The 57254-nt window shown below is 51.1% G+C and carries 57 protein-coding genes, 1 other RNA gene and 1 pseudogene (2 of these 59 cut by a window edge); 23 read left to right on the forward strand and 36 right to left on the reverse strand.

Going from position 1 to position 57254, the window contains the following annotated elements:
• From EFER_RS02145 to EFER_RS02185, 9 genes are all read right to left on the reverse strand, one after another.
• Positions 1-630, reverse strand: partial view of an MFS transporter gene (locus tag EFER_RS02145; protein WP_000165704.1) — the 5' portion only. It extends 555 nt beyond the left edge of the window; the window shows 630 of its 1185 coding nt (coding positions 1-630); its start codon is at positions 628-630; its stop codon lies beyond the left edge, outside the window.
• Positions 631-821: 191 nt separating this feature from the next.
• Positions 822-1814, reverse strand: coding sequence for a glycine betaine/L-proline ABC transporter substrate-binding protein ProX (gene proX, locus EFER_RS02150; RefSeq protein ID WP_001216525.1), 993 nt, complete (start codon positions 1812-1814; stop codon positions 822-824).
• Between the two features lie 57 nt (positions 1815-1871).
• Positions 1872-2936 carry a glycine betaine/L-proline ABC transporter permease ProW gene (gene proW / locus EFER_RS02155; RefSeq protein WP_000774973.1) on the reverse strand — a complete coding sequence of 355 codons (1065 nt, stop codon included), beginning with the start codon at positions 2934-2936 and terminating at the stop codon, positions 1872-1874.
• On the reverse strand, positions 2929-4131 hold the full coding sequence (gene proV, locus EFER_RS02160) for a glycine betaine/L-proline ABC transporter ATP-binding protein ProV (protein WP_000985497.1): 1203 nt from the start codon (positions 4129-4131) through the stop codon (positions 2929-2931). Before proV ends, proW begins: the two co-directional genes overlap by 8 nt.
• A 355-nt stretch (positions 4132-4486) precedes the next feature.
• Entirely contained in the window at positions 4487-5446 is a 960-nt protein-coding gene (nrdF, locus tag EFER_RS02165; protein ID WP_000777915.1) for a class 1b ribonucleoside-diphosphate reductase subunit beta, read from the reverse strand.
• A gap of 9 nt (positions 5447-5455) precedes the next feature.
• The gene (gene nrdE / locus EFER_RS02170; RefSeq protein ID WP_000246571.1) at positions 5456-7600 is read right to left on the reverse strand and encodes a class 1b ribonucleoside-diphosphate reductase subunit alpha; all 2145 of its coding nucleotides are present in this window, start codon (positions 7598-7600) and stop codon (positions 5456-5458) included.
• Positions 7573-7983, reverse strand: a complete 411-nt coding sequence (gene nrdI / locus EFER_RS02175) for a class Ib ribonucleoside-diphosphate reductase assembly flavoprotein NrdI (protein WP_000080947.1) — start codon at positions 7981-7983, stop codon at positions 7573-7575. The genes nrdE and nrdI overlap by 28 nt, the downstream gene beginning before the upstream one ends.
• Complete coding sequence (nrdH, locus tag EFER_RS02180; RefSeq protein ID WP_001223234.1) at positions 7980-8225, reverse strand: glutaredoxin-like protein NrdH; 246 nt, start codon at positions 8223-8225, stop codon at positions 7980-7982. Before nrdH ends, nrdI begins: the two co-directional genes overlap by 4 nt.
• 208 nt (positions 8226-8433) lie before the next feature.
• On the reverse strand, positions 8434-8865 hold the full coding sequence (locus tag EFER_RS02185) for a carboxymuconolactone decarboxylase family protein (RefSeq protein WP_000209820.1): 432 nt from the start codon (positions 8863-8865) through the stop codon (positions 8434-8436).
• 87 nt (positions 8866-8952) lie between these two features.
• Between EFER_RS02185 and pdxR the strand changes: the two genes are divergently transcribed.
• Entirely contained in the window at positions 8953-10287 is a 1335-nt protein-coding gene (pdxR, locus tag EFER_RS02190) for a MocR-like pyridoxine biosynthesis transcription factor PdxR (protein WP_001138424.1), read from the forward strand.
• 55 nt (positions 10288-10342) lie between these two features.
• On the opposite strand, the gene EFER_RS02195 is transcribed toward pdxR, so the two are convergent.
• Positions 10343-10672, reverse strand: a complete 330-nt coding sequence (locus tag EFER_RS02195; RefSeq protein ID WP_002431851.1) for an ElaB/YgaM/YqjD family protein — start codon at positions 10670-10672, stop codon at positions 10343-10345.
• Between the two features lie 151 nt (positions 10673-10823).
• Here EFER_RS02195 and EFER_RS02200 point away from each other — a divergent pair, with 151 nt between their 5' ends.
• Positions 10824-11168, forward strand: a complete 345-nt coding sequence (locus EFER_RS02200) for a DUF2002 family protein (RefSeq protein ID WP_000281320.1) — start codon at positions 10824-10826, stop codon at positions 11166-11168.
• 36 nt (positions 11169-11204) lie between these two features.
• On the opposite strand, the gene EFER_RS02205 is transcribed toward EFER_RS02200, so the two are convergent.
• Positions 11205-11654 carry an L-alanine exporter AlaE gene (locus EFER_RS02205; protein ID WP_000947399.1) on the reverse strand — a complete coding sequence of 150 codons (450 nt, stop codon included), beginning with the start codon at positions 11652-11654 and terminating at the stop codon, positions 11205-11207.
• Positions 11655-12301: 647 nt separating this feature from the next.
• Between EFER_RS02205 and stpA the strand changes: the two genes are divergently transcribed.
• Entirely contained in the window at positions 12302-12703 is a 402-nt protein-coding gene (stpA, locus tag EFER_RS02210; RefSeq protein ID WP_000055597.1) for a DNA-binding protein StpA, read from the forward strand.
• A 46-nt stretch (positions 12704-12749) separates the two neighbouring features.
• On the opposite strand, the gene ygaP is transcribed toward stpA, so the two are convergent.
• Complete coding sequence (gene ygaP / locus EFER_RS02215; RefSeq protein WP_001229451.1) at positions 12750-13274, reverse strand: thiosulfate sulfurtransferase YgaP; 525 nt, start codon at positions 13272-13274, stop codon at positions 12750-12752.
• A 9-nt stretch (positions 13275-13283) separates the two neighbouring features.
• Positions 13284-13583: an ArsR/SmtB family transcription factor gene (locus tag EFER_RS02220; protein WP_000137283.1), complete on the reverse strand. Its 300-nt coding sequence runs from the start codon at positions 13581-13583 to the stop codon at positions 13284-13286.
• A 182-nt stretch (positions 13584-13765) separates the two neighbouring features.
• Here EFER_RS02220 and EFER_RS02225 point away from each other — a divergent pair, with 182 nt between their 5' ends.
• Together EFER_RS02225 and kbp are read left to right on the forward strand one after the other, a co-directional pair.
• Positions 13766-13924, forward strand: a complete 159-nt coding sequence (locus EFER_RS02225; RefSeq protein WP_000508177.1) for a YqaE/Pmp3 family membrane protein — start codon at positions 13766-13768, stop codon at positions 13922-13924.
• 83 nt (positions 13925-14007) lie between these two features.
• Complete coding sequence (gene kbp / locus EFER_RS02230; protein WP_000522415.1) at positions 14008-14457, forward strand: potassium binding protein Kbp; 450 nt, start codon at positions 14008-14010, stop codon at positions 14455-14457.
• On the opposite strand, the gene csiR is transcribed toward kbp, so the two are convergent.
• From csiR to EFER_RS02270, 8 genes are all read right to left on the reverse strand, one after another.
• Entirely contained in the window at positions 14458-15120 is a 663-nt protein-coding gene (gene csiR, locus EFER_RS02235) for a DNA-binding transcriptional regulator CsiR (protein WP_000156811.1), read from the reverse strand.
• 20 nt (positions 15121-15140) lie between these two features.
• Entirely contained in the window at positions 15141-16541 is a 1401-nt protein-coding gene (gene gabP, locus EFER_RS02240) for a GABA permease (RefSeq protein WP_001301367.1), read from the reverse strand.
• A gap of 236 nt (positions 16542-16777) precedes the next feature.
• Positions 16778-18058 (reverse strand): 4-aminobutyrate--2-oxoglutarate transaminase, encoded by a 1281-nt coding sequence (gene gabT / locus EFER_RS02245; RefSeq protein WP_000097654.1) that lies wholly within the window; start codon positions 18056-18058, stop codon positions 16778-16780.
• Positions 18059-18071: 13 nt separating this feature from the next.
• The gene (gabD, locus tag EFER_RS02250) at positions 18072-19520 is read right to left on the reverse strand and encodes an NADP-dependent succinate-semialdehyde dehydrogenase (RefSeq protein WP_000772893.1); all 1449 of its coding nucleotides are present in this window, start codon (positions 19518-19520) and stop codon (positions 18072-18074) included.
• 22 nt (positions 19521-19542) lie between these two features.
• Entirely contained in the window at positions 19543-20811 is a 1269-nt protein-coding gene (lhgO, locus tag EFER_RS02255) for an L-2-hydroxyglutarate oxidase (RefSeq protein ID WP_000271961.1), read from the reverse strand.
• Between the two features lie 19 nt (positions 20812-20830).
• Positions 20831-21808, reverse strand: coding sequence for a glutarate dioxygenase GlaH (gene glaH / locus EFER_RS02260; protein ID WP_000993112.1), 978 nt, complete (start codon positions 21806-21808; stop codon positions 20831-20833).
• Between the two features lie 1038 nt (positions 21809-22846).
• Entirely contained in the window at positions 22847-23779 is a 933-nt protein-coding gene (locus tag EFER_RS02265) for a LysR substrate-binding domain-containing protein (protein ID WP_001084406.1), read from the reverse strand.
• A 91-nt stretch (positions 23780-23870) separates the two neighbouring features.
• Positions 23871-24368 carry a DUF1097 domain-containing protein gene (locus EFER_RS02270; protein ID WP_001013860.1) on the reverse strand — a complete coding sequence of 166 codons (498 nt, stop codon included), beginning with the start codon at positions 24366-24368 and terminating at the stop codon, positions 23871-23873.
• Positions 24369-24625: 257 nt separating this feature from the next.
• Between EFER_RS02270 and EFER_RS02275 the strand changes: the two genes are divergently transcribed.
• From EFER_RS02275 to EFER_RS02300, 6 genes are all read left to right on the forward strand, one after another.
• Positions 24626-25231 (forward strand): ankyrin repeat domain-containing protein, encoded by a 606-nt coding sequence (locus EFER_RS02275; protein WP_000023645.1) that lies wholly within the window; start codon positions 24626-24628, stop codon positions 25229-25231.
• A gap of 39 nt (positions 25232-25270) precedes the next feature.
• A complete protein-coding gene (locus EFER_RS02280; RefSeq protein ID WP_012599901.1) occupies positions 25271-26134 on the forward strand; it encodes an oxamate carbamoyltransferase subunit AllH family protein in 864 nt (287 codons plus the stop codon).
• Positions 26124-27671, forward strand: coding sequence for an acyl-CoA synthetase FdrA (gene fdrA / locus EFER_RS02285; RefSeq protein ID WP_000111789.1), 1548 nt, complete (start codon positions 26124-26126; stop codon positions 27669-27671). Before EFER_RS02280 ends, fdrA begins: the two co-directional genes overlap by 11 nt.
• A complete protein-coding gene (locus tag EFER_RS02290; protein ID WP_000083435.1) occupies positions 27671-29089 on the forward strand; it encodes a YlbE family protein in 1419 nt (472 codons plus the stop codon). The genes fdrA and EFER_RS02290 overlap by 1 nt, the downstream gene beginning before the upstream one ends.
• Positions 29090-29184: 95 nt before the next feature.
• A complete protein-coding gene (locus tag EFER_RS02295) occupies positions 29185-30135 on the forward strand; it encodes a carbamate kinase family protein (protein WP_000661674.1) in 951 nt (316 codons plus the stop codon).
• A 9-nt stretch (positions 30136-30144) separates the two neighbouring features.
• On the forward strand, positions 30145-31536 hold the full coding sequence (locus tag EFER_RS02300; protein WP_000662418.1) for an amidohydrolase family protein: 1392 nt from the start codon (positions 30145-30147) through the stop codon (positions 31534-31536).
• Positions 31537-31616: 80 nt separating this feature from the next.
• Here the strand turns inward: EFER_RS02300 and EFER_RS02305 are convergent, their stop codons facing one another.
• Together EFER_RS02305 and EFER_RS02310 are read right to left on the reverse strand one after the other, a co-directional pair.
• Positions 31617-32363: an SAM-dependent methyltransferase gene (locus EFER_RS02305; protein ID WP_000354243.1), complete on the reverse strand. Its 747-nt coding sequence runs from the start codon at positions 32361-32363 to the stop codon at positions 31617-31619.
• Positions 32364-32372: 9 nt separating this feature from the next.
• Positions 32373-32630 carry a YjhX family toxin gene (locus EFER_RS02310; RefSeq protein WP_024256384.1) on the reverse strand — a complete coding sequence of 86 codons (258 nt, stop codon included), beginning with the start codon at positions 32628-32630 and terminating at the stop codon, positions 32373-32375.
• A 388-nt stretch (positions 32631-33018) separates the two neighbouring features.
• Between EFER_RS02310 and yahK the strand changes: the two are divergent.
• Positions 33019-34066: pseudogene (yahK, locus tag EFER_RS02315) on the forward strand (NADPH-dependent aldehyde reductase YahK).
• Positions 34067-34209: 143 nt separating this feature from the next.
• Here yahK and tal read toward each other — a convergent pair.
• Both tal and rpiB read right to left on the reverse strand, forming a co-directional pair.
• Positions 34210-35193: a transaldolase gene (gene tal / locus EFER_RS02320; protein ID WP_000080385.1), complete on the reverse strand. Its 984-nt coding sequence runs from the start codon at positions 35191-35193 to the stop codon at positions 34210-34212.
• Between the two features lie 27 nt (positions 35194-35220).
• Positions 35221-35679, reverse strand: a complete 459-nt coding sequence (gene rpiB / locus EFER_RS02325; RefSeq protein ID WP_000955483.1) for a ribose 5-phosphate isomerase B — start codon at positions 35677-35679, stop codon at positions 35221-35223.
• A 392-nt stretch (positions 35680-36071) separates the two neighbouring features.
• Between rpiB and EFER_RS02330 the strand changes: the two genes are divergently transcribed.
• From EFER_RS02330 to EFER_RS02360, 7 genes are all read left to right on the forward strand, one after another.
• The gene (locus EFER_RS02330; protein WP_000198849.1) at positions 36072-37427 is read left to right on the forward strand and encodes an MFS transporter; all 1356 of its coding nucleotides are present in this window, start codon (positions 36072-36074) and stop codon (positions 37425-37427) included.
• Between the two features lies 1 nt (position 37428).
• Complete coding sequence (locus EFER_RS02335; RefSeq protein ID WP_000220049.1) at positions 37429-39183, forward strand: dihydroxyacetone kinase family protein; 1755 nt, start codon at positions 37429-37431, stop codon at positions 39181-39183.
• Positions 39174-39965, forward strand: a complete 792-nt coding sequence (locus EFER_RS02340) for a triose-phosphate isomerase family protein (protein ID WP_000290298.1) — start codon at positions 39174-39176, stop codon at positions 39963-39965. Before EFER_RS02335 ends, EFER_RS02340 begins: the two co-directional genes overlap by 10 nt.
• Entirely contained in the window at positions 39962-40810 is an 849-nt protein-coding gene (locus EFER_RS02345; RefSeq protein ID WP_000847808.1) for a sugar phosphate isomerase/epimerase family protein, read from the forward strand. The genes EFER_RS02340 and EFER_RS02345 overlap by 4 nt, the downstream gene beginning before the upstream one ends.
• Entirely contained in the window at positions 40800-41657 is an 858-nt protein-coding gene (locus EFER_RS02350) for a phosphogluconate dehydrogenase C-terminal domain-containing protein (RefSeq protein WP_001271874.1), read from the forward strand. The genes EFER_RS02345 and EFER_RS02350 overlap by 11 nt, the downstream gene beginning before the upstream one ends.
• A gap of 123 nt (positions 41658-41780) precedes the next feature.
• Entirely contained in the window at positions 41781-42743 is a 963-nt protein-coding gene (locus tag EFER_RS02355) for a sugar-binding transcriptional regulator (protein WP_000361627.1), read from the forward strand.
• 280 nt (positions 42744-43023) lie between these two features.
• On the forward strand, positions 43024-43356 hold the full coding sequence (locus EFER_RS02360; RefSeq protein WP_000522235.1) for a heavy metal-binding domain-containing protein: 333 nt from the start codon (positions 43024-43026) through the stop codon (positions 43354-43356).
• A 72-nt stretch (positions 43357-43428) separates the two neighbouring features.
• Here the strand turns inward: EFER_RS02360 and EFER_RS02365 are convergent, their stop codons facing one another.
• The 7 genes from EFER_RS02365 to EFER_RS02395 all read right to left on the reverse strand — a co-directional run bounded on the left by EFER_RS02365 (position 43429) and on the right by EFER_RS02395 (position 49373).
• Positions 43429-43671 (reverse strand): DinI-like family protein, encoded by a 243-nt coding sequence (locus tag EFER_RS02365; protein ID WP_000497434.1) that lies wholly within the window; start codon positions 43669-43671, stop codon positions 43429-43431.
• A gap of 1307 nt (positions 43672-44978) precedes the next feature.
• Positions 44979-47312: a primase-helicase zinc-binding domain-containing protein gene (locus tag EFER_RS02370; protein ID WP_000783677.1), complete on the reverse strand. Its 2334-nt coding sequence runs from the start codon at positions 47310-47312 to the stop codon at positions 44979-44981.
• Positions 47313-47326: 14 nt separating this feature from the next.
• Complete coding sequence (locus tag EFER_RS02375; protein WP_000856727.1) at positions 47327-47647, reverse strand: DUF5375 domain-containing protein; 321 nt, start codon at positions 47645-47647, stop codon at positions 47327-47329.
• 135 nt (positions 47648-47782) lie between these two features.
• Positions 47783-48238, reverse strand: a complete 456-nt coding sequence (locus EFER_RS02380; RefSeq protein WP_000459294.1) for a hypothetical protein — start codon at positions 48236-48238, stop codon at positions 47783-47785.
• On the reverse strand, positions 48231-48518 hold the full coding sequence (locus EFER_RS02385) for a derepression protein (RefSeq protein ID WP_001244665.1): 288 nt from the start codon (positions 48516-48518) through the stop codon (positions 48231-48233). The genes EFER_RS02380 and EFER_RS02385 overlap by 8 nt, the downstream gene beginning before the upstream one ends.
• A complete protein-coding gene (locus tag EFER_RS02390) occupies positions 48511-49110 on the reverse strand; it encodes a host cell division inhibitor Icd-like protein (RefSeq protein WP_000980239.1) in 600 nt (199 codons plus the stop codon). Before EFER_RS02390 ends, EFER_RS02385 begins: the two co-directional genes overlap by 8 nt.
• Positions 49107-49373, reverse strand: a complete 267-nt coding sequence (locus EFER_RS02395; protein ID WP_001149160.1) for a helix-turn-helix transcriptional regulator — start codon at positions 49371-49373, stop codon at positions 49107-49109. The genes EFER_RS02390 and EFER_RS02395 overlap by 4 nt, the downstream gene beginning before the upstream one ends.
• A 553-nt stretch (positions 49374-49926) precedes the next feature.
• Here EFER_RS02395 and EFER_RS02400 point away from each other — a divergent pair.
• The 3 genes from EFER_RS02400 to EFER_RS02410 all read left to right on the forward strand — a co-directional run bounded on the left by EFER_RS02400 (position 49927) and on the right by EFER_RS02410 (position 51804).
• The gene (locus EFER_RS02400; protein ID WP_001283019.1) at positions 49927-50661 is read left to right on the forward strand and encodes a hypothetical protein; all 735 of its coding nucleotides are present in this window, start codon (positions 49927-49929) and stop codon (positions 50659-50661) included.
• Positions 50658-51158 (forward strand): ogr/Delta-like zinc finger family protein, encoded by a 501-nt coding sequence (locus EFER_RS02405; RefSeq protein WP_000638633.1) that lies wholly within the window; start codon positions 50658-50660, stop codon positions 51156-51158. The genes EFER_RS02400 and EFER_RS02405 overlap by 4 nt, the downstream gene beginning before the upstream one ends.
• Positions 51159-51231: 73 nt before the next feature.
• Positions 51232-51804: a phage polarity suppression protein gene (locus EFER_RS02410; protein WP_000446139.1), complete on the forward strand. Its 573-nt coding sequence runs from the start codon at positions 51232-51234 to the stop codon at positions 51802-51804.
• A gap of 199 nt (positions 51805-52003) precedes the next feature.
• On the opposite strand, the gene EFER_RS02415 is transcribed toward EFER_RS02410, so the two are convergent.
• The 4 genes from EFER_RS02415 to smpB form a co-directional block, all read right to left on the reverse strand.
• On the reverse strand, positions 52004-54454 hold the full coding sequence (locus tag EFER_RS02415; RefSeq protein ID WP_000258270.1) for a P-loop NTPase family protein: 2451 nt from the start codon (positions 54452-54454) through the stop codon (positions 52004-52006).
• Between the two features lie 23 nt (positions 54455-54477).
• The gene (locus EFER_RS02420; RefSeq protein ID WP_012599910.1) at positions 54478-55677 is read right to left on the reverse strand and encodes an integrase domain-containing protein; all 1200 of its coding nucleotides are present in this window, start codon (positions 55675-55677) and stop codon (positions 54478-54480) included.
• Between the two features lie 186 nt (positions 55678-55863).
• Positions 55864-56226: a transfer-messenger RNA gene (gene ssrA / locus EFER_RS22485) on the reverse strand.
• A gap of 214 nt (positions 56227-56440) precedes the next feature.
• Positions 56441-56923: an SsrA-binding protein SmpB gene (gene smpB, locus EFER_RS02425; RefSeq protein ID WP_000162574.1), complete on the reverse strand. Its 483-nt coding sequence runs from the start codon at positions 56921-56923 to the stop codon at positions 56441-56443.
• A gap of 170 nt (positions 56924-57093) precedes the next feature.
• Between smpB and ratA the strand changes: the two genes are divergently transcribed.
• Positions 57094-57254, forward strand: partial view of a type II toxin-antitoxin system toxin RatA gene (gene ratA, locus EFER_RS02430; RefSeq protein WP_001300750.1) — the start only. The gene runs 277 nt beyond the window's last position; only the first 161 of its 438 coding nucleotides appear in the window; the start codon lies at positions 57094-57096; the stop codon falls past the right edge of the window.

Genomic DNA, 57254 nt, shown 5'->3' on the forward strand with positions numbered 1-57254 from the left:
ATCGCTGATAAACATGCTGAAAACGGAACCAAGCAACTGTGGGTAGTTGAGGTGGGTTTCTGATTTCATTTGTGGCAGACCACGCCATAATGCCAGCGCCATCAGTGCCATTAACACCGAGGCAACCCAAAAGACGGTGCGCCAGCCGCCGAGGTTTGCCAGCAACCCGGCAACGGTTCGTGCCAGCAAGATCCCCAACAGCAGCCCGCTCATAATGGTGCCGACCACTTTGCCGCGTTTGTCCGGTGAAGCCAGCGTCGCTGCCAGCGGAACCAGAATTTGTGCCACGACCGAGAATAAACCGGTTAATGCCGTACCGAGGATCATCATCGCCAGCGACTGACTGCTGGCGGTAATCAACATACCGCCCGCTGCCAGTAAGGTCATCGAGACAATCAGGCGGCGGCGTTCAAACATATCACCGAGGGGAACAAGAAACAGCAGACCTGCGGCATAGCCCAACTGCGCGGCGGTAACAATAAAGCCTGCCGAACTGGCGGAAAGGGAAAAGTTACGCGCGATGGTGTCGAGTAATGGCTGGGCGTAATAGTTACTGGCTACCGCCAGACCGGTGGCGATAGACATCAGCACGATCAGTGCCGGGCTAAGCTCATGATTAGGTTTAGTCATTATTTTTGTTCATCAGGTGATGATTAAGCTGGAAATCAATAATAGCGGATGTTGATGAATATGGGATGAAAGATAGATTGTTGAAATGTGCGGTGTGGTTTGTAGACATGATAAGACGCGGCCGCGTCGCATCAGGCATTGTGTACAGAGCGGCGGATGAGGCAAAAGCGCCTTATCCGCCCGAATAAAAATTACTTCTGCGCTGCCAGCGCCTCATTCACCCAGCCATCGAACTGCTGCTGGTGGGCTTTGATCCAGCCATCAACGTGTCCCTGAATATCGCCTTCTGAGGCTTTGCCGTCATGCATGATGGCGTTCTGGGCGTTAATGTCTGCCACCGGCAACTGCATAATGGCAAACAGTTTGGCTGCCGCCGGGTTTTTCTCAGCCCAGGCTTTGTTGGCAACGATATGCATGGTGCTGACCGGGAAGCCATAATTCGCACCATTCGGCAGTTTAGTGTCGGCGTTTTTATCACCCGGCAGTGCGGAGAACGGCACCTGCAACCAGACGACATCTTTGCCCGGCTTCAGTTCGTTACTCACCCAGTATGGCGTCCAGGTGTAGTAAAACACCGGTTTGCCCTCTTTGTAACGACTGATGGTGTCAGCCATCATCGCTGCGTAGTTCCCCTGATTATGCGTCACCGTGTTGGTCAGTTCATACGCGGCAAGCTGGTGGTTGATGGCACCTTCGCAGCCCCAGCCTGGGTTACAACCGGTTAAATCCGCTTTACCGTCGCCGTTGGTATCGAACAGTTTGGCGATCTTCGGATCTTTCAGTTGCGCGATGTTGGTGATTTTGTACTGGTCGGCGGTTTTCTTATCGATCAGGTAACCTTGTGCCGCACCGTTAACAAATACCCCTTCACGATAAAATTTCTTATCGCCACCGGCAGCTTCGTACATGTTGTCATGCAGTGGCGTCCAGTTCACCGCGGTAAAGGTCGCATCGCCAGAAGCAAGCGAGGTGTAGCCAACGTTGTAATCCACTTCGCTGGGTTTATTGACGGTATAACCTAATTTCTCCAGTGCACGACTGACCAGCAGCGTCTGGAAGGTTTCTTCAGTGATGGTGCTCTGAACTGGATTAACAGTAATGCCTTTGCCCGGCAGATCGGCAGCAAAAGTTTGTGTAGAGATAAGCGTGGCAAACGCTGTCGCAAAAAGTACGCTATGTCGCATTGTTATTCCTTTTTTTGGCAGGGTGAAAATGCCCGGCGTCACCGGGCAAGTGCAGAGTTACTTAATGAATGGGCGGGTCAGCAGACCGACAGGGCCAGTGGTGTACCAGCGACGGTTGCCGCGACTGCGTGAGTCGCGCCCAACGGCCTGCGTCAGGCGGTCGAGGATAATGGCGAGGATCACAATCCCGACGCCGCCAACGGTGGCAAGGCCCATATCCAGACGACCGATACCGCGAAGTACCATCTGACCCAGCCCGCCGACGGCAATCATCGAGGCGATGACCACCATAGAAAGAGCCAGCATTAGCGTCTGGTTAACGCCCGCCATTATGGTCGGCATCGCCAGCGGTAACTGAACTTTGAACAGCATCTGCCGCGGGCTGGCACCGAATGAGCGCGAGGCTTCAATCAGATCCGCCGGAACTTGGTTAATCCCCAGAATCGTCAGACGGATAATCGGCGGCAGAGCAAAGATGATCGTCACCACTACGCCCGGCACGTTACCGATACCAAACAGCATGACGATTGGCACCAGATAAACAAACGCTGGCGTGGTCTGCATGGCATCAAGCAGTGGACGAATAATTTTCGCCGCTCGTGGACTTCTCGCCAGCCAGATCCCCAACGGCAAACCGATGACGATACAGAACAGCAGGGCGGTTAACACCAGCGCCAGAGTAACCATTGCCTGTGACCAGGCACCGATTGCGCCGATGGCAATCAGCGAAACCAGCGTCGCCACGCCCATTCCGACACCGGAAATTTGCCAGGCGATGAGAGCGAAAACGATAATCGCCATCGGTGCGGGCATACCCAGCAGCAATTGCTGGAAACCGTTGAGGATGTAATCAACCGGAACGCGCACGCCCTGGAAGACGGGACGGAAATGGGTAACGACCCAGTCGATCCCTTCAGTGACCCAACTGTCGAGCGGGATCAGCGTTTTATGGAACGGATCGAGAATATTAAAATGCTCGACGTTTGGTGCAGGCGTACTGGTCAGCCAGTCAGCGCCACCGCCGTCAGTCGGTGCAGTCGCCGGTGTACCCCAGGCGTCTGCGGATTGTGCGGCACTGTCCGCCGCTGGCGTGGTATCCCACGGATTATTTTGATCAGCCATTGTTTACCCCCTCACGATCTAAAGCGCGCAGCAGCATTCCTTTCGAAATAATGCCGACATACTGTTGGTCCTCGTCGACCACGGGCACCGCACAGGGAGCCTGTCCGACATGAGAGAGCAACTCGCTAAGAGGCGTTTGCGCATCGACTGCTAATGGCGCGTCAATCAGCGCCGCATCAAGGCCTTGCTGCTGCGTTAACGCGGTTTTAAGCGAATCGATAGACACTGCACCGACAAATCTATTACCGCGTTCGATAACGTAGCCATATTCGCGGTCTTCATCCTGCAATAATTTCAATGCCGAACGTGGGCCGAAGCCGGGGGTTTTACGAATTAAGCCGTTCGGTGTACGACGGGCAATATCTTTCGCACTGAATACCTGACTAATATCAACACCACGGAAGAAGGTACGGACATAATCATTCGCCGGATTATTGAGAATTTCATCCGGTGTGCCGACTTGTACCACTTCGCCATTTTGCATAATGGCAATTCGGTCGCCAATACGCATAGCTTCATCGAGATCGTGGGAAATAAAGACAATGGTGCGCTGATGTTTCGCCTGTAATTTTACCAGCTCATCCTGCATCTCAGTGCGAATTAATGGATCGAGCGCTGAGAAGGCTTCATCCATTAATAAGATATCCGGATTAATTGCTAATGCGCGTGCTAATCCGACGCGTTGACGCATCCCACCAGAGAGTTCGTCCGGGTAGCTATGGGCATAATTTTCCAGCCCGACCTGACGCAGTGCATCAAGGGCTTTTTCCCGGCGTTCTTCGGCATTAATTCCGGCCAATTCCATACCGAACGCGGTATTGTCCAGCACGGTCATATGCGGCATTAAGGCAAAGGACTGGAAGACCATCGCAATCTTTTTTCTGCGCACCTCACGGAGTTCGGCGTCGGATATTTTTGCAATATCCACACCATCAATCAGCACTTGCCCGCGGGTGGGTTCAATCAGGCGATTGAGAAGGCGTACCATTGTGGATTTACCCGAACCGGATAATCCCATGATGACAAATATCTCGCCTTCTTCAATGGCCAGACTGGCGTCTTTTACGCCAAGCGATAGCCCGGTTTTTTCCAGAATTTGTTCTTTTGAAAGTCCTTGTTCGATATATTTGAAAGCTCGCTGTGGATGCTCGCCAAATATTTTATAAAGATTTTTAATTTCTAATTTAATTGCCATGCAATAGAAAGATTCCTGTTATTTGTTTATGTCGATATATTACCCAATGGAAATAGTCACTTTTTTCTACCCTAACATACTGAGAATCTGAGGCAACCCCTGAGGTCAAATGTGGCATGAATATTGACGCGAGCAAATCGCCGGAATTTCCCGTGATATAAGGGCTGAGAGCAAATCGAGAAAAGTTGATATTTTTTGTCATAGATAGCGAAAAAACGCCTGAATATTGTGGTTTCAGGCGAATAATGCAACAGAGTATCAGTGTAGATCACCACAAAATATTTGCGTGATAAAAAGCTATTTGGCAGAAATTAATTTCCTGCTGTGGTTGGTGATATTTTGAAAAATAGCCCCGTCAGAAATTCCAGTCTTCATCTACTGTTTCGACCGCTTTTCCCATCACGTAAGAGGAGCCTGAACCAGAAAAGAAATCGTGATTTTCATCGGCATTCGGCGAAAGCGCGGCGAGGATTGCCGGATTTACTTCCGCCATTTCTGCGGGAAATAACGGTTCGTAGCCCAGATTCATCAACGCCTTATTGGCGTTGTAACAGAGAAACGCTTTCACATCGTCAGCCCATGTGGTTTCGGCGTACAATTCATCGGTGTATTGCAACTCGTTGTCGTAAAGTTCCAGTAGCAAATCGAAGGCGAAACTCTTCAACTCTTCACGTTGCGCCAGGGAGATCTTTTCAAGGTTTTTCTGATATTTATAGCCGATGTAATAACCGTGCACTGCTTCATCGCGGATAATCAGACGGATCAGGTCTGCGGTATTGGTTAGCTTTCCGCGACTGGAAAAATACATAGGCAGCCAGAAGCCAGAATAGAACAAAAATGATTCAAGAAACACACTGGCGATTTTCTTTTTCAGTGGATTATCACCGCGATAATGTTGCTGAATAATCTGTGCTTTTCGCTGCAACGACGCGTTTTCCTCACTCCAGGTGTAGGCGGCATCGACATCTTTGGTCTGGCAGAGTGTCGAGAAAATCGAACTGTAAGAACGGGCATGAACCGCTTCCATAAAGCTGATATTTGATAATACCGCCTCTTCATGGGGCGTGAGTGCATCGGGCATCAGTGAAGGCGCGCCGATAACATTTTGCAGCGTGTCGAGCAGCGTCAGGCCAGTAAAAACGCGCATCGTCAGTTGTTGTTCTGCGGCACTTAATGTCTGCCACGCAGGAATATCGTTCGACAGCGGCACCTTTTCCGGGAGCCAGAAATTGCTGGTCAGGCGGTTCCACACCTCCAGATCTTTATCGTCAGATATCTTATTCCAGTTGATGGCGCTGATACGTGAGAGTTTCATAGATATTCCTTAAAGCGCGCAGGAGACGCAGCCTTCAATTTCAGTACCTTCCAGCGCCATCTGACGCAGGCGGATGTAGTAGAGCGTTTTGATACCTTTACGCCAGGCATAAATCTGCGCTTTGTTGATATCGCGAGTGGTGGCGGTATCAGGGAAAAACAGCGTCAGCGACAGCCCTTGATCGACATGGCGAGCCGCTTCGGCGTAGGTGTCGATGATCTTTTCTGCGCCGATTTCGTAAGCGTCCTGATACAGCGCCAGATTTTCGTTAGTCATAAACGGGGCAGGGTAGTAAACGCGTCCTGTTTTGCCTTCTTTGCGTATCTCTACTTTCGCCACAATCGGATGAATGCTCGACGTGGCATGGTTGATATAAGAGATGGAGCCAGTTGGCGGCACTGCCTGGAGATTCTGGTTGTAAATGCCATAGCGCATTACGTCATCGCGCAGTTGCGCCCACATTTCGCGGGTAGGTAACGTGATACTGCTACGAGCAAACAACTCGCCAACTTTCGCCGTTTTCGGCTGCCAGTTACCTTGCAGATATTGGCTAAAATATTCACCGCTGGCATAGCGCGACTGTTTGAACCCGGCAAAGGTTTCGCCGCGTTCGCGCGCCAGTAACATCGAGGTACGCAGCGCGTGCCAGGTGATGGTATAGAAATAGAGATTGGTGAAATCGAGTGCTTCCGGCGATCCATAAGCGATGCCTTCTCGCGCCAGATAACCGTGTAAATTCATCTGCCCCAGTCCGATGGCGTGCGAGGCGGCATTTCCGGCTTCGATGGACGGCACGCTGCGGATATGACTTATATCTGATACTGCCGTTAAACCGCGCACGGCGATCTCTACCGTGCGGGCAAAATCGGGGGAATCCATGGTGTGGGCAATATTCAACGAACCTAAATTGCAGGAAATATCATGGCCTGTGCGGGCATAGTCGAGATTCTCGTCATACTCTGAGGCGCTGTTAACCTGCAAAATTTCTGAGCAGAGATTGCTCATATTTATACGCCCGGCAATAGGGTTAGCACGGTTAACCGTGTCTTCATACATGATGTAGGGATAGCCGGATTCAAACTGGATCTCCGCCAGCCGCTGGAAGAAATCACGGGCGTTGATGTATTTTTTGCGGATGCGTTCATCGGCTACCAGTTCGGCATAGTGTTCGCTGATGGCGATATCGGCAAACGGCTTGCCATAAACTCGCTCAACGTCATAGGGCGAAAACAGCGCCATCTGCGCATTCTCTTTTGCCAGATGGAAGGTGATATCCGGGATCACCACCCCCAGCGACAGTGTTTTAATGCGGATTTTCTCGTCGGCATTTTCCCGTTTCGTATCGAGAAAACGCAGAATATCGGGATGATGGGCATGTAAATAGACTGCGCCAGCACCCTGACGAGCGCCGAGCTGGTTGGCATAGGAAAATGCGTCCTCCAGCATTTTCATCACCGGAATCACGCCAGAAGATTGATTTTCAATACGTTTAATTGGCGCGCCCGCTTCCCGCAGATTCGACAGCAAAAATGCCACGCCGCCGCCGCGTTTCGACAGTTGTAGTGCGGAATTTACTGCCCGGCCAATCGACTCCATATTGTCTTCAATACGCAGCAAAAAACAGGAAACCAGTTCGCCGCGCTGCCGCTTACCGCAGTTGAGGAATGTCGGTGTTGCAGGCTGAAAGCGTCCTGACAGCATCTCATCGGTCAGTTGCTTAGCCAGTGTTTTATCGCCTTGTGCCAGCGTCAGCGCCACCATCGTGACTCGATCGGCAAAATCTTCCAGATAACGCTTACCGTCGAATGTCTTCAACGTATAGCTGGTGTAAAACTTCCATGCTCCGAGGAATGTCTGAAAACGAAAACCGCTGGCGTGTGCGTGGGCAAACAGCGTAATGACAAAATCGCGAGAGTAGCGGTTGAGGACGTTTTCATCATAGTAACCTTCGTTGACCAGCCAGTTCAGGCGCTGCTGCTGGCTACTGAAGGTCACACTGTTCGGACGCACATGTGTCGCCATAAAGGCGTCAACGGCCTGGCGATCTTTATCGAACTGAATGCGACCTGCGCTATCGTAAAGGTTAAGCATCGCATTCAGGGCGTGGTAATCCATTGTTTCCTGCGTCAGGCGTTCTGCGGTTGTCGTTGCCAAAATTCGGTTACTCCTTTACGAACGTTTTCGATATCGCTTTGCGTACCCATGAGTTCAAAGCGGTACAGCCACGGCACGCCGCATTTCCGGGCAATCACATCTCCGGCGCGGCCATACGCCTCACCAAAGTTGCGATTACCCGAAGCAATAACGCCGCGAAGCAACGCCCGGTTGTGCTCGTCGTTTAAAAAGCGAATTACCTGTCGTGGCACCGCGCCAGCCGTACCGCCGCCGCCGTAAGAGGGCACGATCAGGATGTAAGGCTCGTCTACCTGAATCCGTTCCCGCTCATTGAGCGGGATGCGCACTGCGGGCAGCCCTAAACGTTCGATAAAACGCTGCGTATTTTCGGAGCTGCTGGAAAAGTAGACAAGCTGGCTCATGCACTGGCCGCGTGTGGTGCTGGATGCAGACGGTTGATCATGTCCGGGCGGAAACCTGACCAGCTAAGATCGCCTGCAATCACGACCGGCAACTGACGAAAGCCCTGAGCACGCAGCGCTTCCGCTGCTTCAGGAACGCTATCGACATTAATCATTTCAAAATCAAAGCCCCGGTTTTCCATCGCCCGTTTGGTGGCGTGGCACTGAACGCAATCGTTACGAGTGTAAATAGTAATGCGCATGATTCGTATTTCCGTTTAAAATGAAGATACGGCGCGATGATACGCGTCGGGTTGTCTCTCTGTTGATACAGAGATACTAGATGTAGTTGAAAAAAGATTCAACCATACAAGATATGGGAATTTTAGATTGATTACACCACCGATGAATGGCTCAACGGGGTAGGGGATTTTGTGTTTTTTTGCCGGGCGATTGCCCGGCATCAGGAAGTTACATCCGCATGGAAACGGCCAGGCGGTTAAAGCAATTCATCAGCCCGATGGCAAATGTTAAGTCGCTGATTTCTGCTGCGCTGAAATGCTCAAGCAAAGGCTGATAAACGTCGTCTTCCGCATGGGTTCGGGCAATATCGGTCACCGATTCCGCCCATGCCAGCGCCGCCCGTTCGCGATCGTCAAAATGATGGCTTACGCGCCAGCCTGCCAGGGCATCCAGCTTATGCTGCGGCACACCGGATTTGCGTAATGCTTTGCTGTGCATCTCCAGACAAAATGCGCAACCATTGATTTGCGAGACGCGCAAATAAACTAACTCCATCAGCGTAGTTTCCAGCGTGCTATTTTCCAGCGCCGTTTTGGCCTGCACCAGCGCGTTATATACCGTTGGGCTAAGTTCGTAGTAAGGCTGACGTAATGTAGTCATACAGTTTCTCCTCTTATTAACGCCCGCAATGTAGCACTATAATGGACTGCTAAAGAGAGCCATAAATTACCTAAAAAAGCAGACCATATGCCGCGCTATCAGGATATCGCCCGTCAGTTAAAAACGGCTATTGAGCAAGGGGAACTGAAACCCGGCGCAAGGCTGCCTTCAAGTCGTACCTGGTCGCAGGAACTGGGGGTGTCTCGATCCACTGTCGAAAATGCGTATGCCGAGCTGGTGGCGCAAGGATGGCTGATCAGGCGGGGACAGGCTGGCACATTTGTCAGTGAGCAGATATATCCGCAACAATCTACTGTACAAGTTGTGGCTTTTGCCGGTGAAAGTCAGCAACCGTTGCCATTTCAAATGGGTTTACCCGCACTCGATCTCTTTCCGCGAGAGCTGTGGGCGCGGGTGATGGGGCGTCGCCTTCGTACCCAGACGCGCTTTGATTTGGCGTTAGGCGATGTCTGCGGTGAGGCGGCGTTGCGTGAGGCAATAGTTGATTACTTACGCGTTTCACGTGGGATTGATTGTCAGCCAGAGCAGGTCTTTATCACTCACGGTTATGCGGCCTCAATGGCTTTAATTCTGCACGCGCTGGCGAAACCGGGAAACGGGATGTGGATGGAAGATCCCGGCTTTCCACTGATTCGCCCGATTGTCACTCGCCACGGTGTGGAAATTTTGCCTGTGCCGGTTGATGACAACGGACTGGATATCACAAGCGGAATACAAAATTATCCTGATGCGTGTTTTGCCCTGATAACACCAGCACACCAAAGCCCGCTGGGTGTGGCGCTCTCTTTAGCGCGCAGGCATCAGATACTGGAATGGGCAGAGCGTAGTCAGGCATGGATTATTGAAGATGATTATGACAGTGAGTTTCGCTATCACGGTAAGCCGTTACCGGCGTTAAAAAGTCTCGATGCACCGCAGCGGGTAATTTATGCCGGAACATTCAGCAAAGCACTATTTCCTGCATTGCGCTGTGCGTGGCTGGTGGTGCCGGTGAAGCAAATTGCACAATTCCGCCACCAGGCGTCACTGGCTCCATGTGCGGTACCTGTTCTATGGCAGAACACACTGGCAGACTTTCTTCGCGAGGGGCATTTCTGGCGGCATCTGAAGAAAATGCGTCAGCATTATGCTCAACGTCGGCAATGGATTGAGCAAGCGTTGACGCAGCAGGGATTTCAGGTTGTGCCGCAGAAAGGTGGTATCCAGATGGTGATCAGAATGATGGGCGATGATATTGCCCATGCGCGTAAAGCCAATGCTGCAGGCCTTGCGGTGCAGGCACTTAGCGACTGGCGTATCCGCTCAAGTGGGGAAGGTGGATTACTTCTCTCTTTTACCAATATCGTTAACGAAGGTATGGCGCGACAGGTAGCACAACAATTACGTAAAGCCTTAAGCTAAAAAACCCCGAAATCAGGTTCCGGGGTCAAGACGCGTATTTATTATCATTGTTGCACTACGATTTGCGCATGCTCAACAGTGCGCCGATAAAAATACCTACCGCAGCTGCTGTACCCACGCTACACCAGGGTCTTTCACGAACAAAAGAATCCGCGCAGCCAACGGCATCGCGCGCGGCTTGCTGGACGCGAGTACGACCATGCATTCGCGCTCTGGTTTCTTTCAGCAATGCCTGAGCTTTATTGCGTGCGGCTTCGGCTTCCCCTTTGGCGTCGCTGCCCCAGGACTTCAATACAGATTCGAGACTGTCAGCCAATTGATTGACATCATTCTGGATATCCTGCACGCCATCATCGACGTCGTTGCGGTTCGGTCGGTTAAACATATGATCCCCCATTAGAATTCGATGTAATTTTCAGTGTAGACCATAATTTTCTTAACTGAGATTCATCGCGGCTTTATGGACTTTTCTGAAAGCGTTGTGAATGCGCAATCAGGTAAGGTAGGCCCGCGGTTGATAATAACGAGGATCAAATATGTATTTACGACCAGACGAGGTGGCGCGCGTACTTGAAAAAGTCGGTTTTACTGTCGATGTGGTAACTCAGAAAGCTTATGGTTACCGCCGTGGGGAAAATTATGTCTATGTTAATCGCGAAGCACGAATGGGACGTACCGCCCTGGTAATTCATCCAACATTAAAAGAACGCAGTTCGACACTGGCTGAACCCGCTTCCGATATTAAAACTTGCGATCATTACCAGCAATTTCCGCTCTATTTAGCGGGGGAACGTCATGAGCATTACGGTATCCCGCATGGCTTTAGTTCGCGTGTTGCGCTTGAACGTTATTTGAATGGTTTATTTGGCGAAGCCAGTTAAAGACGCGACTGGCGATGCCAGTCGCGAAAAGAAGAATCAAGCTTTAAGCTGTTGATAGCTGGTGACTTTAAACAGACGGCGGCAATAGTCAAGAAAATAGCCATATACCGCACCCATCATCATAGAAATCACCATATTTGAGCTGACGGCAGCGACAATCTGATGCCAGTCTGCACCTATTACCCAGAGAATTGCGGCATATACTGGCGACTGAAACGTTACATAAGCCAGTATATCGGCAATTGTTTTCGTCCATCCTTTGTTATTCATTTTACGCGCCTGACGCATAAAGAAATCCCGATAGATCCCATAAGGGCAGGCGATTAGGATATTGACAGGAATCGCCACCAGTCGTGACGAAAGCGACTGCTCAAAGCTCATGCCGGAGAGGAAAATCTCGATAAGCATGTTCACAACAGTGCAATAGACAACCATCGCAAATGTATCAGCCATAGCGTTACGCCAGCGTGACTGTGCTGAAAGCATAGTGTGAGACTCCATTAAGAGGTTAAGGCAGACAGATGATTTACCGCTTCTGTTAATGCATAGGTTATATCGCTGGCTATTTTCTGACAACCAGGTGAATATTTTTATTTAAAATGCTTTTGTAGATAAAATGCTATTTTGAGATTGTTTTTTGAACGTCGGTGGATTTTTTATATAATACTTTTTATATTTATTTGTTTTTCAATAGGTTAATTGTTATTTGTGGTAGTGGCTTCGCCATAGTGTCAGGCTGACATGAGCGGGCATAGCCACTGATGCAGTAACTTGTGTAACTATTGTTCAGGCAACATTTTCTGCTATAAAAAACTTAATTAGGCAGGATAATAAAGCAGTTAAGAAAATCGCCAGTTTATTCTGTTGTATTGCATAAATATGCTGTTGTGGCGCTGCTGTTACCAGTAACAATGATTCGGGATCGCCCGCCAACATTGACATCGCAGCGCAGTATTATGTATTACAGCATGCAATCAAATGAATATATTTATTAAATTGCCAGGATATAAGCCTTTGCTGATTTAGGCAAGAATATGTAAATATATTTAAGAGTATAGAAAAATAATAAATTTTCGAATACACTATGCCGCGAAATAGTTTTTGGTACTTTTCGTTAGAAGGTTTTTAGTATTATGTCTTTAATGTTACAGAATTTAAATAATATCCGCACTCTACGTGCTATGGCTCGCGAATTCTCCATTGACGTTCTTGAAGAAATGCTCGAAAAATTCAGGGTTGTCACTAAAGAAAGACGTGAAGAAGAAGAACTTCTGCAGCGTGAGCAGGCAGAGCGTCAGGAAAAAATTAATACCTGGCTGGAGCTGATGAAAGCCGATGGAATTAACCCTTCTGACTTATTAGGCGGCGAAGGTTCTGCACCTAAAGCAGCTAAAAAACGCCAGCCGCGTCCGGCGAAATATAAATTCACTGATGTTAACGGTGAAACTAAAACCTGGACCGGTCAGGGCCGTACACCGAAGCCAATTGCTCAGGCGCTGGCAGAGGGTAAATCTCTCGACGATTTCCTGATCTAATTACTGAGGCCGGATGCCGCTGCTATGGCGCGTCCGGCGTCGCTTCTCAAGCTTGATGGTTCCACGGCATCTTATCTAACAACCTTGCCATCCCACAAAAACCGCTAATTCCTGCAAACAGTAACCCGGCACCAACAAAGCCGCTTAATAAGAAGAAACCGCTATTTACGGTATAACCCAGTACAACACCGATTAATATTAAACCACCCGCGGCGATCTGCACCTGGCGCATTAACGGCAAGGGTTGAGATTTATTTACCGCTACTGGCAATCCTGCTTTTTTCCAGCCATCAATCCCATCTTCGAGTAAAAAGATTTCTGCGGGGGCGGCAATCGCTGCTAATTTATCGGCGTTATTACTGGTGCGTTTACCTGCCTGGCAGTGGAATATAATTTGCTCGCGACGTAATTTAGCCGGAAGACCTGACTGTTCGAGCACGGATAATGGAGCCAGATCTGCTTCAGGAATATGTTCACGAAGATATTCATCAGCATCACGAATATCGATTAACTTTGCGCCGCGTGCGATTAATTCTTGTGCATCATGCGGCGAAATGGTTGTCAAAGCCATAGTGACTCCTTACGGACAATAGACATTTTTCAGGGTGGCGATAATGGCATTTACCGCCTCATTTTTAATGGAATATAGAATGCGTTGGGCATCCCGTTGGCTGTCGAGAAGCCCTTCGTCTCGCATACGAGCGAGATGCTGTGATGTCGCAGAGGCACTCAATCCGGTAATGCGCGTCAGCTCTCCCGCGCTGGTGCCGGGTGAACCGCTAAGCATGCACAGAATCAGCAACCGTTTGGGGTGGCTCATTGCTTTCAGTAAGGCTGCTGCCTGTTCGGCACTGGCCTGTAATTGCGCGAGTTCAGTCATAGTTATTTAAGTGTTTTCTAAATTAAGAAAACTCTAAACTAAAAATACAACATATGCCAGCATCAGCCGCGTAAATGAGAGTAAAAGCGTAAGCTGAAACTGGCAGGCTCCGCTAAAATTACTACGCTTAAGAGATAAAATCTCTTTTTAAACAATGAGTAATTTTCTTATAGGGAGTACATATGGGTTTCTGGAGAATCGTCATCACCATCATTCTGCCGCCGCTCGGCGTGCTGCTCGGTAAAGGGTTCGGTTGGGCGTTCATTATTAATATTCTGCTGACACTGCTTGGCTATATCCCCGGGTTGATTCACGCATTCTGGGTGCAAACCCGCGATTAAACCTGTCCTCACCCCCGCGGCGTTAACGCGCCGCGTTCCTCTGCTACACTTTCTGAGTGTTTCCGTTAACGAATGAGGTAGCTATGGGTCTGTTCAATTTTGTGAAAGATGCCGGAGAAAAACTCTGGGACGCGGTTACAGGTCAGCACGATAAAGACGATCAGGCGAAAAAGGTGCAGGAGCATCTGAACAAAACCGGTATACCTGATGCCGATAAAGTGAACATTCAAATTGCCGACGGCAAAGCGACGGTCACTGGTGACGGCTTAAGTCAGGAGGCGAAGGAGAAAATCCTTGTTGCGGTGGGGAATATTTCCGGTATTGCCAGTGTCGATGATCAGGTGAAAACGGCGACACCAGCCACTGCCAGCCAGTTTTATACCGTTAAGTCTGGCGACACTCTGAGTGCCATTTCCAAACAGGTCTACGGTAACGCCAATCTGTACAATAAAATCTTCGAAGCGAATAAACCGATGCTGAAAAGCCCGGATAAAATTTATCCGGGGCAGGTGTTACGTATTCCTGAAGAGTAGTTAATTGCCAGCCATCGCCTGCTGGATAATGGGAATTGGCGTCAGTAAATGCTGGCGCATTAACTCACTGGCGCGCGCGGTATCTCGCGCCAGTACCGCCGCAGTCAGGGTCTGGTGCTGATCATGTTTATCTTCCAGCATTTCCACCGAAAGCACTGTTCGTCGTAGCCAGATGAACCGATAACGCGCCGCCAGATCAAACAACCGTTCACGCATTTGCAGCAAATAGTGAGAACCACAGCCCGCCACAATTGCAGTATGAAACGCCTGATGACGCAGATCCCACTCATCAAGCATTTTCTCACTGGCGTCACAGGCCTCAAGCTTACTCAGCAGATGCGCTTTTGCGAGAACGTCTGCCTCCCATTCATCGCCACCGCGGGCAATCGCCAGACTGACCAGCATCGCTTCCATATTGGCGCGGGCGTCGAAAATATCGAGCAGCTCCTGCTCTGACATAGACGCCACCCGATACCCTTTTTGATTCACCACCGTGACCAGTCGTTCTGCTACCAGTTGCGAAAGCGCTTCCCGCAACGGCCCAACGCCAAGTGCATAACGCGATGTCAGCAAACTCATCCGTAATTTTTCATCCGGTTGAAAATTACCGCGAATAATATCGTTCTTCAGCCAGCGATAGCCATCCAGAGACGTAATGGTCATGGTGTGACTCCTGATCATTATTAGCGCGTATTATGAACGGGTGTTTTTTGCCACAATACCAGTTTTTTCCAGCGCGCCATAATCGGCACGGTACAGATTATCCCTATCGCTAATAAACCGGTGGAGATCACTTCTAACTGTTGCGCCGGGCGGAATAGCATCACTACCAACACAAAGGTAATAAAGCCGATTACCAGCCAGGTGAGCCACGGATAAAGCCACATCCGCAGGCGAATTTCGCTTCCTTCTGCTCGCAGAATTTTGCGCATCCGCAATTGTGAAACGGCGATGACTAAATAAACCAGCAGGGCGATAGCGCCGGAGCTGTCGATCAGAAATTTAAACACTTTCGCAGGCGCGTAATAATTCACCACCACCGTTAAAAATGCCGCGCCGGTGGAGAGTAATACCGCCACATACGGGGTTTTACTGCGGTTGATTTTACCCATTACCGCGGGAGCATCACCGCGACGGCTTAAGGAGTAGAGCATTCTGGAAGCGGTATACAGCGCCGAGTTCAGGCAACTGGTTACGGAAAGTAATATCACGCAGTCCATGATTAATTTCGCATGGGGAATATTGAGCAATTCCAGAACCGAGCGATAAGATCCAACGGCTTTCAGCCCCGGCATATTCCACGGTATTAATGCCACGACGACAAAAATAGAGCACAAATAGAAGATAGAAATACGCCAGATAACCGAGTTGGTGGCGCGGACAATATGTTTTTCCGGCGTGTCGGATTCCGCGGCGGCAATGGTGACAATTTCTGCGCCCATAAACGAGAACATGGTGATCAGCATCGCGCTTAATACTGCGCCGAAGCCGTTGGGCATAAAGCCGCCGCTATCCCATAATCTTGAAATACCGCTTACGTCGGCATAAGGATAAAAACCGCTAATTGCGACTGCACCAAGGAAAATAAAGGCCAGAATGGCAATGACTTTGCACAGCGCCAGCCAGAACTCAAATTCGCCGTAGTTTTTAACGCTTAATAAATTACTGCCAGTTAAGGCGAGGGTAATGACGAGGGAAAATAACCAGATGGGAATGCCTGGAACCCACGAGTGCAGGATCATGGCGGCGATGTTGGCTTCCAGCGGGATAACCAGTACCCAAAACCACCAGTACAGCCAGCCGATGGTATAACCCGCCCAACGGCCAATAGCTTTATCGGCATAGGTGGAAAACGAACCCGTGTCGGGCGTGGCAACCGCCATTTCCGCCAACATCCGCATAATCATAACCACCAGTAATCCGGCGAACAGATAGGCCAGTAATACCGCTGGACCCGCTTCGGCGATGGCGACGCTGGAACCGACAAACAGACTTGCGCCGATAACACCGGCAATAGACAACATGGTGACGTGGCGTGATTTCAGCCCGCCGCCTAACTCATGTGGTTGCGATGATTGCCCCATCCTGAATCCTCTCGAAAGTGTGACACTTGGGAGAGCGGCCCGACATTTCCCGCGTCGGGTCACGCGTTTAATTGTTATTGGTTCTTTTTGCCGGAGAGCGGCTCCGCCTTATCTGGCCGACATAGATTTATTCCTGTTCACGTACAGATTGTTGGATGCGGCGTAAACGCCTTATCCGACCAGGATCCCCGTAGGCCGGACAAGACGCACAGCGTCGCCTCCGGCATGGTGCGGTGCTACTGCTTCGTCTCATCAAAACACTGGCTGATGATCTCCAGACCCTGACGGATCTGAGCGTCTTCAATGGTGAGCGGTACAAGGATGCGCAGCACGTTGTAATACGGGCCGCAGGAGAGAAGAATCAGGCCTTTATCGCGGGCGCGCGCCACGATCTCGGTGGTGAGTTTGGCGTCCGGTTTGCTATGATCTCCACCTTCAAACAGCTCGATGGCGATCATCGCTCCCAGACCACGTACATCGCCGATCTCGGTGTGTTTTTCGGCGATCGCCAGCAATCCGTCTTTCAGCTTTTGCCCCAGATCGTTGGCTTTTTGCAGCAGATTTTCCTGTTCAAACACCTTCAACACTTCCAGCGCCGCGACGCAGGCAATCGGGTTACCCGCATAAGTGCCGCCTAAGCCGCCCGGTGCGACAGCGTCCATCACTTCGGCGCGCCCGGTGACGCCCGCCAGCGGGAAACCGCCTGCGATCGATTTCGCAAAGGTGGTGAGATCCGGCGCGACGCCCATTTGCTCCATCGCAAACAGCGTGCCGGTACGTCCCGCGCCGCTTTGCACTTCATCGGCAATCAACATGATCCCGTGCTCGTCACACAGCGCGCGTAAACGCTGCATAAACGCAGGTGTCGCGGCGTAGAAACCGCCTTCACCCTGAACCGGCTCAATCACGATGGCGGCGATATCTTCCGGCGCGGCGTCATTTTTGAAGATCCGGTGGATGCTGGCGATAGCGTCATCTTCACTGATGCCGTGCAGTGGACACGGATAAAGCGCGCGATAAACATGCCCTGGCATCAGCCCCATGCCAGCAGAGTACGGATTCACCTTGCCGGTCAGCGCCAGCGTGTAGTGCGTACGCCCGTGATAAGCGCCGCTAAAGGCGATGGTGCCGCTGCGTTTGGTGGCGGCGCGGGCGATTTTCACCGCGTTTTCCACCGCTTCGGACCCCGTGGTGACCAGCAGCGTTTTTTTGGCGAAATCGCCCGGCACCTTCTGATTCATAATCTCGCACAGCTCCAGATACGGCTCGTAAGCCAGCACCTGGAAGCAAGTGTGCGACAGCTTTTTCAACTGCGCTTCCACAGCCGCCACCACTTTCGGATGCAGGTGCCCGGTATTGAGCACCGCAATCCCGCCCGCGAAATCAAGATACTCACGGCCTTCAACGTCCCACACCCGACAGTTTTCTGCGCGATCAGCGAAAATCGGGTGAATTTGCCCAACGCCACGGGGAATCGCCTGACTGCGGCGTTGCATTAACTCTTTATTGCTGCTCATTCGCGTTCTCCAGTTAAAGACCGATGCACATGTATTTGATTTCTAAATAATCTTCGATGCCATACTTCGAACCTTCACGACCCAGCCCCGAGGCTTTTATGCCGCCGAACGGGGCCACTTCATTGGAAATAATGCCGGTATTGATACCGACGATGCCGTATTCCAGCGCCTCGCCCACGCGGAAGACGCGGCTTAAATCACGGGCGTAAAAATAGGCGGCAAGGCCAAACTCGGTGTCATTGGCCTGCGCAATCACATCGGTTTCATCTTTAAAGCGGAACAGCGGGGCGAGGGGGCCGAACGTCTCTTCTTTCGACACTTTGGCGTTGGCCGGAACATCCACCAGAATGGTCGGCTGGAAGAAGTTGCCGCCGCGTTCATGCGCTTTGCCTCCGCAAACCACGCGCGCGCCTTTCTCCAGCGCATCGGCGATATGCTCTTCCACTTTTGCTACCGCTTTTTCATCGATCAGTGGCCCAATGGTGACGCCTTTTTCCAGCCCGTCACCGATGTGCAGTTTGCTCACCGCCTGCTGCAATTTTTCGGCAAAGCGGTCATACACGCCGTCCTGCACATACAGGCGGTTGGCGCAGACGCAGGTTTGCCCGGCGTTACGGAATTTCGAGGCCAGCGCTCCTTCCACGGCTTTATCGAGATCGGCATCGTCAAAGACAATAAACGGTGCGTTGCCGCCCAGCTCCAGCGACACTTTTTTGATGTCTTTCGCGCACTGTTCCATTAACTGACGACCAATTTCGGTCGAGCCGGTAAACGACAGCTTGCGCACCAGCGGGTTGCTGGTCAGTTCGTTACCGACCGCGCCCGCCGAACCGGTCACCACGCTAAATACGCCAGCCGGAATGCCCGCGCGAATCGCCAGCTCTGCCAGCGCCAGCGCAGAGAACGGCGTCTGACTGGCGGGCTTCAGCACCATCGTGCAGCCTGCCGCCAGCGCCGGACCGGCTTTACGGGTAATCATCGCCGCCGGGAAGTTCCACGGCGTGATAGCGGCGGTAACACCAATCGGCTGCTTGATGACAATCAGGCGCTTATCGGCCTGATGACCGGGAATGGTGTCGCCATAAATGCGTTTGCCTTCTTCGGCAAACCACTCAATAAATGAGGCGGCGTAGCTGATTTCGCCTTTCGCTTCCGCCAGCGGTTTGCCCTGTTCGAGGGTCATCAGGCGCGCTAAATCGTCCTGATGCTCCATCATCAAATTGAACCAGTTACGCAGAATGTTGGCGCGTTCTTTGGCGGTAAGGGCACGCCAGGCGGGTAGGGCGCGGTTGGCGGCGTCAATAGCGGCGCGGGTTTCATCTGCGCCCATTTTGGGTACGCTACCCAGCTTGTCGCCATTCGCCGGATTGGTGACCTCGATGACTTCGCCATTGTTGGCGTCCAGCCATTCCCCGTTAATTAACGCCTGCTGGCGGAATAAGTTACTGTCGTTCAGTTTCATCGCTACATCCTGTTTTCAAAGGTTATTGATTAAAGGCGGCGTGTAAGGCATCCACACTACGTGCCGCTCGCAGCGTGCGTCCGGGGTTACTCTGGCTTGCCAACAGCGTTTGTACCTTGCTGACAATATGCGCACCAATAGGAATTGCTGATGTCGCTGCCGGGGAGGGCGCATTGCAGGTGTGGATCGTGCGCGGGGTGGTGACAAACAGAAAATCGTCAATCAGCTTGCCGTCCGGCGATACTGCCTGCGCCCGCACACCGGCGGGCCAGGGCTGAAGATCGCTTAACGAAAGCCCGGGACAATACTTTTGCACCAGCCGCAGATAGCCGCTTTTGCACAGCGAGTTTTTCATCTCGCCCAGTCCTGAGCGTAGATGGTTTTGCAGCACCCGGCGAATCCCCGACGAGCCCAAAATCTCCAGCGTGTCGCTAAATGAGAAGTCGCGCTTGCGATAGCCTTCACGTTTAAAAGCCAGCACCGCGTTTGGCCCAACGGTCACGCTGCCGTCGATCATACGAGTGAGATGCACGCCCAAAAACGGCATTGCCGGGTCGGGGATGGGGTAAATCAGGTGGTTAACAATGTGGTTATGCTCCGGCGCAAGGCGGAAATACTCGCCGCGGAACGGGCAGATAATAAAGCCAGGTTCGAGGCCGAGCATTTTCACCAGCCGGTCAGCCATCAGCCCGGAACAGCTAATCAGCGTCGATGCTTCATATTCGCCGCCCTGGCGGGTACGTATCACCACGCCGTTTTTATGCTCATTAAGGCCGCTGACTTCGGCGTTATAAATAATCTCACCGCCTCTGGCCTGGAAGATTTTTGCCATCGCCGCCGTCACTTCGCGGTAGCTGACAATACCGCTGGACGGCACAAAAATGCCGCCGAGCCCGGTGATATTCGGTTCGCACTCGCGCAGTTCGTCGGCGTTTAACCACTCGCGTTCAATACCGTTCGCCGCTGTGCGTTCCCATAAAGCGCGCATCCGTTCCATTTCGAGTTCAGACGTGGCGACCAGCATCTTGCCGCAGTTGTCGTAGCGAATGCCGTTTTGATCGCAAAAGGCTTTAGTGGCGCGGTTTCCCGCCAGGCAAAACTGCGCCTTCAGGCTGCCGGGCGTGTAATAGACCCCGGCATGGATCACGCCGCTGTTGTGGCCCGTCTGGTGACAGGCAGGGCCGGACTCTTTTTCCAGCAACGCAATGCGTGCATCCGGATAGACATCAATCAGTTGCATGGCGGTCGACATGCCAATGATGCCGCCGCCAATAATCACAAAATCATACATCCGCTCAATTCCTTTGCGCTTACTGATGCGTCTGGTAGTGGTGAGTGGCGTAAGCGAAATAGCCGCGCTGGCGCATCAGTTCACGACGCAGATCCGGATGTGCGGTAAAGCGGTCGCGACCGTGCAGCCAGAACAGGTTATTAATTAACAGGAATTTGCCAACGGGAACGGGCACAGAAAGTATGCCTTTGCTGGTTTCAATGGCATCGGAAAGCTCGCTCAACCACACGCCTTCTTCGAAGTCTTTCGGCTGGACGAACTGGTCGATATAGCGCATCACCGGGCGGCCCTGCTGGTCGACGTCGAACACCGGATGGAAAACATCTTTGCTGACGTTTTTGCTCGGTGGCGCGGCAAAGCGCATCGGACGGCGCGCCAGCGGGTGGCGGAAATAGTGCTCCAGATGTTCCCAGTCATCGAGATGCAGCAGCAGCGAGTTACCCCCCTGCATATTTTGCTCGTCGATTTTCATCATCAGCACGTAATCAGTGATCTCTTCGACGTAGGTGCCGTCGTTGTGCAACTCCATTACGCGGTGCGGCTGACGCAGGTAGCTGTCTGAGTTATCGACATTTTTCACCACAAAACGCGCGTAATACTGACCACTCATGGCGTCGAAATTTGAGCGACCAATCAGATGCGCCACCGCCGTTGCCAGCTTCACCATCTCATCTGCCTGCGCGACATCATCGACACCTACCGCATTAATTAACAGCGCACCTTCAGCACGGTTTAGCAGCGTCTTCAACAGCAACGGTTGCAGCTGATTCGCACACAAATCATCAAGAATTTTGCCTACCCGAAAACGCAGAAACGATTTGTACTCCAGCGCCTGCACGGGCCATTCGGCAACCTGCTCGAGAAACTGTTTGGTCGTCTGTTCGGTGAAGGTGAGTTCCAGCAGACGCGGGGATTGCGCCGACGGGATGAGAGTGAATCCGCTATAGTCCTGGCCTGAATCGACAGCGTTATTTTGTACGGCGGTCAGTGCATTCATCAGAAGCGATCCTCTTATGAGATGTAGGGTGACATGGCGATGCTCATTTCGTAGCCATAATCTAAAAATATCTACATTTCTGAAAAATGCGGTCAAAATGACGTGTTTGTTTAATTATTGTGATCTAAAACAACAATTAATTAACAATGTGATATTCTGAATTTAAGAGTAGTTTTTATGAATTAATTAACATAATCAGTTTGTTAACGGAGAGGGGCTAAGAGAATAGAAAAAGAACCCCTGATGTTTCCATCAGGGGTTCTCGGTACAACATCACACAACTGGATTTGCCCACCTTCCTTAGCAGGTCGTGCAAAATCATATTGCCATGGATAAATAAATAACGTAATCAGGTCTATTGCTTAGATGAAATAATAAAAAAAAGCCCATCAATGATGGGCTATCCAGAAATGGGAGAAAAATATAAAAAAACATACACAGTTACCTTACTGACGGAGTGATTTTCTCTTATTTTGTCGCTATTGAATATCCGGTGGAATACTGGTTTTCCAGGTTGGACAAGAATGATGAATCAATCAAAATTATCATGATTCCATCATGATTATCTTTTCACTTCTCCGTAATATGCGCCCACACCAAACGAGATATGTCCTGAGACCAATACAGGGCAAATTAAGTAAACCGCCATTAGCTCATCTGGAAGAGCGGACGACAATCAGGATTGTTGTAGGGTACGGGGTTCGAGGCCTCGATGGCGGCCCAATTTTTTACCACAGTGCAGCAAAACACCCCTTGTTAACCGATATCAATGACATTTCCGAATAACCCACGAAAAAAATCTGATTTTGTCTTTTTTTACTATGCTGAGAATTAAGAATAATCAATGGTAAGTAATCTCAGGTAAAAAAAATCCCGCCAAAGAGTGGCGGGAAACCTTATCGCATGGGAAACAATGAATAATGGTTTTACAGAATTTATAATACAGTTTATTGAGATATAAAAAATCGGGTCATTTACCTGGAATGTTTTTCATAACAATGTAAAAATAATAAAATTCCTGTTCGCGCATATATTTTCTTAATTGTCACGGTGCAATAAATCTTCATAAATCGCGGTTAAAATACCTTTCTGTCCAAATTGTTTTTTTATCCACTGCGTCACCTGACCGGTGGCAGAGTGTTGAGTTGCCAGTAACATGCGCGAATCCTGGCGCGGGTTATGGATTTGTCGGGTAACCAGCAGGGATTGCGCCATCGCCTCGCGGACCATGTAATCCGGCAAAAAACCAATCCCTTCACCTAAAATCTGGCACTGGCATTTGGTGTTGAAATCTGGCACCAGAATCGACTCCTGCCCATGCAGCAACCAGCCCACTTTTTTATTAATCGTATGCGCGGTATCTTCCACCATGATATTGGGGTAGAGACGTAGCTGACTTTCAGCGATCGGCTCTGGCACAAAGGCTAACGGGTGATCCGGGGCGATAGCAAAAGCCCAGCGAATTGTGCCAATTTCAGTGTAATCAATGCCGCCACCGTCCAGCAGCGTGTCGGGCGCGCCAATAGCGATATTCGCCTGATTATTAATAATCGCATCCCAGACACCATTATACACTTCGGTCGTCACGGTAATCTGGCAGGTTGGAAATTGCTTTTTCAGCACCTGCAATAAGCGCGCGGTGTGTTTGGGTGTATAAAGTAGCTGGTTAATACAAATGCGAACCCGTGCTTCAATGCCCTGCGAAATAGTATCAATGCTGCGTTTGATGGCGTGAAAATCATTCAGCAGGTCGGTAGCTTTGCGGAAAAAATAACGCCCGGACTCGGTTAACTCAATACTGCGGGTGTTACGGGTGAACAGCACCACATCCAGCCCCGTTTCCATTCGCTTGATGGTGTAGCTAATGGCGGAAGTGGTTAAACCCAACTCGTCTGCCGCTTTACTGAAGCTGCTAAAACGCGCAGCGGTAGTAAACGCCAACAGGTTTTCTTCGGTGAAAATTGAGTTCATTAAACCATTCCCGCCATTATCTAATTTGAATTTCTCCAGTCATGACTGTAGAGGTATCGGTTAAAGATAGATAATCATTTTTGAATAACTTTTAATACCCGTCGCGTTTAGTCGTCGCTTCGCTTAATTTTTGTCCGCCATATTCTGAAATTATTCCCACGCAGTTACCCGCCAGAAAACCCAGTAATGTCACCGTCCAGTTCATCCCGCTGGCAAAAAACAGCGTCATGCCGAGAAAGCCTCCGGGAATGAATGACAGTAACCAGAAACGCCCTTGCCAGACCACTACAGCTGAGAAAGGCACGGTAGTCATCACGCTTGCCCAGAACACGGAAAGCCCACTCACCGAGGCCAGCCAACCGGAAGCCAGCGCGGCGAAAAACGCCCACACCATCCCGGAATAATTAACCACCAGGCTCTTGATAAACCCCGATTTACCGCCGCCTGCGGCATAAAAACTGCAAAAGGCGACAAAGCCAATGGTTCCTAATAATTCCCATCCCTGAGAAAGCTCAACATGTGAAGACACTAACTGCCAAAGCCCTGCACAAACACCGACGGTTATACCCGTTGCAGTGAGTCCGTTCATCTTGTTCCCCTCTGGTTAGACATGGACGAAAGCTGCGCTTACATGTGCAGACTATAGAGAAATAAAACCTGATTGAGTGAAAGGGTATCGGGTCAAAGAAACAAATATTGCACTACCGCACACTGCGAAAAGATTGTTGAACATCATTCAACAAAAAGGCGAAATACGGCGAATTAAATTTAAGCGGGTTCTTTTATCAGATTATCGTTGCTATTCTCAATTCAGCGAAAACAGCCACAAAAACCAGGGGAATGTTAATGAGTATAAAAAATCTACCTGCCGACTATTTATTGGCTGCACAACAGGGTGATATCGATAAAGTAAAAACTTGCCTTGCGCTGGGTGTCGATATAAATACCTGCGATCGGCAGGGGAAAACGGCAATTACACTGGCAAGTTTATATCAGCAATATGCTTGCGTTCAGGCATTAATTGATGCCGGTGCGGATATTAATAAACAAGACCAGACCTGTTTAAATCCTTTTTTAATGAGCTGCCTGAACGGTGATTTAACGCTACTACAAATTATTTTACCGGCTAAACCAGACCTTAATTGTGTAACCCGTTTCGGCGGTGTCGGCCTGACGCCTGCCTGTGAAAAAGGCCATTTAAGTATTGTAAAAGAGCTTTTGGCGCATACGGATATTAACGTTAACCAGACCAACCATGTTGGCTGGACGCCGCTACTGGAAGCGATTGTGCTTAACGATGGCGGGATTAAACAGCAGGCGATTGTCCAGTTATTACTTGAACACGGTGCCAGCCCGCATCTGACCGATAAATATGGTAAAACGCCGCTGGAACTGGCACGGGAACGGGGCTTTGAAGAGATTGCTCAGTTGCTGATTGCCGCAGGCGCATAAACCGGGAGGTTTGCTATCAACACACCAGAAAGACGGTGTGTGTGGGCGCTAACTGCGGATACTGATTTTCTGGCGCAGCGGGGGCAAGGACAGGTTGAACAGGTCTTTGCCAGAGCGGTAAATATCGCACTTCCGGCCCGCCAGCAGTTGCTGACGCTGCTTTGTGAAGAGTACGACAATGCGCCAAACAGTTGTCGGTTGGCACTCACTCACTTTGATGGTCTGTTCCGTCATGGTGATAAGGTTCAGTTTGATGAGCAAGGGATTACGGTTGGTCAACATCTTCAGATAGAGATGAGTCATTGCCAACGTTGGCTGTCCCCAACCTTGCAAATAACCGCTGAAAATTTTCACCTTATCGCCTGGCAACAGTGGCACGACATTATTCATCAGCACCTGGGGGAAAATGAAACCCTGTTTAATTATCGCGGCGATAATCCGTTTTATCAGGCGTTAAATAAAGAATTACATATTAAACGACGGGCAGTTATTCAGGCCGTAAACGATAAAGAAAATATCGCTTTGGCGATTGCTAATATGATGGGGTTAGGGATTGGCCTTACGCCATCAGCCGACGATTATTTAACAGGTCTGGCGCTTATTTTATTTATTCCCGGGCATCCGGCGGAAAAATACAAAGAGGAATTTTATCTCGGTCTGCAACGCGGCAGAAATAATACCACGTTACTAAGTGCCATAACGCTGGAAGCCGCATTACAGCAACGTTGTCGGGAAAATATTCACCATTTTATTCACGACATTATTTATGGCATCCCTGGGAATTCAACCCAGGGAATAGAAAAAATTAAACATATTGGTTCCAGTTCCGGCTGCGACATGCTGTATGGCATGGCTGATGGTTGTGCGCTGAGCCAAACCTACGGAGGGAATTATGTCAGTTAAAATAGTCATTAAACCGAATACCTATTTTGATTCTGTCTCGCTGATGTCTATCTCCACACGTGCAAATAAACTCGACGGCGTCGAGCAGGCATTTGTGGCGATGGCGACCGAAATGAACAAAGGCGTTCTGAAGAATTTAGGGCTGCTGACGCCGGAGCTGGAACAGGCGAAAAACGGCGACCTGATGATTGTCATCAACGGCAAAGCGGGCGCAGACAACGAGCAGTTGCTGGTGGAGATTGAAGAGCTGTTCAACAGCAAAGCGCAAAGCGGCTCGCATGAAGCGCGTTACGCCACTATTGCCAGCGCTAAAAAGCATATCCCGGAAAGTAACCTGGCAGTGATTTCGGTTAACGGTCTGTTTGCCGCTCGCGAAGCACGTCAGGCGCTGCAAAACGATCTTAACGTGATGCTGTTTTCCGATAACGTCTCAGTTGAAGATGAACTGGCGCTCAAGCAACTGGCCCACGAAAAAGGGCTGCTGATGATGGGGCCAGACTGCGGCACGGCGATTATCAACGGCGCGGCGCTCTGCTTTGGTAACGCTGTGCGTCGCGGCAACATCGGTATTGTTGGCGCATCCGGCACCGGTAGCCAGGAACTGAGCGTCCGTATTCATGAATTTGGCGGCGGCGTTTCGCAACTGATTGGCACCGGCGGGCGCGACCTGAGCGAGAAAATCGGCGGCCTGATGATGCTCGACGCTATCGGGATGCTGGAAAACGATCCGCAAACTGAAATCATTGTACTTATCTCCAAACCGCCCGCGCCTGCGGTGGCCCGCAAAGTGCTGGAACGCGCACGCGCCTGCCGCAAGCCGGTGGTGGTCTGCTTCCTCGGTCGTGGCGAAACGCCAGTGGATGAGCAGGGGCTACAGTTTGCCCGCGGCACCAAAGAGGCGGCATTGAAAGCGGTGATGCTCTCCGGCGTGAAACAGGAACATCTCGAGCTGCATACGCTGAACCAGCCGTTGATTGCGGATGTGCGGGCGCGTCTGCAACCGCGGCAGAAATACATTCGTGGCCTGTTCTGCGGCGGCACGCTGTGTGACGAAACCATGTTCGCGGTGATGGAAAAACACGGCGATGTCTACAGCAATATCCAGCCCGATCCTGAATTCCGCCTGCAAGATATCAACCGCAGCATCAAACATACCTTCCTCGACTTTGGCGATGACGACTTCACCAACGGCAAGCCGCATCCAATGATTGACCCCACCAACCGCATCAGTCGCTTGATCGAAGAAGCGCGCGATCCAGAAGTGGCGGTGATCGTGATGGATTTTGTGCTCGGATTTGGATCGCATGAAGATCCGGTCGGCTCCACCATCGAGGCGATCAAAGAAGCGAAAGCGATCGCTGCCGCCGAAGGCCGCGAGTTGATCATTCTCGCCTATGTGCTGGGTACCGATCTCGATACGCCATCGTTAGCACAACAAAGCCAGATGCTGCTTGATGCCGGGGTGATTCTGGCCAGCAGCAGCACCAATACCGGATTGCTGGCGCGTGAATTTATTTGCAAAGGGGAGGAAGCCTGATGAGCCAGTCACTGTTTAGCCAACCGTTGAACGTTATTAATGTCGGCATCGCTATGTTTAGCGATGATCTGAAAAAGCAGCATGTAGAAGTAACCCAACTCGACTGGACGCCGCCGGGGCAGGGCAATATGCAGGTGGTGCAGGCGCTGGACAATATTGCCGATTCGCCGCTGGCAGACAAAATCGCCGCCGCTAACCAGCAGGCGCTGGAGCGCATTATCCAGTCGCATCCGGTGCTGATTGGTTTTGATCAGGCGATTAACGTGGTGCCTGGCATGACGGCGAAAACCATTCTTCACGCCGGGCCACCAGTGACCTGGGAAAAAATGTGTGGCGCGATGAAAGGCGCGGTCACCGGAGCGCTGGTGTTCGAAGGGCTGGCGAAAGATCTCGATGAGGCGGCTGAACTGGCGGCTTCCGGGGAGATCACTTTCTCGCCGTGCCACGAACACGACTGCGTGGGTTCGATGGCGGGTGTTACCTCGGCCTCGATGTTTATGCACATCGTGAAAAACAAAACCTACGGCAACATCGCTTACACCAATATGAGCGAGCAGATGGCGAAGATTTTGCGTATGGGTGCCAACGATCAGAGCGTGATTGACCGCCTGAACTGGATGCGCGATGTGCAGGGGCCAATGCTGCGCGACGCGATGAAAATTATCGGCGAAATCGATCTGCGCTTAATGCTGGCGCAGGCGCTGCATATGGGAGATGAATGCCATAACCGCAATAACGCCGGGACGACGCTGCTGATTCAGGCGCTGACACCGGGAATTATTCAGGCGGGTTATTCCGTTGAGCAACAGCGCGAAGTGTTTGAGTTTGTCGCCAGCAGCGATTACTTCTCCGGCCCGACGTGGATGGCAATGTGTAAAGCGGCGATGGATGCGGCGCACGGCATTGAATACAGCACCGTGGTGACCACGATGGCGCGTAACGGCGTCGAGTTCGGCCTGCGGGTCAGCGGATTACCGGGGCAGTGGTTTACCGGCCCGGCGCAGCAGGTCATCGGCCCGATGTTTGCCGGTTATAAGCCGGAAGATTCTGGGTTGGATATTGGCGACAGTGCCATCACCGAAACCTACGGCATTGGTGGATTTGCTATGGCGACCGCGCCTGCAATCGTCGCGCTGGTGGGCGGTACGGTGGAAGAGGCTATCGATTTCTCCCGTCAGATGCGCGAAATCACTCTCGGCGAAAACCCCAACGTGACCATTCCGCAGCTCGGATTTATGGGCGTGCCGTCGGCAATCGACATCACCCGCGTGGGTAGCAGTGGCATTCTGCCAGTGATCAACACCGCCATTGCCCATAAAGATGCAGGCGTCGGCATGATTGGCGCGGGCATTGTGCATCCACCCTTCGCCTGCTTCGAGAAAGCCATTCTTGGCTGGTGCGAACGTTACGGCGTCTGACCTGCAAAGTGCACTTTACGATCCCTTCTCCCTTCTGGGGAGAGGGGCAACCTCACTTTCATAACCTCATCACCCTCTGTAGCGGACATAACAACATGAAAGAGCTTGTGGTCGTTGCCATTGGTGGCAACAGCATTATCAAAGATAACGCCAGCCAGTCGATTGAGCATCAGGCGGAGGCGGTGAAAGCCGTGGCCGAGACGGTGCTGGAAATGCTGGCTTCCGATTACGACATTGTGCTGACCCACGGCAACGGGCCGCAGGTTGGGCTGGATCTACGCCGTGCGGAGATTGCCCACGAGCGCGAAGGGCTGCCCTTAACGCCGCTGGCGAACTGTGTGGCAGATACGCAAGGCGGCATTGGCTACTTGATCCAACAGGCGCTGAATAACCGACTGGCGCGTCACGGCGAGAAAAAAGCCGTCACCGTGGTGACTCAGGTGGAAGTGGATAAAAATGATCCGGGTTTTGCTCACCCCACCAAACCTATCGGTGCATTCTTTAGTGAAAGCCAGCGTGACGAATTACAAAAGGCAAACCCTGACTGGCGTTTTGTTGAAGATGCCGGGCGGGGCTATCGCCGCGTGGTCGCCTCGCCGGAACCGAAACGTATTGTCGAAGCACCTGCCATTAAGGCCCTGATCCAGCAAGGCTTTGTGGTGATTGGCGCGGGCGGTGGCGGAATTCCGGTGGTGCGCAGCGAAGCGGGGGATTACCAAAGCGTGGACGCGGTTATCGACAAAGATCTCTCCACCGCGCTGCTGGCCCGCGAAATTCACGCCGACATTCTGGTGATCACCACTGGTGTCGAAAAAGTCTGTATTCATTTTGGCAAACCGCAGCAGCAGGCGCTCGATCGGGTGGATGTTGCCACCATGACCCGCTATATGCAGGAAGGGCATTTCCCGCCTGGCAGCATGTTGCCAAAAATCATCGCCAGCCTGACATTTTTAGAACAGGGCGGCAAAGAAGTGATTATCACCACGCCGGAATGCCTGCCCGCGGCGCTGCGTGGCAAGACGGGCACCCATATTATTAAAACGTAAGGACGTAAGATGAAAGAAAACAATAGCCGTCGTGAGTTTTTGAGCCAGAGCGGTAAGATGGTCACCGCCGCCGCGCTGTTTGGTACCTCTGTGCCGCTCGCCCATGCGGCAGTCTCTGGCACAACCCACTGCGACGCAAATAACACCATGAAAATCACTGACCCGCATTACTATCTCGATAACGTGTTGCTGGAAACCGGTTTTGACTACGAAAACGGCGTGGCAGTACAGACCCGCACGGCGCGCCAGACCGTGGAGATTCAGGACGGTAAAATTGTTGCGCTACATGAGAACAAGCAGCATCCGGACGCCACGCTACCGCACTATGACGCTGGCGGTAAACTTATGCTGCCCACTACTCGCGACATGCATATTCATCTCGACAAAACCTTTTACGGCGGACCGTGGCGCTCACTCAATCGCCCGGCAGGCACCACCATCCAGGACATGATTAAGCTCGAGCAGAAAATGCTGCCGGAACTGCAACCCTATACTCAGGAGCGGGCAGAAAAACTGATCGATTTATTGCAGTCGAAAGGCACCACCATTGCCCGCAGCCACTGCAATATCGAACCGGTTTCCGGCCTGAAAAATCTGCAAAATTTGCAGGCGGTGCTGGCGCGACGTCAGGCGGGCTTCGAGTGTGAAATCGTCGCCTTCCCGCAGCACGGTTTGCTGCTGTCGAAATCGGAACCCTTAATGCGTGAAGCGATGCAGGCAGGGGCGCATTACGTCGGCGGGCTGGACCCGACCAGTGTTGATGGCGCGATGGAAAAATCCCTCGACACCATGTTCCAGATTGCGCTGGACTACGACAAAGGCGTCGATATTCACCTGCACGAAACCACTCCGGCGGGCGTGGCAGCCATCAATTATATGGTTGAAACAGTGGAGAAAACGCCGCAGCTAAAAGGCAAGCTGACCATCAGCCACGCCTTTGCGCTGGCTACCCTCAACGAGCAACAGGTAGATGAACTGGCGAACCGGATGGCGGCGCAGCAAATCTCGATCGCCTCGACGGTGCCGATTGGCACGCTGCATATGCCGCTTAAACAGTTGCACGACAAAGGCGTAAAAGTGATGACCGGAACTGACAGCGTTATCGACCACTGGTCGCCTTACGGCCTGGGCGACATGCTGGAAAAAGCCAATCTGTATGCGCAGCTCTATATTCGTCCTAACGAACAGAATTTATCCCGCTCGCTGTTTTTAGCCACTGGTGATGTATTGCCGCTCAACGAAAAAGGCGAGCGCGTGTGGCCAAAAGCGCAGGATGACGCCAGCTTTGTGCTGGTGGACGCCTCCTGTTCCGCCGAGGCGGTGGCGCGTATCTCGCCGAGAACGGCAACGTTCCATAAAGGGCAACTGGTGTGGGGGAGTGTTATCAACAAGGATAGTTAACATGGCAGAAAATAACGCCTGGCAGAGTTCAGAGCGAACCTCAAAGCTCGCCAGGTGTTATCAGTGTCGAAGTTGCAATGTTATCTTCTCATTAGCGCAAACACTCCCCAGCCCAGATATTCTCTTGTCCAGGTGACATGACGCACGGGCGATGTGCTCAATTCCGCCCTCACCACAGCGGCAAAATCATCATCCGGGTTCTCGTCAAGCCAGCGGCGCATCGTCAGCCATTTAGCCGCTTCATAGCGATCCCATCCTTCCTGGTCGGCTAATACCATTTCTACGACGTCATAACCAAACGCCGCAAAAGAAGCCACCCGTTCAGGGAGGGGAAGAAAATCAGCCAACGCTTGCGCCCCGCAGGCATGGGCTATCTCCTCGCTGGTGGGTAACTGGCGCCAGTACGGCTCACCGATAAGTATGATCCCTCCGGGTTGCAGACTTTTTGCCAGCAGAGAAATCGTTCCGGCGACGCCTCCGGCAATCCAGGTTGCGCCAATACAGGCGGCGACATGACATTTTTCATGGGCGACATAACCGCTCGCATCGTTATGAATAAATGCCACCCTGTCGCCAACGCCGAGTTCCTGTGCGCGCCGCCGGGCCTGTTGTGTAAACAACGGACTCATATCAATACCCAGACCGGTAATGCCGTGATCGCGCGCCCAGGTGCAGAGCATTTCGCCGGAACCGCTACCCAGATCGAGGATGCGTGTTCCGGGCTTCATGCGCAAGACTCGCCCCAGCGTGGCATATTTTTCTGCGGTGAAGGGGTTGTGAATGCGGTGCGCGCTTTCACTAATGGTAAAAATAGGTGGGATATCCATACACTCTCCTTAGCGATTATCCAGCTGTGCGCGAACGTTTTGCAGCCCGCTGGTGTTGATGCGATAAGGCTGACCGTTGACGGACTTAATCAGCCTTTTGGTTTTGAGTTTTTTGAACACGGCGAGCGTGCAGTCGGTAAGCAGCAGCCCGTCACGGCTGTAGCATTCAACAGCGGTGACGCGGCCTGAGGCATCGCGAAGATGGGCAATACGTCCACCTTTGGCGAGAACGTGTAAGGTACGTTGTTCCTGACGGGATAAATTCATACTGGAAACCTGTTTCATCATCATATGCAAAACCCGCAAGCACAGCGTGGTGCTCACATTTGATTTAGGCGCATTGATAACCAGCCCGGCGACAAAGGTCGGGAAACTGATTATCGGATGATGACATTCTCCAGCATCTAAGCCTCGGATTGAGTTCAGGTATTTACGATATGAATGATAACACCGGGTGATAAAAGGGATATCGCTGGTGCCAGAAAGTGTGATCTGCCACGGAAAACGACACCACTGTTGGTCATTAAACTCTCCGGTATCGACGTCTCAGAACCCATAACGGGCAATCATTCATTGGCTATATTCAATGAGCGTGTTTTGCTACAAAGACGTTCCTCACATCATCCAGATACCTCTTCGAACAGGAGTGAATGCAATGAATATCAAGGCTATTGGTGCTTATTCCGCTAAACAACCACTTGAACCGATGGATATCACCCGCCGTAAACCCGGCCCTCACGATGTCCAGATTGAGATTGCTTACTGTGGTGTCTGCCATTCCGATCTCCATCAGGTGCGTTCAGAGTGGGCGGGAACGGTCTACCCCTGCGTGCCGGGCCATGAAATTGTCGGACGCGTGATTGCCACCGGTGAGCAGGTTGAAAAATATGCCGAGGGCGATCTGGTGGGCGTTGGCTGCATAGTGGACAGTTGTAAACACTGTGAAGAGTGTGACGACGGACTGGAAAACTACTGCGATCACATGATAGGGACCTATAACGCGCCGACGCCGGACGAACCGGGCCATACTCTGGGCGGCTACTCACAACAGATCGTCGTTCATGAGCGATATGTTCTGCGTATTCGTCACCCGCAAGAGCAACTGGCAGCGGTAGCCCCATTGCTGTGTGCGGGGATCACCACTTACTCCCCGTTGCGCCACTGGCAGGCCGGGCCGGGTAAAAGTGGGCGTGGTCGGTATTGGCGGCCTGGGGCATATGGGGATCAAGCTGGCCCACGCAATGGGGGCGCATGTCGTGGCCTTTACCACCTCGGAGGCAAAACGTGAAGCGGCAAAAGCTCTGGGGGCCGATGAAGTGGTGAACTCCCGCAATGCCGACGAAATGGCGGCGCATATGAAGAGTTTTGATTTTATTTTAAATACGGTCGCTGCCCCGCATAATCTTGATGAGTACACTACCTTACTGAAACGCGATGGCACCATGACTCTGGTCGGCGCGCCCGCTACGCCGCACAAATCACCGGAAGTCTTCAACCTGATCATGAAACGCCGCGCGATTGCGGGGTCGATGATTGGCGGTATCCCTGAAACCCAGGAGATGCTCGATTTTTGCGCCGAACATGGCATTGTTGCCGATATTGAAATGATCCGCACCGATGAAATAAACGAAGCCTATGAGCGAATGTTGCGCGGGGATGTGAAGTATCGTTTTGTTATTGATAATCGCACGCTGGCAGAATGAGTGTTTGAATCGAAAAGCCCGTAATCTGTGGTAGTACGGACTCAACCTGATGATAAAGCCCAAAAAATAGCGCGGACGGTCCCCTCGCCTCCTCGGGGAGAGGGTTAGGGTGAGGGGAAAACCGTGTTCGTAATCCTTTGTGATTACACGCTGATTTCAGCAGCGTGCTTGTACACAGTCAACTTAACGGCGAGCATCGATTCCAGCTTCTCCTGGTCTTCGGCAAACAACCGTATGCCTTCTGCCAGCTTGTCCACTGCCATCGCATCCTGATGGTGCTGCCAGTAAAACCCGGCTTCGCTAAGCGGCGAGGGGCGGTTTTCTACGGGTACATCGGCGCTAAGTTTACGCACTACTTTGCCGTGCTGCGCTGCCAGCTCGCTCAGCAGAGCGGGGGAAATCGTCAGACGATCACAGCCAGCCAGTGCCAGCACCTGCTCAGTTTTACGGAAACTGGCCCCCATAATCACCGTCGGATAACGATGCGCTTTGTAGTAACGGTAGATGTCTCGCACGGATACCACGCCAGGATCGCTTTCTGCTTCATAACTGCTCTGCGGCTGATGTTGTTGATACCAGTCGTAAATACGCCCGACAAACGGTGAAATCAGATACACCCCGGCCTCCGCGCAGGCGCGGGCCTGAGCAAAAGAGAAAAGCAGCGTCAGGTTGCAATTAATGCCTTCTCTTTCCAGATCTTCTGCGGCGCGAATGCCCTGCCAGGTCGCGGCGAGTTTGATAAGAATGCGCGATTTATCAATCCCTTGTTGCTGATACAGGCGCACGAGTTTACGGGCTTTAGCGGTACACAGACCGCGATCGAAAGACAGACGAGCATCTACCTCAGTAGAGACGCGACCCGGCACATGATTCAACAGTTCAATCCCGATATTCACCGCCAGCTTATCGCTGGCATTCATAATCTGCGTCTGGGTAGAACCGCCCTGTTGCAGGGCAAACGCAATGGCATTATCGATAAGTGGCTGATAATGCGGGATTGCCGCAGCCTTGAGGATCAACGACGGATTAGTCGTGGCATCCTGCGGCTTAAAACGTGCTACGGCGTCAATGTCGCCGCTGTCGGCCACCACGGTGGTAAGGCGTTTAAGTTCATCTAACTGACTCATAATCTTGACCCTTTCATAAAAGAGAGGTTATGCAGATTTACCCTGTTTCTCGTAGTAGCTGATCTTGTCAACTTTCGGCGCTGAGCGTCCGCCTTCGAACTCTGAAGCCAGCCACACATCAACAATATTCTTCGCCAGCTCCGGGCCGATAACACGCGCGCCCATCGTCATGATTTGCGCGTCGTTGCTCTTACGGGCGCGCTCGGCGGAGTAGGTGTCGTGACATTGCGCGGCACGGATACCCGGCACTTTATTCGCCACAATTGCCATACCTATACCGGTGCCGCACAGCAGAATGCCGCGCAGGTAAGTGCCATCGCTGACAGCACTGGCCAGATTAAAGGCGATATCCGGGTAAATGAGCGAGTTATCAGCAACGTCGTGGCTGAAATCGACAACTTCGATCCCTTTCGACTGTAAATGGGACTTCACCAGATTTTTCAGCTCGGTTGCCGCATCATCAGCACCAATCGCGATTGTTAACATAATGGTTTCTCATAGTAGGGGACATGGGTGTTCATATGAGCAATGATCATTCATGTGAACATTTTGTAACTGGATAAAAAGTAGCTTTTAATAAACATAAGTTCAACGTGTTTTCATATGAACAGTAAAAAAGATCGGTTAACGCCCATTTTTACCTGCTTTCAGGATTTGAAAGTCGCCAGGAAAGACATTATGAGGGCGATCACATTTTCACTTGTCGAGCATATGCGCAAATCTTATGAGCTGCTAATGTACATTTGTCATGTAGCAAAAATGTAAATGGATTACACGAGCAGGAAGGGAATTACGCGTATTCATCATTGCTGGTAAGCCAGCAAAAACATTTACCTTCTGATCCCACCGGCAACCAGGTTTCCGGAAGGAGAGACACTGTGACTCGTACTCAGCAAAAACCTGCGACTGAGGTAGAAAAATCCGCGATTCGTAAGATTTCTATCCGTCTCGTCCCCTTTGTTGCTTTGATGTTTTTCATTAACTTCCTCGACAGAACGGCGATCTCCTTCGCTGGTCCTAACGGCATGATGCAGGACCTTGGATTGCAGGTGGCACAATTCGGCCTGGCCTCAGGGATTTTCTTTATTGGCTACATTCTTCTGGAAGTTCCCAGCAACCTGGCGTTGCACCGTTACGGCGCGCGCCGCTGGCTGGCGCGTATTATGGTTTCCTGGGGAATCGTTTCTCTTTTATTCACCTGGGTGAGCAATGTTGAAGGGCTTTATATCCTGCGCTTGCTGTTGGGTGTGGCGGAAGCGGGCTTCTTCCCTGGCGCGATATTTTTCCTCAGCGCCTGGGTTCCGGCGCGTCATCGCAGCAAAATTCTGGCACTGTTTTATCTTGCGCAGCCGCTGACTGTGGTCTTCGGCGCACCGCTGGCGGCCTGGTTTATCAATCAACACGGTCTGTTCGGCCTTGAAGGCTGGCGCGTCATGTTCCTTGGTGTGTCGATTCCGGCTATCGTCGTGGGCGTGATTGCGTGGTTCTATCTGATTGATAAACCTAACGATGCCAAATGGCTGACGGCCCTGGAGAAACAGTGGCTGAACACTGAGCTTGCGCGGGAAGATGCGCAGAAATCCAGTGCCGCCAACCACAGCCTGCGTTCAGTGATGTCCAATGGTCGCGTCTGGGTACTGTGTCTTATCTACTTCGGTTTTGTTTACGGCCTGTATGCACTGGCGTTTTTCCTGCCAACCATTATTGGCGGTTTCCAGAGTCAGTTTAACGTCACCTTTGGCGTGATGGAAAAAGGGCTGATTACTGGCGCGCCGTATCTGGTGGCGGCGATTGTGATGTACTTCTGGTCGCGTGATGTCACGCGCCGCGGTTGCAAAACCTGGCATATCGCACTACCCGCGTTGGTCGGCGCAATTTCTGTCCCCACCGCACTTTATATGGACACGCCGTTTGCCACGATGGTCGTTATCTCATTAACCGCCAGCGCCATTTTTGCCGCACTGCCTAATTTCTGGACCTTACCAACACAGTTCCTCTCAGGGGCGTCTGCCGCCGCAGCTGTGGCGTTGATCAATACCCTTGGCAACGTGGCCGGTTTTTCGGCGGGCTACATTACCGGTGCGCTGCACGATGTAACGCACAGTTATCTGGCGCCAATGATGGTGGTGGGGGGATTTATGCTGCTGTCGGCAATTCTGATGCTGGTATTAAGCCGTATTCCCCATACGTCCAGTGCCGCCGATGTGAAGATGAAACGAGCAGGAGAGCACTAATATGACATGGCTTTTTAATAATCCCTCCGACTTTGCCAAAGAGATGGTGGCGGGTTTCGTCAGCGCCAATGCTGACATCGTGCGCCAGGTGCCGGGCGGGGTTATTCGCAATACCCAAAGTCAGCAAGGTACGGTGGCGATTATCATCGGCGGCGGCTCGGGCCACTACCCGGCGTTTGCCGGGCTGGTCGGCCAGGGACTGGCCCACGGCGCGGCGATGGGAAACTTATTCGCCTCACCCTCCGCGCAGCAAATTTGCTCGGTGGCGAAAGCCGCCAACAACGGGGCGGGCGTGCTGTTAGCGTTTGGCAACTACGCCGGGGACGTTCTGCATTTTGGCCTCGCACGGGAGCGCCTGATTGCAGAAGGCATTCCCTGCGAACTTATCGCCGTTACTGATGACATCACCAGCGCCGGACAACATGAGCCCGAAAAACGCCGCGGCGTGGCGGGCGATTTAGTGGTGTTCAAAGCGGCTGCGGCTGCGGCGGAGCAGGGGGCTTCACTGGAAGAGGTACTTACCGTCGCCAGACACGCCAACGATCGCACCCGTACCATCGGGGTCGCCTTTTCTGGCTGCACATTGCCAGGGGCGGAGCAGCCTTTGTTTACCATTCCGCAAGGGCAAATGGGCTTTGGCATGGGGATCCACGGCGAACCGGGTATCCGTGAAATAGCCGTGCCGGGGGCCGATGAACTGGCGACAATGTTAGTTGAACATCTGCTCAACGATGTTCCATCTGGCGTGAGCATCAAAGGTGCCCGCGTTGGGGCGATCTTAAACGGTCTCGGCTCTGTGAAATATGAAGAACTTTTTGTAGTCTGGCACAGCGTGCAGCAACGGCTGAACGAGCAGGGCATTATCCTGGCTGATATTCAGGTCGGCGAATTTGTCACCAGTTTCGATATGGCGGGCCTGTCACTGACGCTCATCTGGTTTAGCGAAGCGTTAGAGGCACAGTGGCAGGCTCCGGCTTACACGTCGGCTTTCAGGCGTGGCGCGGTAATTGCCGCGCAGCCACGACAGGCGAGCAGTGACGATGAATGTCAGCAGCAGACCGTTCCCGCGGCGTCTGATGCCTCGCGTAGCGCCGCCGTTCGCGTAGTGGCGATGGTGGATGCGCTGGCTGAGGTGGTGATTGCAAACGTTGATGAGTTAGGGCGCATTGACGCGGTAGCCGGTGATGGCGACCACGGTATGGGTATGGAGCGCGGCGTGCGAGCAGCGCGCGAAAGTGCGCATCAATACCTGGCGCTGGGCGCAGGCGCAGGCACCGTTTTGCAACAGGCCGCCGACGCGTGGGCTGATAACGCTGGCGGCACTTCCGGCGCGATTTGGGGCGTTATCTTAAATACCCTCGGCACCGCTCTGGGTAATCAGCAGCAACCGCAGGCGGATACCGTCGTCCAGGCCGTGAGTGACGCAGCCCACGGGGTAATGCATTTCGGTAAGGCTAAACCGGGTGACAAAACGCTGGTGGATGTCCTGCTGCCGTTTAGCGAAGCGCTGAATGAGAACGTCAAAAAAGGTTTACCGCTGGCTCAGGCGTGGCACGCTGCCGCAAGTTATGCGCAGCAATGTGCGAAAGACACCTCACAGTTGCTGCCGAAAATTGGTCGCGCCCGCCCGCTGGCTGAACGCAGCCTGGGAACGCCGGATGCGGGCGCCGTCTCGCTGGCGATGATTGTTACGGCAGTGGGCGGCTGTTTTACCGAAGCGGCTGGTCGTGAGAAAGAGGGGGCGGTATGGCAGTGAACCTCACTCTCGGCGTGAGCCTGAAAATGTATTTCGGTTATGCGCAAACCCTTGACTGGAGTCGGCAGGTAGCGGAAATCGTGCGGCAACATCCGCTGTTAAAAGCATACCCGCAAACCACCTTATTTACCTTTCCCTCTGCGCCGGTCATTGACGGTACACTGGGCGCGTTCGCTGGTACGGCAATGCAGGTTGGAGCGCAGAATATTGCCCCCGCAGCGCCTGGCGCCTGGACTGGAGAAACCAGTGCGGCGATGGTTGCCGAAATGGGCGGGCGATTTGCCGAAATTGGTCACGCTGAACGGCGTCGTCATTTTCATGAGGATGACGCGGTAATTTGCCGCAAAGTGCAGTTGGCGCTGGAAAACGGCCTGACGCCGGTTATCTGTATCGGTGAGCCGCAGCAACTGCCTGTTGCTGATGCCACCGACTTCGCCATTCAGGAGGCGAACGTCATCATTCACTTTCTGCAACAGCTTGGGCTTAGCGGGGATTTGATTTTTGCCTGGGAGCCGCAGTGGGCCATAGGCGCGCCGCAGCCTGCCAGCGCAGAATATATCCAGTCCGTCTGTGCGGGACTGCGCAGTTATTTGTCTACTGTTGCGGGTCATCACCGCGTGATTTACGGTGGCAGCGCCGGACCGGGGTTACTGAGCGAGCTGTGGCCGGATGTCGATGGCCTGTTCCTCGGGCGTTTCGCCCATCAGCCTGCTGCAATAGCGGCGATCCTGGATGAGGCCTATACCCTGTTAACGCGCAGCGAGACGAAGGAGCATCTGTGAAAACTGGACTCAGCACCTGGGCCTATTTCTGGCAGTTATCAGAAAAAGCGCCCAAACCTCTCAGCCTGTTCGACGCCATTGACGACAGCCAGCGCCTTGGCGCGACGGTATTTCAGATTTGCGATTATCCGCAAATCGCCCAGTGGTCCTCCGGTGAGCGCACGCGGCTGGCAGAACACGCTGCCCGTGCCGGGATCACGCTGGAACTGGGTACTAAAGGCATTAAGCCAGACCATCTGCAACGTTATCTGGCGATTGCCGCTGAACTGGAGTGCTCGCTACTGCGCACCATGATCAACAGCCCGGATCATCGCCCGACCTTAAGCGAAGCCCGGCGCAGCGTGGAAACGGTGCTACCAGCGTTTGAACAACAGGGCGTGGCTATCTGTTTAGAAACTTACGAGCAGGTGCCGACCGACGACAATATTGCGCTGGTACAAGCGATAAACTCGGCGCGATTTGGCATTTGCCTTGATCCCGCCAACTGCATTGCCAGCCTGGAATTGCCTGCGGAGGTGGTGGCGAAAACGGCGTCTTACGTTCTGAACTGGCATGTTAAAGATTTCGCTTTCTCCCGCCGCGACGGTTGGGTGGGCTTTACGCTGGCAGGCTGTCCGCTTGGTGAAGGACTGCTGCGCTATGACGATATTTACCAGCAAATTCAGCCACAAACGCGTGGTATCAACCAGATTATTGAGCACTGGCTGCCCTGGCAGGGCGATAGCGAAACTACCTGTCGTCTGGAAGCCGCCTGGACCGAACATAACATGCGTTATCTGCTTGATAAGCAAAACTTAATCAATGCTTCTTCCACCCAATCTAAGGAGTCAGACCATGTCTGCTGAATTAAAAACGATTACCGTCATCGGTGCCGGCGGCAAAATGGGGATGCGTATTTCAGCTAATTTCCAGAACAGCGCCTATCACGTTTTTTATTGCGAAAACTCACCGGCGGCACAGCAGCAGATCATCGCGAAAGGGCGCGAGCTTTCCGACGCGCAGTCCGTCGTTCCGTTAAGCGATGTGGTTATTCTGGCAGTACCTGATATTGCGCTGGGGAAAGTTTCAGAATCGGTCGTTCCGCAGATGAAACAGGGGGCAATTTTACTGACGCTTGATCCAGCAGCCGCTTATGCGAATCTCATCGCCCAGCGTGATGGGATTGAGTACGCCGTTGCGCACCCCTGTCACCCGTCGGTGTTCCTGCAACGCTATACCAAAGAAGAACATGAAGATGCCTTTGGCGGCGTTGCGGCAGTGCAGCACGTTGCCGCCTCTTTTGAGACCGGCAGCGAAGCGCAAAAAGCGCAGTTAAGTCAAGTGATCAGCTGCATGTATGGCCCGGTAGAGCAGGTGCATTGGGTGACGGTGAAGCAGCTTGCTTACCTGGAGCCTACGCTGGTAGAGACGGTGGCCTGCATGGTTGGTGCCTTTATGAAAGAAGCGCTTGATGAGACGGTGAAACACAGCGGTGTCCCGGAAGAGGCGGCGAAAGCCATGCTGTACGGACATATTCAGATTGCGCTTGCTGTGGCTTTCCGGGCGACGAACCCGTTCTCTGATGCCTGCATGATTGCGATGGAATATGGCCGCGAAAAAATCGTTAAGCCGGACTGGAAAGTGATTTTTGAAGAGCAGGAACTGGATAAAGTCATCGCCAGAATGTTGAAAATCGACCGCATTAAACGTTGATACAACGCTCCGCTATCCCCCTGATGGCGGAGCAGATCTTTTTCTCTGCGTCAGCAGATCTGATACAATTTTTGCTAAACGGCAATGTCATCCCTCTTTTCTTCTATGGAGAACCCGCCTCGCATGGACAAATCCAGCCAGACTCAGGATTTTGAACTACTCACCGAGATAGCCATTGCGTACTACTGCGATGAGGTCACACAAGAAGAGATAGCCAATCGATTCGGTTTTTCACGGATTAAAATTGGTCGGTTACTAAAGCGTGCGAAAGAAGAGGGCATTGTCGAGATTAACGTTCGTTATCATCCGGTTTTCAGCACCCAGCTTGAAAAACAGATGCAGGAACGTTTCCCGATCTCCCGCGCTTTGATTGCTCTTGATCATAATGATGAAGATGAACAGCGCCGCCAGGTGGCAGCGCTGGTTTCTAATTATCTCGCCAATAATCTGCGTGACAATATGGTCGTCGCGGTCGGGCAGGGGCGTAATGTGGCGGCAGTCGCTGAACACATCAGCCCAATCCAGACAAAAGATTGTCATTTTGTTTGCGGTATTGGCGGTACGCATCGTCCTGGCGATATCATCAACGCCGACCATATCAGCCGTCTTCTGGCGAAGAAATTTGGCGGCAGCAGCGAATCGCTCTATGCGCCCGCCTACGTTGAAAATCCCGAGCTTAAAGTGGCGTTGATGCGTAATGGCACCATAAAGGAGACGCTGGATCGCGCACGCAAAGCGGATATCGCGCTGGTAGGTATTGGTGATATGAATGAGAACAGCTATATGGTGAAGCTGGGCTGGTTTACGCCGCAGGAGATCAACGATGCCAGTCTCAATCAGGGGGTCACGGGCGATATAGCGGGGTATGATTTCTTCAACGCCCAGGGGAAACATGTCAATACCGTGATGGACGATCGCGTCATCGGGTTGAGTATTGAAGAGCTACGCCAGATCCCGTGCGTTATTGCTATCGCCTCCGAGAACACCAAAGCAATGTCAATTATGGGAGCATTACGTACTGGTGTGATTGATATTATCGCCACCAGTGCGCGCAATATCCGCACTATTTTGAGTATGACGCAATAGTTTGGGATTAATAAATCCAGTGGGTGATATTGCCAATTGTGTAGGTATATAAATCGAAACACAACGACAGGCGGCTATCCTGACTCTTTCATGTGGCTCTATAGCCAAATTTTATGATTATCGCAGGAATACCGTCTTTTATGGCATCGTGTTCCTCTGCTTGTTGGCGAGATAATTAAAGTGGGATGCTCTGCCAGGCGAATCATGACAACATACGGCAATGGGGCATTTACACCAAACCGGATGAAGCGAACTCATATTTGAGCTACTCAGGAGGAACATGGGACTTTTTGACAAACTTGGTGGAGCGCGTGAAAACACGTTTATGACGCAGGGCTGCACCACTCTTCCCTCATTGCCGGGGTATGATGTGGTGGAGTCTCTCGGTATTGTTGAATACGTTATTAAAAACGTTGCTGGTGACATAACAAAGCGAGAGACAAGCGTGTTTCAAAAGTTACTTGAAACGGCAAAAAAAAGTGGTGCGAATGCGGTTGTTAACGCCAGAATTATGACGGGCTCATACGAAGCGCAGGGGCCAAAATGGCAGGTTACCTATGTAATAGCCTATGGGGATGCCGTAGTAGTTAAAAAACTGACTTGTTCCCCGTAGCTGCAGGGCGAGAATGGGCGCAGATCCGCAACAGCGATATCAATATACGGTTGAAGCGGATCTTCCAGGATATCACTCACTTACCAGCCAGAATTCCGCTTCTTCGAACATTTCCTGAACGACGGCACTTATCCGCTCTTTCTCATGTTTGCTGGCATCCGTGTTAATCGCTGGCAGTGTCATCATCGGTTTAACCCGGACATCTGCATCCGGGAAGATCCGGTGCACTCTCTTACTCAGTTCATCTAAAATGATCTCTTTTGCACCAGGCAGACCATCAAAATTCCTTTTGTCATAAACGAGTTCCACGAACATTGCGCATTGCCTCTTAACTGGACGTATATACAGTTTTTATACTGTATTTCTAACCAGTATTCAAGATATGGCACTTCGCATCTACTATTCAGATGCACGCCTACATCATCAATGATGTGAGAACGGTAGAGCTTGAGGATTATATTTTTGTACGCATAAGCAGACTGAATTCGCAATACGCGGGTTCAGATTCTTGATAAATTGCGCATTGTTCCTGCCGGATGCGGGGTAAATGTTTTGTTCGTTCTGAAATGTCAATAAAATACAATGCATTTCAGGAGGTTAGTCGGCCTGATAAGCGTAGCGCATCAGGCAATTTGCATTTGTCATCAGTCGCAATCCGCATTACATGGTTCTTTATTGTCACTACTCAAATTCGCTGTCGCCATTTTGCCGCCACAGCCCAAGAAAAAGGCTACGCTTTCGCGTATCCATTTGATTTATTTTATGAGTGCGAAATATCGTCAGCACACACTTCTATGGCTCTGTCTTTCTTTACATTCCACCTACGCTCGGCAACTAACAGAAAGTGTTGGTATTGGCCTCATGGGAATTTCTCGCTGTTTTTTCTGATGTTCCAGAGGAGCGTCATTGCCATGAGTCGTCTCCATGCTTTTAGACCCAATGAAAACGATGGTTCTTTTCGTTGGGCCTGACAATGGGCTTAAAAAGTTCAGAATAAATTAGTTTGCTTGAGATTTTGCGAGACAAATTGAAGGCACAAAAAAGCCCGCAGGGCTTGCGCCATGCAGGCTTTCAGGACTTCATCGGATGGCTCTGGTAATCACCGATGGAGAATTTTGGTGGGCTGGCGGAGTTTGAATAAATATTGTATTGCTTTGATTTTTAATGATTTTATTTAATTCAGTTTTTATGCGTATACCTAATCGTATACCAATGGCTGTAAGTTAATGTGAAATGAAAGCGTATTTTTATTTGGATTGATGCTATATCGTACAGGAAAAAATTTTTTTTCGAAAGAACTGTTCACACTGTTCACCCTTTGATTTTCTCCTTTTATTTCATAGTGATAGGTGGTGAATAATGGGTGAAGGGTGAACATTCGATTCTTCACCTCCGGCATTCTGCCGGTGTGACTCATACCGGTGATTAATCCCCCGTACTGAAAATCGCACAGGGAGAAAAAAGTTTTTTTTGATTTGATTGTTCACACTGTTCACCTTTCATTTTTCTCTTTTAATTTCAGTGTGATAACGGGTGAACATACGGTGAAGGGTGAACAGTGGATTGTTCACCTTCGGGGAATTCAGGGATAAAAAAAGACCGGCAGATGCCGGTCAGGTGGGTCAGGCTGTTGCAGGGTCGTCACATTTTGGCAGCCAGTCGCCGTAGCTTTCCTCTTTCAGTGTCAGGTTGGTCTGTATCCCCTGTTTGGTATGGCGCTTCTCGTAATTCAGTCCGTATTCCTTCAGCATCACCGGCAGCCCCAGCCCGAACATTTTCAGACTGAGTACATTCCGGTAGCCGTTTGCCTCCATGTAGGCCAGATAGGCGTGATAGAGGTATTTACGGTAATTACGCGGGATGATACTGGCGTTCCCCATATACATGCCGCTGGTCTGCGGCAGGGTTTCCAGATAGCCGATAAAATCAAACGTCGGGTCGGCATCCCGTTTGATGTTCAGTGCCTCGTCTGAGTTCTGCTGGGACTGAAGCAGTGACCGGGCGAGCATCGGGTCGCTGAACTTCTGCATCAGGTGACGCACGATGACCGCCAGCTCGCGGGTGATTTTGTCCTTAAGCTGCGGGTCGCGCTCCTGCGGGGCTATCTGTTCCGGGAAGTGAATAATCACCCGCCGGCGTGACACGCCGCCGCTGCGGTCGGTGAAGCGCATCGGGTTATTGTTCACGGCCAGAATCACCGCCGGGATGTGCGTGGAGTACGCATCCCGGTATTTCGGGTCAACGGACACTGCATCGCCGCCGGTGATGGCCTTGAGTCCGGCTCCGTCGCCGCTCCATTTTTCCTGGTCCGGCAGGCGTATCAGTGAGAAGCCAGTTAACGCGGCACGTTCACGCGGGGATTCCAGCGTCTCAATGGTGGCCGACGTGGCGTTATCCTCACCGGCCAGCAGGGTGGCTATTTCGGCCATGATACTTTTGCCGCTGCCGCCGGGACCGGTCACCTCCAGAAAGAGCTGCCAGTCGTAGCGGTTTGCCAGCACCATAAACAGTGCGGCCAGAATCACGTCGCGTTTTTCCGCACGACCACCGGCAGCACGGTCAAGCCAGCGCCAGAACGCGGGAGCGTGGGTTTCCAGCGTTTCACCGTCCACCGGCGGGGTGAAATCCACATCACACAGGGTACGCATCCAGTGTGACGGACTGTGCGGGTGGAACGTACCGTTCTGCGTGTCGAGCACGCCGTTACGAAAGCCAATCAGGCGGCGGGAGGGGGCTTCCTGCTGCGGAATAATCAGCTTCAGGGTGTCCACCACGGAGGCCACCTTCCCGGAGGAGAATGGCGCGCGCAGACGCTGAAACAGCCCGGCCACATCCCGGGCAAAGTCCTGTGGCGGCAGCACCTTCCAGACACCATTTTCATAGCGGGACAGAAGCTGGCCGTTGGCATCGACCGCGAGCGCCTCGCCGTAATGCTCATAGATACGCATGGCCTTTTCGCTGGTACTCATGGCGGAAAACTCCGCTTCGCTCATGGTGTCGAACGGGCTTTCAGCCGGTGGCCGGATGGCATCATAAATGGCCTTACGGGTGGCCTCCCCGCCGTACTGCGTGAAGGCATCATTCCAGTCACCGAAGACCGGCGGCAGGGCAACAACACCTTCACACGCATCTGCGGCTGCGGCGGCTTTTTTCTGGCCGTCACCGCTGAGGTCACGGTCAGCGGCAAGGACAATCTGACAGGCGGGGTGCTTCTGCCGGGCAAGGCTGGCCAGAGAAAGGAGGTTCACGGAAGAAAGCGCCACCATCACCGTTTCACCGGTCAGGTGATGCACGGTAAGTGCGGTCGCGTATCCCTCCGCTATCCACAGACGTTTTCCGGCCTGATTCTGTCCTTCAAGGATGTGACAGGTGCCCCTGACCTGTCCGCCTTTCAGGGTGCGCTTACGGCCGTCAGCACTGATTAACTGAAGGTTAACCAGTTCGCCGCGGTCGTCATACAGTGGCACCACAAGGTCACCGGCGCGCCAGCTCACGCCACCGGCTCTGTGTGTGCCGGTCAGCATCCGGCATTCCCGGCCGGGAAAGCCCTTGCGGGTCAGGTAGGCGTTACCGGTTCCGGGACGGGTTTTCGCCATCAGGGTTTGTGCCAGTGCGGCGGCGTTCTTCCGGGCAGCGTCTGTTTCAGCAACAGCGGCGGTCGTCACTGCCGGGTCAGCCGGGGGCAGGCTGCCGGTCACGGCAGCCACCTTTGCGGCCGCATCGGACGGGGAAACACCAAACACCTTTTCAACCAGTTTCAGGCCGTCACCGGCACCACACTGATTGCAGTACCAGGTGCCGCGCCCCTCCCTGTCATCAAAACGGAAGCGGTCACTCCCGCCACAGACCGGACAGGGCTGATGACGGTTCTTCAGCACCTGAATCCCCAGCGCCGGGAGGATACGCGGCCAGTGGCCGAGTGCATGGCTGACGGTGGCGGTTACGTTCATTTTCATGGTGTTGTTCTCCTTCAGTGCAGTACCGGCGCTTTTATGTGACGGGCACAGAGTTCATCCATCACAACCAGCCCGAGAAAGGACAGCGACGGCGCGGCCTTCAGGGGGCCGGATTCCATTAAATCTTCCAGCAGGGCACAGGCTATCTGACGCCCTTTTTCCTCACCGTGCTGGTGCAGATAAAAGCCTTCCAGCTCAGCGGCGATGGCCGCCTCCAGTGACTCAAGGGTGAGATGCGGGTAGCGGTGCTGACGTTCGCACACGGTCAGCCAGGCACAGGCGACAGCGCGACGGTAAAGGGCAGCGCGTAAGACGGGCGGTAAGGGGGTTTTCATTTGTTTTCCTCCCTGTGACAGATGACTGCATTCCGTGCCGGTTGCATTAACTGATAAGGCATATCTGCGTCTCCTGAAGACGTGCGTATCCCTGCGCGAATACGCACATTTAATTTTTCGGGTGTCGTTTTTTAATTACAGATAATTGCGGTAACTGTTATCCGGGGTGATTTCCGGGTCAGGCTCCGTGCGGGGAATTTCCCGCCATTCCCGCGCCACCGGTGCCGCCCGGCTGACCGGAACAGGGTCCTGCGGGTAAATATCCAGATATTTCTCCCGCCATTTCTGTAATTCCGGGTCTCCGGCCATTTCTTTCAGTACCGCATGCCGGTTTACGGGGCTGCGTTTAAACAGGTCAGGACGGTCACAGGTAAATTCCCGCAGAAAACGCCCCAGCGGGATGTCTGTGGTGCGCCCGTCAGCGAGGATACGCACAAGGATACTGAATTTACGGCGGTACGGGTTCCAGACAATGTCCGGGCAGCGGTACGGCATTTCCCACGGAATACCGTCTTCCAGAATGCCGACCACGGCCACATCGGGAAAACCGGCAGAACGGTAAATCTCACCAGGCTGGGGAAAATCAAACATGCGTCCTGTCTCCCCGGTCTTTCTGCTGGGCGAGAAAATCGCGGCACAGGCCTTTGGCTTTCAGCTCATTCAGCACAAAATCAATATCTTCATTCAGGTAGCTGAAAATATGCGGAATGTAGAGCTGATGCAGGCCGGAGAGTTCACGGTGAATCAAATCACCCCCAACAAACTGGGATACGGCGCTGGCGCGGTTGAGCTTATGGTAAGCCTCAATGCTGAGGTGTTCACGGGCGTCATGACGCGCTGAGACGGTCTGAGGGGCTTTTTTATTACGCACGGGACACCCCCATCACTGGCAGACGGGCAGCAAGGGAGAGCACATAGTCACGGACAAGGGAACGGCGGGCGCTGCGTTCATCACCGGCGACGGTGCGAAGCATGCAGATACGGGGATGACGGTCTGCGCGACGGACAGCCGCAAACACAAAGACAAATTCAGGGTGTGAAGGGGTAAGGGTTGTAGCCATGATGGCAGCCTCCGTTAGATAGCAGGTTACGCTATCGCCGGAGTTTCCACGCTCGATGGCGATAGCCCAGACGGGGGTGGAAATACCGGCTCTAACGGATACCGGCCAGCCCGGAGGCTGCCCCGCCTGAGCTACCATTGACTCTGCGGCATAATGAGCGGACGCGGGCAGGATGCACGGAGTGCCATCTGCTCGACTGACCACACACCACACCATAATCTGGCGCTCTGTGGCGTTGATTGCGACACAAAAAAAGACGCATGGCGCGTCATATGTCGCCGTTAGATTGCTCGGGTTTCCACGCCCGGCTGCCGATTTTGCGACAGCGGAAAAACTATATCCGCAAATGCCGGAAAAAGGCAAGCCAGAAAAAGGGAGTTTTTGCAGAGCGGGCATCATCATGCGTCGTACCCCCGTTTGCGTCCGGCAATGCGCCCGGCCATCCATGCGGTGACTTCAGAGTGCAGCCAGGCCACATTTTTACCGCCAAGACTCACCTGCGGCGGAAATTCCCCCTTACGGATGAGTTCATAGATGGTCGAGCGTGACAGGCCGCACAGGTGCATCACTTCCGGAAGACGTAAAAAACGCTCCTGTGTGATGTCCGGCAGCGGCATCAGTGGCGTCACAGGGGCGGGAGACGGGGAAGAAAAAACAGCTTGCATCGGGCTACCTCGTTAATGTCCATACAGCACCGGATAAGTCCGTCCGGCTTCGGGTAGCGCTTTATTTTGTGAATATTTTCAGCAGACGCAACAGGGGGGATTTGTTCCGGCAGCCTTACAATGCTTGTGTATTTTTTGTTCATCTCCACTTAAAGTCATTTAAAGCCACTTAAAGCAATTCGTAATTTTTATAGTGAAATACAAATCGTTTTTTCTTATTCATTCCCGGCGAATTAATAAAAACAAACAGTAATAAACAGCACAAAAAGCCCATCAACGGGTGAACAGTGGTGAACAGACGGTGAACAGTCATTACTGCGATTGTTCACCCTTTAACTTACTGTATTACTTATCTTTTTTCTTATGGTGAACAGAGGTGAACAGTAAAATATAAAAAAAATAAACAGTAAGCCGTTTTTTCCAGCGACCTTTTCCTGGCTTGCCGGTGTGAGGATGAGTCTCCTGTGTCAGGGCTGGCACATCTGCAATGCGTCGTGTTGTTGTCCGGTGTACGTCACAATTTTCTCAACCTGAAGTGACGAGGAGCCGGAAAATGTCTGACAACACCATCCCTGAATATCTGCAACCCGCACTGGCACAACTGGAAAAGGCCAGAGCCGCCCACCTTGAGAACGCCCGACTGATGGATGAGACCGTCACGGCCATTGAACGGGCAGAGCAGGAAAAAAATGCGCTGGCGCAGGCCGACGGAAACGACGCTGACGACTGGCGCACGGCCTTTCGTGCAGCCGGTGGTGTCCTGAGCGACGAGCTGAAACAGCGCCACATTGAGCGCGTGGCACGCCGGGAGCTGGTACAGGAATATGACAATCTGGCCGTGGTGCTGAATTTCGAACGTGAACGCCTGAAAGGGGCGTGTGACAGCACGGCCACCGCCTACCGGAAGGCACATCATCACCTTCTGAGTCTGTATGCAGAGCATGAGCTGGAACACGCCCTGAATGAAACCTGTGAGGCGCTTGTCCGGGCAATGCATCTGAGCATTCTGGTACAGGAAAATCCGCTCGCCAACACCACCGGCCATCAGGGCTACGTCGCACCGGAAAAGGCTGTCATGCAGCAGGTGAAATCATCGCTGGAACAGAAAATTAAACAGATGCAAATCAGCCTCACCGGCGAGCCGGTTCTCCGGCTGACCGGACTGTCAGCGGCAACACTTCCTCACATGGATTATGAGGTGGCAGGCACACCGGCACAGCGCAAGGTGTGGCAGGACAAAATAGACCAGCAGGGAGCAGTGCTTAAGGCCAGAGGACTGCTGTCATGATTTACTGCCCGTCGTGTGGACATGTTGCTCACACCCGCCGCGCACATTTCATGGACGATGGCACCAAGATAATGATTGCACAGTGCCGGAATATTTATTGCTCTGCGACATTTGAAGCGAGTGAAAGCTTTTTCTCTGACAGTAAAGATTCAGGAATGGAATACATTTCAGGCAAACAGAGATACCGCGATTCACTGACGTCAGCCTCCGGCAGTATGAAACGCCCGAAAAGAATGCTTGTTACCGGATATTGTTGTCGGAGATGTAAAGGCCTTGCACTGTCAAGAACATCGCGGCGTCTGTCTCAGGAAGTCACCGAGCGTTTTTATGTGTGCACGGATCCGGGCTGTGGTCTGGTGTTTAAAACGCTTCAGACCATCAACCGCTTCATTGTCCGCCCGGTCACGCCGGACGAACTGGCAGAAATCCTGCATGAAAAACAGGAACTGCCGCCAGTACGCTTAAAAACACAATCATATTCGCTGCGTCTGGAATGAGGGCTGCCGGTTAACACCGGCCGTCGCCGCACACCGTATTTTTATTCTTCACCATGATGAGAAAGAGATAACGATGGAAAGCACAGCCTTACAGCAGGCCTTTGACACCTGTCAGAATAACAAAGCAGCATGGCTGCAACGCAAAAATGAGCTGGCTGCGGCCGAACAGGAATATCTGCGGCTTCTGTCCGGGGAAGGCAGAAACGTCAGTCGCCTGGACGAATTACGCAATATTATCGAAGTCAGAAAATGGCAGGTGAATCAGGCTGCCGGTCGTTATATTCGTTCGCATGAAGCCGTTCAGCACATCAGCATCCGCGACCGGCTGAATGATTTTATGCAGCAGCACGGCACAGCACTGGCGGCCACACTGGCACCGGAGCTGATGGGCTACAGTGAGCTGACGGCCATTGCCCGAAACTGTGCCATACAGCGTGCCACAGATGCCCTGCGTGAAGCCCTTCTGTCCTGGCTTGCGAAGGGGGAAAAAATTAATTATTCCGCACAGGATAGCGACATTTTAACGACCATCGGATTCAGGCCTGACGCGGCTTCGGTGGATGACAGCCGTGAAAAATTCACTCCTGCGCAGAACATGATTTTTTCGCGTAAAAGTGCGCAACTGGCATCACATCAGTCTGTGTAAAACTCCCCGAAAATCCGCCCGTTTTTACTGAAAAAAGCCATGCATCGATAAGGTGCATGGCTTTGCATGCGTTTTCCTGCCTCATTTTCTGCAAACCGCGCCATTCCCGGCGCGGTCTGAGCGTGTCAGTGCAACTGCATTAAAACCGCCCCGCAAAGCGGGCGGGCGAGGCGGGGAAAGCACTGCGCGCTTAAGTATATTATTGTTTTGCACTTAAAATATTATCAACAACTCGTTTCACACTTTCGAAAGATGACTCTCCTGTTTTAAAAGATTCGTTCATGTCAAAATAACTAGGTTTATTTACAAAACTACTCCAAGCATTTGACAGGTAATCTTTGAATGCAATGGAGCGTTTATATCGATCCTCAATATTGAATGACTCACATGAAGCTCGCATATTATTGACTACTTCAGGATTAAATATAGGAGTGTCAAATACCATTGCATCAAGATAGGCGAAATCACTTATCCATCGCTTGAGATGATACAAACCAATAGATGTGATTCTAAATTTCGTTGGCATTTCTCCTATTAAACCTGTTTCGTCCTCTTCAAATGTAAACCTCTGTGAGGTCTCTATTAATTTTTTGTTTGTCGTTCTTCTTAGCGCATTTTCAGTCTGCTCAGGAATAAAACCAAGGCTTTGCATTTCATCTATAATGGACTTGGTTAGACAGAATCCATCCCGGTCCTGAAGCTCTTTTTTTTCTGATAATAGCGCCATTATTAATGGTACTAAAAAGTGTTCTGATATATCTGCAAAAGAAACATCAAAAATATTCATGGCAAGAGATGTGTTTGGATCAAAGTGTGAATATTCACCAAGTAAAGCTTGTTTAGAAAATTCATGTACAGGAATTATATATCTACCTTCTTCTTCGTAAGTTCGAATTATTTTATCCGCTTCAACATTTGGGCTGCCTATAAAACCAGTAATAAAGCTAAGCGCTTGTCTTACATTGCCTCCCGTAATGTTTTCAATAAACTCTCCTAGTGATTTATTTTTTCTTAGAGATTGAAGCAATACTCTGATAAATGAAGAAAGATTGTCTATATGGATTCTAACAAATTCGGCATGTTCAAGAGGTATCTTTCCTTCAGACATTTCGAGAGCAAACTGAAGTCGTTTATCAAGAACTTGATCTATCCTTGGTGGTGCAATTGTAAAGACCTTGTGGGGATAAGCAGTTAATGCACCTGATGCTTTTGATTTAAAGAATGTCTGAGGTCTGACAGATATAAATACTAAAGCATTCCAATCTTTTGCTAACTCCTGAGAAATAACAAATGCTCGCTGTTGCGTTTCGAAATCTCGTTGATCAGCATTATCTAGACAAATAATTACTTGCTTTTTAGTTTGTTTTGATAAATGAGCGATTGAGTTTTTTAAATGTTCATCTTTAGCATCTAATTTTTCCGCCAACATCTCAAGTTGTTTTTCCTCATATCGTTCTCTATTTGAATCTCGTAAACTCCCCCAGATTCCTTTTGAAAACCTTTGAATATCTCTTGAATATACGCCTTTAACAAATTTCATTTCGGTTATATCACAGGAGTATTTATTGTCTAGTTGTTGCTCTATCTCATTTAATATAAATTTTTGAAGATTATTAGCTAATGTTGCTTTAGAGCCTAAATCTATATATAAATAAATTGCCTCTTTAAATTCTTTGAATGCACTTGAATAAATTAAATTTTTTACAAATGACGTTTTACCAACACCAACATCACCAATTAATACAATTGGACGCTTTGATAGAGCCTCGGCCATAATACTTGGATCTAAAGTTTGCTCTTTACGATCAGGTTTAACAGAAGTTATATGTGGAGATAATTCATTGTCACTAAATAGAGCAGCATATCTGGCTTGAAGCATTTCTTTACTTAGCAAAGCATATTTTGAAAGGGCACCACTTTCGCAGTAGCATTTTTGGTAAAAAATCTCTTCAATTTCATTGCTTTCAAGAGCATCTTGAATTATTAATTCTGATATTTGTCTTAATGAGGTCTGTATATCACTAGCATAGCGTATTTTAGGATACATTGATAAATAGGTTGATAATTTATTTGGAATACCACTTATGTCAGAGGTAAGATACTTAATTAAACGTTGTTCTTTCACACCGTAATATGAAAGCATATTCCATGCTAAAGAAAAGTTCCGTAATAAAGAATCCAAACTGTCAAAAACTAAAGCTTTTCCCTCTAAAGGCGAACAGCCATTTTGAGTGCTTGCAATAAATGATATAAATTGATGTCCATTAGTGGCTATTGCAATTGGTGTTCCTCGTGATGAACAATATTTTTGTACCTGTATAATTGCGTCTTTTAAATCGTCATTTGATCTTAAGAGAGTTGGTATGTCGATTATGTTCTTATTTGATAAACCTGCTGGTATTTCAAAAGTCCGGCCTTCTCTTTTCGCTTCAACAATAACTTGCCGTGGCTTTCCTAATTCATAATCTGTAAAAGTATGATCATGATAGTTTTCAACTTCTATTTGATCATCAGGCCAGCTAAGAACGTCAATAATTATTTTGTTTATTATATGATGCCTAGTCTGGGCTTCATTTCTTATCTTGGCGCTGTCACTATATTCGTTTACTAATTCTCTTAATAAATTTTCGGCTTGTATCATTGTAACCATCGAAAACTCTCCAAATGAAAAAATTAAAAGGATAAAGATTTATGAACAAAAGAACTCCACCAGTTCATTAAATTCTTCCTTTGTTCTAAGTAAGTAGAACGGTTATAAGCTTTTCTGACTTCATTCTTATCGCTATGAGCTAAGGCTGATTCTATTACATCAGCGTTAAATTCGGCTTCATTCATTGCAGTGCTGGCAATAGAACGTAAACCATGAGCAACGAGTTTTCCACCATATCCTATCCTTTTTAAAGCGGCATTTGCAGTTTGGCTATTCATGGGTTTTTGTGGATCATTTCTACTTGGGAAAACATACTCACGATGAGCACTAATAGTTTTCATAACTTCAAGAATATCTAAAGCCTTAGGTGATAAAGGTACAATATGTTCGCGCTTAGCTTTCATCCTTTCAGCAGGAATTCTCCAGAGTTTTGCATCAAAATCGATCTCCTTCCATTGAGTGCCTGAAGCCTCTGAAGGGCGCACAAGGGTGAGTAGTTGCCATTCAATCAGACAACGGGTCTGCACAGAAAGATTTGACATAGATAAAGAATACATAAGTTTCGGTAATTCTTCAGGTCGTAGTGTTGGCATGTTTTTCTTTTTAGGTTTCTCAAATGCCATACCAATACCTGATGCAGGATTAGCGTCAATTAAGCCAGTATTAACGGCATAAATCATAATTTCATTAATACGTTGTACCAAACGACGAACAGTTTCAAGTGCTCCACGAGCTTTAATTGGTTCTAAGGTTTCAATTAATGTACGAGCTTTTATTTTCTGAACAGGAATTTCACCGATAGTAGGGAAAATATCTCTCTCTAAGGAGCGCCATACATCCTTTGCGTAATCAGGTGTTACGTTGTTTCTTTTTATGGCAAACCATTTTGAGGCAACGTTTGAAAAAATACTATCTTCCGCAATCTGTTGCTGTACAGTGACTTGCTCACTGTATATCTGTGGATCAATACCTCGGGCCAGCAAGGAAAGATACTCAGCACGAGTGTTTCTGGCTTCAGCCAGAGAAAGGGCAGGGAAAGACCCTAAACCAATCATGGTTCGTTGTTTTGTTACTGGTTTCTGGTATCGGAAACGCCACAGCTTCCTACCGTTCGTTTTTACGAGTAGAAAAAGTCCATTACCATCATGTAGCGTTAGATCCTTTGCAGTTGCTTTAGCCCGTGATAGTTCAGTGTTAGTAAGAGGGCGTGTTGTACGTGACACGATTATCCTACCTCAGAGAGAATTGGTATACGCTTTTAGGTATACATCTTACCGTATACCTAAACGTATACCAATAATCACTGGATTTAGCGGGATATTCTCGGACAACTGCGGACACAAAAAAGCCCACAGGGCTTGTGCCATGCGGGCTTTCAGGATTTTTCCGGACATATCCGGAAGAGCAAGTGGTGGAGCTGGCGGGAGTTGAACCCGCGTCCGAAATTCCTACATCCTCGGTACTACATGCTTAGTCAGTCTTTACATTCGCTTGCCAGCTGCGGACGGACACGCCACTAACAAACTAGCCTGATTAAGTTTTAACGCTTCAACCCCAGGCAGGGCTTCCACGCGATCTCTTTTGGGTTTGACCTCTCTTGATCCCCGTCCTAAGAGCGGAGGCTAGGGAGAGAGGGCTCTAAGCAGGTTATTAAGCTGCTAAAGCGTAGTTTTCGTCGTTTGCGACTATTTTTTGCGGCTTTTTACGAGGCCAACCGCCCCTCGGCATGCACCTTGGGTTTCGCAAATCCCGTCGAATCCAGAATCAGCCCCAATGTGTAACAGTAAGTATACCAGATTTATGAGCGCCATGACCAGCCTCAATGGCGTTATCGTTAAAGTTTTAGCGCCCATGTAGCCTGATTTTTATTCGATTAAGCAATGGGATGGCAACATTTGTGTCGGATGTGATAGTCAATAAGGTGTTCATTCGCGCCGCCGGAGAGGGAGGCGCGGAGAGGAGCGGGTCAATAACTGCAGTACAGATTTAACGGTGGGCGTTTTTCATGATACGCGCTTTATCCACCTGCCATTCGCGTTCTTTGATATCTGAACGTTTATCGTGCTGTTTCTTACCTTTGGCGACGCCGATTTTTACTTTGCACCAGGCATTTTTCCAGTACAGGGAGAGCGCCACTACGGTATAGCCTTCTCGATTGACGCGACCGTACAATGAGTCCAGTTCCCGCTGGTTGAGAAGCAACTTGCGGGTACGGGTAGGATCGCACACTACATGCGTGGAGGCCACTGCCATTGGCGTGATGTTAGCGCCAAACAGAAATGCCTCTCCGTCACGCAGAAGGACGTAGCTGTCGCTGATATTGGCTTTTCCTGCGCGCAGGGATTTAACCTCCCAGCCTTGCAGAGCAAGTCCCGCTTCGAACTCTTCTTCGATAAAGTATTCGTGACGGGCGCGCTTGTTAAGTGCGATGGTCGCTGAACCAGGTTTATGTGCTTTTTTCTTCGTCATAAGCGTCGTGAATCATCGGTAATCTGAAATCGAAAACACCCCATATCATTCCTGCGGGGGACAAGGCTCTATCTTAGCATGAACCCGGTGTTACCCAGTGTCGGGATAGCGTTTTTTTTACAGCAGGATAAATGATATTATTTGTTGGATTTTTGTTGATGGAAATTGTTATGCCTCAGATTAGCCGGACCGCACTGGTACCCTACAGCGCGGAGCAAATGTATCAGTTAGTGAATGACGTTCAGTCTTATCCTCAGTTTTTGCCGGGTTGTACCGGAAGTCGGATTCTGGAGTCCACTCCTGGGCAGATGACCGCGGCGGTAGATGTCTC

The organism is Escherichia fergusonii ATCC 35469, from assembly GCF_000026225.1.
Lineage (GTDB): Bacteria > Pseudomonadota > Gammaproteobacteria > Enterobacterales > Enterobacteriaceae > Escherichia > Escherichia fergusonii.

Coding starts and splice junctions, on each gene's coding strand:
- EFER_RS02290 (WP_000083435.1), top strand. CDS start 27,671: ATGAGCCAGTCACTGTTTAGCCAACCGTTGAACGTTATTAATGTCGGC.
- gabP (WP_001301367.1), bottom strand. CDS start 16,541: ATGGGGCAATCATCGCAACCACATGAGTTAGGCGGCGGGCTGAAATCA.
- EFER_RS02340 (WP_000290298.1), top strand. CDS start 39,174: ATGGCAGTGAACCTCACTCTCGGCGTGAGCCTGAAAATGTATTTCGGT.
- proV (WP_000985497.1), bottom strand. CDS start 4,131: ATGGCAATTAAATTAGAAATTAAAAATCTTTATAAAATATTTGGCGAG.
- glaH (WP_000993112.1), bottom strand. CDS start 21,808: ATGAATGCACTGACCGCCGTACAAAATAACGCTGTCGATTCAGGCCAG.
- EFER_RS02195 (WP_002431851.1), bottom strand. CDS start 10,672: ATGTTTAACCGACCGAACCGCAACGACGTCGATGATGGCGTGCAGGAT.
- proX (WP_001216525.1), bottom strand. CDS start 1,814: ATGCGACATAGCGTACTTTTTGCGACAGCGTTTGCCACGCTTATCTCT.
- nrdI (WP_000080947.1), bottom strand. CDS start 7,983: ATGAGCCAGCTTGTCTACTTTTCCAGCAGCTCCGAAAATACGCAGCGT.
- EFER_RS02275 (WP_000023645.1), top strand. CDS start 24,626: ATGAGTATAAAAAATCTACCTGCCGACTATTTATTGGCTGCACAACAG.
- EFER_RS02355 (WP_000361627.1), top strand. CDS start 41,781: ATGGACAAATCCAGCCAGACTCAGGATTTTGAACTACTCACCGAGATA.
- EFER_RS02400 (WP_001283019.1), top strand. CDS start 49,927: ATGTCTGACAACACCATCCCTGAATATCTGCAACCCGCACTGGCACAA.
- EFER_RS02220 (WP_000137283.1), bottom strand. CDS start 13,583: ATGACTGAACTCGCGCAATTACAGGCCAGTGCCGAACAGGCAGCAGCC.
- tal (WP_000080385.1), bottom strand. CDS start 35,193: ATGAGTCAGTTAGATGAACTTAAACGCCTTACCACCGTGGTGGCCGAC.
- rpiB (WP_000955483.1), bottom strand. CDS start 35,679: ATGTTAACAATCGCGATTGGTGCTGATGATGCGGCAACCGAGCTGAAA.
- nrdH (WP_001223234.1), bottom strand. CDS start 8,225: ATGCGCATTACTATTTACACTCGTAACGATTGCGTTCAGTGCCACGCC.
- EFER_RS02365 (WP_000497434.1), bottom strand. CDS start 43,671: ATGTTCGTGGAACTCGTTTATGACAAAAGGAATTTTGATGGTCTGCCT.
- EFER_RS02265 (WP_001084406.1), bottom strand. CDS start 23,779: ATGAACTCAATTTTCACCGAAGAAAACCTGTTGGCGTTTACTACCGCT.
- ygaP (WP_001229451.1), bottom strand. CDS start 13,274: ATGGCTTTGACAACCATTTCGCCGCATGATGCACAAGAATTAATCGCA.
- lhgO (WP_000271961.1), bottom strand. CDS start 20,811: ATGTATGATTTTGTGATTATTGGCGGCGGCATCATTGGCATGTCGACC.
- EFER_RS02370 (WP_000783677.1), bottom strand. CDS start 47,312: ATGAAAATGAACGTAACCGCCACCGTCAGCCATGCACTCGGCCACTGG.
- nrdF (WP_000777915.1), bottom strand. CDS start 5,446: ATGAAACTCTCACGTATCAGCGCCATCAACTGGAATAAGATATCTGAC.
- EFER_RS02360 (WP_000522235.1), top strand. CDS start 43,024: ATGGGACTTTTTGACAAACTTGGTGGAGCGCGTGAAAACACGTTTATG.
- EFER_RS02375 (WP_000856727.1), bottom strand. CDS start 47,647: ATGAAAACCCCCTTACCGCCCGTCTTACGCGCTGCCCTTTACCGTCGC.
- EFER_RS02270 (WP_001013860.1), bottom strand. CDS start 24,368: ATGAACGGACTCACTGCAACGGGTATAACCGTCGGTGTTTGTGCAGGG.
- gabT (WP_000097654.1), bottom strand. CDS start 18,058: ATGAGCAGCAATAAAGAGTTAATGCAACGCCGCAGTCAGGCGATTCCC.
- EFER_RS02295 (WP_000661674.1), top strand. CDS start 29,185: ATGAAAGAGCTTGTGGTCGTTGCCATTGGTGGCAACAGCATTATCAAA.
- proW (WP_000774973.1), bottom strand. CDS start 2,936: ATGGCTGATCAAAATAATCCGTGGGATACCACGCCAGCGGCGGACAGT.
- EFER_RS02205 (WP_000947399.1), bottom strand. CDS start 11,654: ATGCTTTCAGCACAGTCACGCTGGCGTAACGCTATGGCTGATACATTT.
- stpA (WP_000055597.1), top strand. CDS start 12,302: ATGTCTTTAATGTTACAGAATTTAAATAATATCCGCACTCTACGTGCT.
- EFER_RS02305 (WP_000354243.1), bottom strand. CDS start 32,363: ATGGATATCCCACCTATTTTTACCATTAGTGAAAGCGCGCACCGCATT.
- EFER_RS02300 (WP_000662418.1), top strand. CDS start 30,145: ATGAAAGAAAACAATAGCCGTCGTGAGTTTTTGAGCCAGAGCGGTAAG.
- EFER_RS02415 (WP_000258270.1), bottom strand. CDS start 54,454: ATGGTTACAATGATACAAGCCGAAAATTTATTAAGAGAATTAGTAAAC.
- pdxR (WP_001138424.1), top strand. CDS start 8,953: ATGCCGCGCTATCAGGATATCGCCCGTCAGTTAAAAACGGCTATTGAG.
- EFER_RS02350 (WP_001271874.1), top strand. CDS start 40,800: ATGTCTGCTGAATTAAAAACGATTACCGTCATCGGTGCCGGCGGCAAA.
- EFER_RS02395 (WP_001149160.1), bottom strand. CDS start 49,373: ATGCAAGCTGTTTTTTCTTCCCCGTCTCCCGCCCCTGTGACGCCACTG.
- EFER_RS02390 (WP_000980239.1), bottom strand. CDS start 49,110: ATGATGATGCCCGCTCTGCAAAAACTCCCTTTTTCTGGCTTGCCTTTT.
- EFER_RS02380 (WP_000459294.1), bottom strand. CDS start 48,238: ATGTTTGATTTTCCCCAGCCTGGTGAGATTTACCGTTCTGCCGGTTTT.
- EFER_RS02335 (WP_000220049.1), top strand. CDS start 37,429: ATGACATGGCTTTTTAATAATCCCTCCGACTTTGCCAAAGAGATGGTG.
- EFER_RS02225 (WP_000508177.1), top strand. CDS start 13,766: ATGGGTTTCTGGAGAATCGTCATCACCATCATTCTGCCGCCGCTCGGC.
- EFER_RS02185 (WP_000209820.1), bottom strand. CDS start 8,865: ATGACTACATTACGTCAGCCTTACTACGAACTTAGCCCAACGGTATAT.
- EFER_RS02200 (WP_000281320.1), top strand. CDS start 10,824: ATGTATTTACGACCAGACGAGGTGGCGCGCGTACTTGAAAAAGTCGGT.
- kbp (WP_000522415.1), top strand. CDS start 14,008: ATGGGTCTGTTCAATTTTGTGAAAGATGCCGGAGAAAAACTCTGGGAC.
- csiR (WP_000156811.1), bottom strand. CDS start 15,120: ATGACCATTACGTCTCTGGATGGCTATCGCTGGCTGAAGAACGATATT.
- gabD (WP_000772893.1), bottom strand. CDS start 19,520: ATGAAACTGAACGACAGTAACTTATTCCGCCAGCAGGCGTTAATTAAC.
- EFER_RS02310 (WP_024256384.1), bottom strand. CDS start 32,630: ATGAATTTATCCCGTCAGGAACAACGTACCTTACACGTTCTCGCCAAA.
- EFER_RS02410 (WP_000446139.1), top strand. CDS start 51,232: ATGGAAAGCACAGCCTTACAGCAGGCCTTTGACACCTGTCAGAATAAC.
- fdrA (WP_000111789.1), top strand. CDS start 26,124: ATGTCAGTTAAAATAGTCATTAAACCGAATACCTATTTTGATTCTGTC.
- smpB (WP_000162574.1), bottom strand. CDS start 56,923: ATGACGAAGAAAAAAGCACATAAACCTGGTTCAGCGACCATCGCACTT.
- EFER_RS02405 (WP_000638633.1), top strand. CDS start 50,658: ATGATTTACTGCCCGTCGTGTGGACATGTTGCTCACACCCGCCGCGCA.